Annotated in this window: 48 protein-coding genes and 5 rRNA genes (2 of these 53 cut by a window edge); 42 read left to right on the top strand and 11 right to left on the bottom strand. The window is 56.0% G+C overall.

All coding sequences use genetic code 11. From position 1 onward, the window contains the following. The 12 genes from JYE50_RS11495 to JYE50_RS11450 form a co-directional block, all read left to right on the top strand. Window positions 1–348 carry the 3' end of a homoserine dehydrogenase gene (locus JYE50_RS11495; protein WP_084097353.1) on the top strand. The gene continues 915 nt to the left of window position 1, outside the view, so only the last 348 of its 1263 coding nucleotides appear in the window; its start codon lies off the left edge, out of view; it ends in the stop codon at window positions 346–348. A gap of 44 nt (window positions 349–392) precedes the next feature. After that, complete coding sequence (tmk, locus tag JYE50_RS11490) at window positions 393–1685, top strand: dTMP kinase (RefSeq protein ID WP_304588084.1); 1293 nt, start codon at window positions 393–395, stop codon at window positions 1683–1685. Continuing rightward, window positions 1682–2788, top strand: coding sequence for a tRNA 2-thiouridine(34) synthase MnmA (gene mnmA / locus JYE50_RS11485; RefSeq protein ID WP_084097351.1), 1107 nt, complete (start codon window positions 1682–1684; stop codon window positions 2786–2788). Before tmk ends, mnmA begins: the two co-directional genes overlap by 4 nt. An 18-nt stretch (window positions 2789–2806) precedes the next feature. Then, complete coding sequence (locus tag JYE50_RS11480; RefSeq protein WP_084097349.1) at window positions 2807–4036, top strand: dicarboxylate/amino acid:cation symporter; 1230 nt, start codon at window positions 2807–2809, stop codon at window positions 4034–4036. A 143-nt stretch (window positions 4037–4179) separates the two neighbouring features. Continuing rightward, entirely contained in the window at window positions 4180–4773 is a 594-nt protein-coding gene (locus tag JYE50_RS11475; protein WP_084097347.1) for a cyclase family protein, read from the top strand. 323 nt (window positions 4774–5096) lie between these two features. Next, window positions 5097–6642: ribosomal RNA gene (locus JYE50_RS11470) — 16S ribosomal RNA — on the top strand. 297 nt (window positions 6643–6939) lie between these two features. Next, window positions 6940–9828, top strand: a 23S ribosomal RNA gene (locus JYE50_RS11465). A gap of 195 nt (window positions 9829–10023) precedes the next feature. Then, window positions 10024–10140: ribosomal RNA gene (gene rrf / locus JYE50_RS11460) — 5S ribosomal RNA — on the top strand. 371 nt (window positions 10141–10511) lie between these two features. Further along, window positions 10512–10617 (top strand): 5S ribosomal RNA (rrf, locus tag JYE50_RS15575). Window positions 10618–10794: 177 nt separating this feature from the next. Further along, window positions 10795–10897 (top strand): 5S ribosomal RNA (gene rrf, locus JYE50_RS15570). The 16S, 23S and 5S rRNA genes sit together here, the layout of an rRNA operon. 609 nt (window positions 10898–11506) lie before the next feature. Next, entirely contained in the window at window positions 11507–12004 is a 498-nt protein-coding gene (locus JYE50_RS11455) for an RNA polymerase sigma factor (protein WP_179138452.1), read from the top strand. Next, window positions 11997–13043, top strand: coding sequence for a zf-HC2 domain-containing protein (locus JYE50_RS11450; RefSeq protein WP_084097335.1), 1047 nt, complete (start codon window positions 11997–11999; stop codon window positions 13041–13043). The genes JYE50_RS11455 and JYE50_RS11450 overlap by 8 nt, the downstream gene beginning before the upstream one ends. Before the next feature lie 60 nt (window positions 13044–13103). Here the strand turns inward: JYE50_RS11450 and JYE50_RS11445 are convergent, their stop codons facing one another. After that, window positions 13104–14795, bottom strand: coding sequence for a CotH kinase family protein (locus JYE50_RS11445; protein ID WP_084097333.1), 1692 nt, complete (start codon window positions 14793–14795; stop codon window positions 13104–13106). Then, window positions 14788–15309, bottom strand: coding sequence for an RNA polymerase sigma factor (locus tag JYE50_RS11440; RefSeq protein WP_179138451.1), 522 nt, complete (start codon window positions 15307–15309; stop codon window positions 14788–14790). The genes JYE50_RS11445 and JYE50_RS11440 overlap by 8 nt, the downstream gene beginning before the upstream one ends. Window positions 15310–15468: 159 nt before the next feature. Between JYE50_RS11440 and JYE50_RS11435 the strand changes: the two genes are divergently transcribed. Continuing rightward, on the top strand, window positions 15469–15975 hold the full coding sequence (locus JYE50_RS11435; protein ID WP_084097329.1) for a GNAT family N-acetyltransferase: 507 nt from the start codon (window positions 15469–15471) through the stop codon (window positions 15973–15975). 54 nt (window positions 15976–16029) lie between these two features. On the opposite strand, the gene JYE50_RS11430 is transcribed toward JYE50_RS11435, so the two are convergent. Then, entirely contained in the window at window positions 16030–16680 is a 651-nt protein-coding gene (locus JYE50_RS11430) for a vWA domain-containing protein (protein WP_084097327.1), read from the bottom strand. A gap of 100 nt (window positions 16681–16780) precedes the next feature. Beyond that, window positions 16781–17857 carry an O-acetyl-ADP-ribose deacetylase gene (locus JYE50_RS11425; protein WP_084097325.1) on the bottom strand — a complete coding sequence of 359 codons (1077 nt, stop codon included), beginning with the start codon at window positions 17855–17857 and terminating at the stop codon, window positions 16781–16783. Between the two features lie 140 nt (window positions 17858–17997). Here JYE50_RS11425 and JYE50_RS11420 point away from each other — a divergent pair, with 140 nt between their 5' ends. The 9 genes from JYE50_RS11420 (at window position 17998) to recA (ending at window position 28591) form a co-directional block, all read left to right on the top strand. After that, window positions 17998–18690 (top strand): histidine phosphatase family protein, encoded by a 693-nt coding sequence (locus tag JYE50_RS11420; protein WP_084097324.1) that lies wholly within the window; start codon window positions 17998–18000, stop codon window positions 18688–18690. Between the two features lie 20 nt (window positions 18691–18710). Beyond that, complete coding sequence (locus JYE50_RS11415; protein WP_084097323.1) at window positions 18711–19817, top strand: CapA family protein; 1107 nt, start codon at window positions 18711–18713, stop codon at window positions 19815–19817. A 145-nt stretch (window positions 19818–19962) separates the two neighbouring features. After that, window positions 19963–22569 carry a type I pullulanase gene (pulA, locus tag JYE50_RS11410; RefSeq protein ID WP_179138450.1) on the top strand — a complete coding sequence of 869 codons (2607 nt, stop codon included), beginning with the start codon at window positions 19963–19965 and terminating at the stop codon, window positions 22567–22569. A 17-nt stretch (window positions 22570–22586) separates the two neighbouring features. After that, window positions 22587–22817 (top strand): purine biosynthesis protein PurH, encoded by a 231-nt coding sequence (locus tag JYE50_RS11405; protein ID WP_084097321.1) that lies wholly within the window; start codon window positions 22587–22589, stop codon window positions 22815–22817. Between the two features lie 102 nt (window positions 22818–22919). Then, complete coding sequence (locus JYE50_RS11400) at window positions 22920–23999, top strand: metallophosphoesterase (RefSeq protein WP_084097320.1); 1080 nt, start codon at window positions 22920–22922, stop codon at window positions 23997–23999. Window positions 24000–24022: 23 nt separating this feature from the next. After that, the gene (locus JYE50_RS11395) at window positions 24023–25411 is read left to right on the top strand and encodes an MATE family efflux transporter (protein ID WP_283399258.1); all 1389 of its coding nucleotides are present in this window, start codon (window positions 24023–24025) and stop codon (window positions 25409–25411) included. 26 nt (window positions 25412–25437) lie between these two features. Further along, on the top strand, window positions 25438–25938 hold the full coding sequence (locus JYE50_RS11390; RefSeq protein ID WP_084097319.1) for a hypothetical protein: 501 nt from the start codon (window positions 25438–25440) through the stop codon (window positions 25936–25938). A 90-nt stretch (window positions 25939–26028) separates the two neighbouring features. Further along, window positions 26029–27234, top strand: coding sequence for a DNA-methyltransferase (locus JYE50_RS11385; RefSeq protein WP_084097318.1), 1206 nt, complete (start codon window positions 26029–26031; stop codon window positions 27232–27234). A gap of 220 nt (window positions 27235–27454) precedes the next feature. Continuing rightward, window positions 27455–28591 carry a recombinase RecA gene (gene recA / locus JYE50_RS11380; RefSeq protein ID WP_084097317.1) on the top strand — a complete coding sequence of 379 codons (1137 nt, stop codon included), beginning with the start codon at window positions 27455–27457 and terminating at the stop codon, window positions 28589–28591. A gap of 71 nt (window positions 28592–28662) precedes the next feature. Here recA and JYE50_RS11375 read toward each other — a convergent pair whose 3' ends face one another. Then, window positions 28663–29964: a hypothetical protein gene (locus tag JYE50_RS11375; protein WP_084097316.1), complete on the bottom strand. Its 1302-nt coding sequence runs from the start codon at window positions 29962–29964 to the stop codon at window positions 28663–28665. A 234-nt stretch (window positions 29965–30198) separates the two neighbouring features. Between JYE50_RS11375 and htpG the strand changes: the two genes are divergently transcribed. The 4 genes from htpG to JYE50_RS11355 all read left to right on the top strand — a co-directional run bounded on the left by htpG (window position 30199) and on the right by JYE50_RS11355 (window position 37392). Continuing rightward, a complete protein-coding gene (htpG, locus tag JYE50_RS11370; RefSeq protein WP_436197992.1) occupies window positions 30199–32103 on the top strand; it encodes a molecular chaperone HtpG in 1905 nt (634 codons plus the stop codon). 156 nt (window positions 32104–32259) lie between these two features. Then, window positions 32260–33576 carry an MFS transporter gene (locus tag JYE50_RS11365; RefSeq protein ID WP_084097315.1) on the top strand — a complete coding sequence of 439 codons (1317 nt, stop codon included), beginning with the start codon at window positions 32260–32262 and terminating at the stop codon, window positions 33574–33576. 140 nt (window positions 33577–33716) lie between these two features. After that, window positions 33717–36362 carry an ABC transporter ATP-binding protein/permease gene (locus tag JYE50_RS11360; RefSeq protein ID WP_084097314.1) on the top strand — a complete coding sequence of 882 codons (2646 nt, stop codon included), beginning with the start codon at window positions 33717–33719 and terminating at the stop codon, window positions 36360–36362. 139 nt (window positions 36363–36501) lie between these two features. Further along, window positions 36502–37392 (top strand): alpha-hydroxy acid oxidase, encoded by an 891-nt coding sequence (locus JYE50_RS11355; RefSeq protein WP_084097313.1) that lies wholly within the window; start codon window positions 36502–36504, stop codon window positions 37390–37392. 49 nt (window positions 37393–37441) lie between these two features. On the opposite strand, the gene recO is transcribed toward JYE50_RS11355, so the two are convergent. Next, window positions 37442–38173: a DNA repair protein RecO gene (recO, locus tag JYE50_RS11350; protein WP_084097312.1), complete on the bottom strand. Its 732-nt coding sequence runs from the start codon at window positions 38171–38173 to the stop codon at window positions 37442–37444. Window positions 38174–38391: 218 nt separating this feature from the next. On the opposite strand from recO, the gene JYE50_RS11345 reads away from it, so the two are divergent. From JYE50_RS11345 to JYE50_RS11295, 11 genes are all read left to right on the top strand, one after another. After that, window positions 38392–38988: an RNA polymerase sigma factor gene (locus JYE50_RS11345; protein WP_084097310.1), complete on the top strand. Its 597-nt coding sequence runs from the start codon at window positions 38392–38394 to the stop codon at window positions 38986–38988. After that, window positions 38985–39794: a hypothetical protein gene (locus tag JYE50_RS11340; protein ID WP_084097308.1), complete on the top strand. Its 810-nt coding sequence runs from the start codon at window positions 38985–38987 to the stop codon at window positions 39792–39794. Before JYE50_RS11345 ends, JYE50_RS11340 begins: the two co-directional genes overlap by 4 nt. A 19-nt stretch (window positions 39795–39813) precedes the next feature. Beyond that, window positions 39814–40422, top strand: coding sequence for a DUF2441 domain-containing protein (locus tag JYE50_RS11335; RefSeq protein WP_084097306.1), 609 nt, complete (start codon window positions 39814–39816; stop codon window positions 40420–40422). Window positions 40423–40453: 31 nt separating this feature from the next. After that, a complete protein-coding gene (locus JYE50_RS11330; protein ID WP_084097304.1) occupies window positions 40454–40990 on the top strand; it encodes an NUDIX hydrolase in 537 nt (178 codons plus the stop codon). A 38-nt stretch (window positions 40991–41028) separates the two neighbouring features. Beyond that, the gene (locus JYE50_RS11325; RefSeq protein WP_084097302.1) at window positions 41029–41868 is read left to right on the top strand and encodes an HAD family hydrolase; all 840 of its coding nucleotides are present in this window, start codon (window positions 41029–41031) and stop codon (window positions 41866–41868) included. A gap of 140 nt (window positions 41869–42008) precedes the next feature. Continuing rightward, window positions 42009–42338: a hypothetical protein gene (locus JYE50_RS11320; RefSeq protein ID WP_084097300.1), complete on the top strand. Its 330-nt coding sequence runs from the start codon at window positions 42009–42011 to the stop codon at window positions 42336–42338. 10 nt (window positions 42339–42348) lie between these two features. After that, entirely contained in the window at window positions 42349–42666 is a 318-nt protein-coding gene (locus JYE50_RS11315) for a hypothetical protein (protein WP_084097298.1), read from the top strand. Between the two features lie 105 nt (window positions 42667–42771). Continuing rightward, window positions 42772–45807: a beta-galactosidase, LacZ type gene (gene lacZ, locus JYE50_RS11310; protein WP_084097296.1), complete on the top strand. Its 3036-nt coding sequence runs from the start codon at window positions 42772–42774 to the stop codon at window positions 45805–45807. A 76-nt stretch (window positions 45808–45883) separates the two neighbouring features. Then, window positions 45884–46039 (top strand): six-cysteine ranthipeptide SCIFF, encoded by a 156-nt coding sequence (gene scfA / locus JYE50_RS11305; RefSeq protein WP_084097294.1) that lies wholly within the window; start codon window positions 45884–45886, stop codon window positions 46037–46039. A 56-nt stretch (window positions 46040–46095) separates the two neighbouring features. After that, window positions 46096–47490, top strand: coding sequence for a thioether cross-link-forming SCIFF peptide maturase (gene scfB / locus JYE50_RS11300; protein ID WP_084097293.1), 1395 nt, complete (start codon window positions 46096–46098; stop codon window positions 47488–47490). Beyond that, on the top strand, window positions 47471–48805 hold the full coding sequence (locus JYE50_RS11295; RefSeq protein WP_084097291.1) for an Orn/Lys/Arg family decarboxylase: 1335 nt from the start codon (window positions 47471–47473) through the stop codon (window positions 48803–48805). The genes scfB and JYE50_RS11295 overlap by 20 nt, the downstream gene beginning before the upstream one ends. Window positions 48806–48940: 135 nt before the next feature. Here JYE50_RS11295 and JYE50_RS11290 read toward each other — a convergent pair whose 3' ends face one another. Next, window positions 48941–49699 carry a TraX family protein gene (locus tag JYE50_RS11290; RefSeq protein ID WP_084097289.1) on the bottom strand — a complete coding sequence of 253 codons (759 nt, stop codon included), beginning with the start codon at window positions 49697–49699 and terminating at the stop codon, window positions 48941–48943. Between the two features lie 208 nt (window positions 49700–49907). Between JYE50_RS11290 and rpsF the strand changes: the two genes are divergently transcribed. The 4 genes from rpsF to JYE50_RS11270 all read left to right on the top strand — a co-directional run bounded on the left by rpsF (window position 49908) and on the right by JYE50_RS11270 (window position 52814). Continuing rightward, the gene (rpsF, locus tag JYE50_RS11285; RefSeq protein WP_283399257.1) at window positions 49908–50333 is read left to right on the top strand and encodes a 30S ribosomal protein S6; all 426 of its coding nucleotides are present in this window, start codon (window positions 49908–49910) and stop codon (window positions 50331–50333) included. A 21-nt stretch (window positions 50334–50354) separates the two neighbouring features. After that, window positions 50355–50789 (top strand): single-stranded DNA-binding protein, encoded by a 435-nt coding sequence (locus JYE50_RS11280; protein WP_084097287.1) that lies wholly within the window; start codon window positions 50355–50357, stop codon window positions 50787–50789. A gap of 25 nt (window positions 50790–50814) precedes the next feature. Continuing rightward, on the top strand, window positions 50815–51072 hold the full coding sequence (gene rpsR, locus JYE50_RS11275) for a 30S ribosomal protein S18 (protein ID WP_084097285.1): 258 nt from the start codon (window positions 50815–50817) through the stop codon (window positions 51070–51072). A gap of 119 nt (window positions 51073–51191) precedes the next feature. After that, on the top strand, window positions 51192–52814 hold the full coding sequence (locus tag JYE50_RS11270) for a PP2C family protein-serine/threonine phosphatase (RefSeq protein ID WP_084097283.1): 1623 nt from the start codon (window positions 51192–51194) through the stop codon (window positions 52812–52814). Window positions 52815–52982: 168 nt separating this feature from the next. On the opposite strand, the gene JYE50_RS11265 is transcribed toward JYE50_RS11270, so the two are convergent. The 4 genes from JYE50_RS11265 to JYE50_RS11250 form a co-directional block, all read right to left on the bottom strand. Continuing rightward, window positions 52983–53279 carry a Dabb family protein gene (locus JYE50_RS11265; protein WP_084097281.1) on the bottom strand — a complete coding sequence of 99 codons (297 nt, stop codon included), beginning with the start codon at window positions 53277–53279 and terminating at the stop codon, window positions 52983–52985. Beyond that, window positions 53276–53884: a hypothetical protein gene (locus JYE50_RS11260; RefSeq protein WP_084097279.1), complete on the bottom strand. Its 609-nt coding sequence runs from the start codon at window positions 53882–53884 to the stop codon at window positions 53276–53278. Before JYE50_RS11260 ends, JYE50_RS11265 begins: the two co-directional genes overlap by 4 nt. A 72-nt stretch (window positions 53885–53956) precedes the next feature. Next, on the bottom strand, window positions 53957–55357 hold the full coding sequence (locus tag JYE50_RS11255) for a 2-hydroxycarboxylate transporter family protein (protein WP_283399256.1): 1401 nt from the start codon (window positions 55355–55357) through the stop codon (window positions 53957–53959). Between the two features lie 41 nt (window positions 55358–55398). Continuing rightward, entirely contained in the window at window positions 55399–56568 is a 1170-nt protein-coding gene (locus JYE50_RS11250) for an NAD(P)-dependent malic enzyme (protein WP_084097275.1), read from the bottom strand. A gap of 159 nt (window positions 56569–56727) precedes the next feature. Between JYE50_RS11250 and JYE50_RS11245 the strand changes: the two genes are divergently transcribed. Next, a protein-coding gene (locus tag JYE50_RS11245; protein WP_084097273.1) for an AEC family transporter crosses the window boundary here: on the top strand, window positions 56728–57671 show its 5' portion. The gene runs 4 nt beyond the window's last position; the window shows 944 of its 948 coding nt (coding positions 1–944); it begins with the start codon at window positions 56728–56730; its stop codon lies beyond the right edge, outside the window.

The raw sequence follows: 57671 nt of genomic DNA, 5'->3' as shown, positions 1-57671 counted from the left end.
ACCGCCAGCGCGATTGTCGGCGACATTGTCCAGGCGGCACAGAACGCGGTGCATCCCATGCCCGTGATGCGGAAGGATCCGCTGCCTGTGGCGGATGACTGGTACAGCAAGTACTTTATCCGCATGAAGGCCAAGGATGCCCCCGGCGTGCTGGCGGAAGTGGCGGGTCTGCTGGCCAAGGAAGAGATTTCCGTTTCCGCCATGACGCAGAAGGACGCCGGTCCGGACGGAAAAGCGACCCTGATCATCATCACGCACATGGCGCCTGAAAAGGCTGTGCAGCGCGTGGTGAAGGCGCTGAATCCCGAAATCTGCAAAGTGGAGAATGTTATCCGGGTAGAAGGATAATTGATTCATTGTAATCTGCAGACCTACAGAATGATAAATTGTGAATGATGAATTGTGAATTGAAAGACACCTGGATCCTGTTCGATCTGGACGGAACGCTGACCCGGTCCGAAGAAGGCATCTGGAATTGCGCGAAACACGCGGTGAAGGAGATGGGCCTTCCGGAACCGGACGCCGCGACCCTGCGCAAGTTTATCGGGCCGCCGCTTCTGTATTCCTTCCAGACCTTCCTGGGTATGACCCGGGAACAGGCGGAGGAGGCGCAGCGGATCTACCGGGAACGCTATACCACCGTCGGAATGTACGAGAACCGGGTGTATCCGGGTGTCCGCACCATGCTCCGGACCCTCTGGAAGCAGGGGGCAAAGCTGGGTGTGGTGACCGGCAAACCTGCCTATCCCACCGGGAAGATCCTGGAACATTTCGGCTTTGACCGTTTCCTTTCGACCGTGGTCTGTGCCACGGATGCCCGGGCGGAAAAGGTGCACCTGATCCGGGACGCCCTGCCGGAAAACTGCGGCGAGGCCTGGATGGTCGGCGACCGCTGCTTTGATATGGAAGGCGGCAAAGCTGCCGGGATCCATACACTGGGCGTGACCTACGGCTATGGCAGTGAACAGGAACTGCTGGATACGGGCGCGGAAAAGATTGCCCATACGCCGGTGGAGATCCTGGATATCCTCTGTCCGGACGCTGAACGGGGACGCGGAGCCTTCCTGTCTGTGGAAGGGCTGGATGGCAGCGGCAAGGGAACCCAGATTGAACGGCTTTCCGATGCCCTGGACCGCTGGGGCTTTGAAGTGGTGCATACCCGGGAACCCGGAGGCACGCCCATCGGGGAAAAGATCCGGGAGATCCTGCTGGACCGGGAGAATACCGGCATGACCGATGTGACGGAGGCGCTCCTGTACGCGGCGTCCCGGGCACAGCATGTGCGGGAGAAGATCCTTCCGGCTGTGAAGGAAGGCAAGGTTGTCCTTTGCGACCGGTTCCTGGATTCCTCTGTGGCCTACCAGGGCGGCGGACGGAATCTGGGAATCGATAAGGTACTGGAGATTAACGCGCCGGCGGTGGACGGCACCCTGCCGGACCTGACGGTTTATCTGGATATAGACCACCGTGAATCGCTGCGGCGCCGCTGCGCGGCAAGCGAACCGGATCGCTTGGAGATGGAGGCGGAAAGCTTCCATGCCCGGGTGGAAAACGGCTATCATGAGCTGATCGCCCGGAATCCGGAACGTTTTGTGGTGGTGGACGCGGCGAAGACCCGTGAGGAGATTGCCGCGGAGATACAGGAAAAAGTGCTGGCCCGTCTGATGGAATCGGAGGACAAATGAGCGAGCGTATTGTGGTTGGTATGAGCGGAGGCGTGGATTCCTCCGTTGCGGCCCTGCTTCTGAAGGAGCAGGGCTATGATGTCGTGGGCGTCTTTATGAAAAACTGGGAGGAAGAGGACGAAAACGGCACCTGCACCGCGGAGGAAGACTGGCGGGACGTTCGGGATGTGTGCGACCTGATCGGTATTCCGTACTACAGCGTGAACTTTGCCAAAGAGTACTGGGACCGGGTCTTTTCCTATTTCCTGAAAGAATACCGCGCCGGACGGACTCCGAATCCGGACGTCCTGTGCAACCGGGAGATCAAGTTCCGGGCGTTCCTGGATTTTGCCATGACGCTGGGAGCGACCCGCATGGCGACCGGACACTTTGTCCGCACGAATGATGCGGGACAGCTGCTGAAGGGAACGGACCCGAACAAGGACCAGAGCTATTTCCTGTATATGGTGCACGCGGAACAGCTGAAGAAGGCTGTCTTTCCCGTGGGCGGCATGACCAAGGAACAGGTGCGGAAGATCGCGGAGGAACGGGGCCTGCCGGTCAGCAAAAAGAAGGATTCCACCGGTGTGTGCTTTATCGGTGAACGCAATTTCAAGAAGTTCCTTTCGGAATACCTGCCTGCCCAGCCGGGCGATATGGTTTCGCCGGAGGGCGAGGTGGTGGGCAGGCATGACGGGCTGATGTACTACACCCTCGGCCAGCGCAGAGGCCTGGGCATCGGCGGCCGGGGAGACGGCCGCAGCTGGTTTGTCATCGGCAAGGACCTGGAAAAGAACCGTCTGCTGGTGGCTCAGGGGGAGGATCATCCCATGCTCTACAGCACCCGCAGCATTGCGGAAGACGTGACCTGGGTTGGGGAAGCCCCCGTGAAGGAAGGCGAAACCATGACCTGCACCGCCCGCTACCGCTACCGCCAGCCGGACCAGCCGGTGGAGGCGACCCTGAAGGGCGGAAAGCTGCTGCTGCATTCCCTCACGCCGCAGCGGGCGGTGACGCCCGGCCAGAGCGCCGTACTGTATAAAGATGATGTATGCCTGGGAGGGGGAATCGTAACCGAGGTTGTTGATCCGGGCTGTGTTGACCCGGATAAGCAGATAAACTAATACTTTGGAGGGACAACCATGGAAAAACGGAAGAAACTGGCTCTATCCACGCAGATCTTTATCGCCCTGGTACTGGCGATAGGCGCAGGTATCGCGCTGACGGGAAACCCTGATTTCGCTAAAAGCTATATTAAACCCTTCGGTACGATATTCCTGAACCTGATCAAATGGATCGTATGTCCGCTGGTTTTCTTCTCGATCATGGCGGGTGTGGTGTCCATGCGGGACATCAAAAAGGTCGGCGTCATCGGCGGCCGGACCATTCTCTACTATATGTGCACCACCGCTTTCGCGGTAGCGATCGGCCTGCTGTTTGCCAATCTGCTCAAAGGCATTTTCCCGGTTCTGTCCACAGCGGAGCTGTCCTATGAACCGGCCGCGACTTCTGTCAACTTTATGGATACCCTGGTGGGCATCTTCCCGTCCAACTTCATCAAGCCCTTTGTGGACGCGAATATGCTGCAGATTATCGTATCTTCCCTGTTCATCGGTTTTGCCCTGATCCTGATCGGCCACCGGTTCGATATGGAGTTCAAGGCGGTGGATGTCTGCAACGATGTTTGCATGAAGGCCATGGAAATGATCCTGAAGCTTTCCCCCATCGGTGTCTTCTGCCTGCTCTGCCCGGTGGTGGCTGAGAACGGACCGGCCGTGCTGGGATCTCTGGCCAAGGTGCTGCTGGTGGCTTATATGTGCTATATCGTGCACGCGGTTGTGGTGTATTCCATTTCCGTGAAGACCATGGGCGGCGTCAGCCCTCTGAAGTTCTTCAAGGGCATGCTGCCGGCGATCATGATGGCATTCTCTTCCGCCTCTTCTGTGGGAACGCTTCCCCTGAATATGGAGTGCAGTGAGAAGCTGGGCGCGGATAAGGAAGTCAGCTCCTTCGTGCTGCCGCTGGGCGCCACCATCAACATGGACGGCACTGCCATTTATCAGGGTGTGTGCGCCGTATTCATTGCTTCCTGCTTTGGTATCAGCCTGACCTTCTCCCAGATGCTGACCATCGTGCTGACGGCTACGCTGGCTTCCATCGGTACGGCGGGTGTTCCCGGCGCCGGAATGGTCATGCTTGCCATGGTGCTTCAGTCCGTTGGCCTGCCGGTGGAAGGCATTGCGCTGGTGGCGGGTGTGGACCGGATCTTTGACATGGGACGTACTGTGGTGAACATCACCGGCGACGCCTCCTGCGCGCTTGTTGTTTCCAACCTCCAGCGTAAAAAAGCGGCGAAGAAAGCTGCTGCCTGATAAAAAACAAACAGATGCCCGCGGGAAGCTGAATGGCTCCCGCGGGCATTTTCCATTGCAAAAGGAAAAGACGCGGCCGGCGGAGAAATCATGAGAGACAGGACTGTGCTGCATCACATATATTAAGAAAGAAGAGAAAACGGATGAAGATCTATGATATCTCCCAGGAAGTGTTTACCTGCTGTGTGTATCCCGGTGATCCCTCGCCGGAGCGGCAGGTTATGATGCGAATCCCGGAAGGCGCTGTCTGCAACCTGACAGCGTTCCGTATGTGTGCCCACAACGGAACGCATGTGGACGCGCCTTTTCATTTTATCAATGAAGGACGAACGATTGATGCCGTTTCCCTGGAACGGTTCATCGGATCCGCGTATGTGGCGGAGCATTCCGGGGAATTTTCTGCGGCGGACGCTGAAGCCATCCTGGAGAAGGCACGAGCAATCGATCCGGAGGCGGCAAAGCGGATCCTGGTGAAGGGCCCGGCGGTGGTAACGGAAGAGGCTGCCGCGGTTTTCGCGAAAGCGGGGATCCTGCTCTTTGGCAATGAATCCCAGACCGTGGGGCCGGAGGACGCTCCCATGCGGGTGCATCTGATCATGCTGGGAGCGGAGATCGTGCTGCTGGAGGGCATCCGGCTGGGAGAAGTTAAGGAAGGAATCTACCTGCTGAACGCTGCTCCGCTGAACCTGGGAGGAGCGGATGGGGCTCCCTGCCGGGCAGTGCTGATGAAGCTGTAAAGCAGCCGGGAATGTATCCGAACATATTGGTGTATATATATAGAAGAAACCCCAATACGTTGGCCAAAACACGAACATTCGTTCAGGTAAATGACGCATCGTACGGAAGCGTTGATTTACCTGAATTTTTTTGAAAAAAAGCGCCAAAAAGTGCTTGACAAAGGCCTTGCCGTTTGATATTCTATCCAAGCTCGCTTGCGAGAGATCGTAAGAAATAGAGCAGAGCGAACCTTGAAAACGATACAGAGAAGAAACGCGCAAACATTAAGGAAAGACTAGCGAAGATTCCAAAGAGTGAAACATCGAAAGATGTTAACAGGATTAAACGGAAGAGTTTGATCCTGGCTCAGGACGAACGCTGGCGGCGTGCCTAACACATGCAAGTCGAGCGGGGACATTGCGACAGATATGAAGTTTTCGGATGGATTTGAAGATGTAATGTTCTAGCGGCGGACGGGTGAGTAACGCGTGAGCAACCTGTCCCTTACAGGGGGATAACACAGCGAAAGTTGTACTAATACCGCATAAGACCACAAAGCGACATCGCTTAGGGGTCAAAGGAGTAATCCGGTAAGGGGTGGGCTCGCGTCCGATTAGATAGTTGGTGAGGTAACGGCCCACCAAGTCGACGATCGGTAGCCGACCTGAGAGGGTGATCGGCCACATTGGGACTGAGACACGGCCCAAACTCCTACGGGAGGCAGCAGTGGGGAATATTGGGCAATGGGGGAAACCCTGACCCAGCAACGCCGCGTGAGGGAAGAAGGTTTTCGGATCGTAAACCTCTGTCCTTGGTGAAGAGAAAGAGACGGTAGCCAAGGAGGAAGCCCCGGCTAACTACGTGCCAGCAGCCGCGGTAATACGTAGGGGGCGAGCGTTGTCCGGAATGATTGGGCGTAAAGGGCGCGTAGGCGGCCCGGTAAGTCTGAAGTGAAAGTCCTGCTTTTAAGGTGGGAATTGCTTTGGATACTGTCGGGCTTGAGTGCAGGAGAGGTAAGTGGAATTCCCAGTGTAGCGGTGAAATGCGTAGAGATTGGGAGGAACACCAGTGGCGAAGGCGACTTACTGGACTGTAACTGACGCTGAGGCGCGAAAGTGTGGGGAGCAAACAGGATTAGATACCCTGGTAGTCCACACTGTAAACGATGAATGCTAGGTGTAGGGGGTATCGACCCCTTCTGTGCCGCAGTTAACACAATAAGCATTCCGCCTGGGGAGTACGGCCGCAAGGTTGAAACTCAAAGGAATTGTGGGGGCCCGCACAAGCAGCGGAGCATGTGGTTTAATTCGACGCAACGCGAAGAACCTTACCAGGTCTTGACATCCAGTAAAACTTGTAGAGATACATCGTGTCTTCGGACATACTGAGACAGGTGGTGCATGGTTGTCGTCAGCTCGTGTCGTGAGATGTTGGGTTAAGTCCCGCAACGAGCGCAACCCTTATTTTCAGTTACTAACAGGTAAAGCTGAGGACTCTGAAGAGACTGCCGGGGACAACTCGGAGGAAGGTGGGGACGACGTCAAATCATCATGCCCCTTATGACCTGGGCTACACACGTGCTACAATGGCCACCACAGAGAGGAGCGAACCCGTAAGGGAGAGCGGATCTCAAAAAAGTGGTCCCAGTTCGGATTGTGGGCTGCAACCCGCCCACATGAAGTCGGAGTTGCTAGTAATCGCGGATCAGCATGCCGCGGTGAATACGTTCCCGGGCCTTGTACACACCGCCCGTCACACCATGGGAGTTGGGAGTGCCCAAAGTCGGTGAGGTAACCGCAAGGAGCCAGCCGCCTAAGGCAAGACCAATGACTGGGGTGAAGTCGTAACAAGGTAGCCGTATCGGAAGGTGCGGCTGGATCACCTCCTTTCTAGGGAGAAAGCAGAAGCCGAAAGGTGGACGCCGAAACCGAGGTCGATTGCGGACGAAAGTCCGTATCATTAAAAAGCTTCAAAGAAGCAAAACGGAACGTCAACGAACGTTCGAAAAGAATAGTCGCTAATCCTTAACAGCGCGCGAAACTCTGTATCGTCTTCAAGGCTCGATCTGCTGACGAGCAGCGCACCTTGACAACTGCACAGCAAAGAAAAAGATTCAGGAAAGACCAGTTTGAGGGTAAAATGAAGATTTTACCAAACCGATTGGTCTCAGGATCAGAACGACGAGAAATCAAGCTACAAAGAGCACAGGGTGGATGCCCTGGCACCATACGCCGAAGAAGGACGTGGCAAGCTGCGAAAAGCTACGGGGAGCCGCAAGCAGGCACCGATCCGTAGACATCCGAATGGGGAAACCCGGCAGTCGAAGAGGCTGTCACCGTAAGATGAATCCATAGTCTTACAGGAGGGCACGCGGGGAACTGAAACATCTAAGTACCCGCAGGAAGAGAAAATAAATAATGATTTCCTAAGTAGCGGCGAGCGAAGGGGAAAGAGGCCAAACCGGGGGCATGCTCCCGGGGTTGTGGGTCAGTAACGTGTATGGAAGACTTTAGCCGAAGAGAGATGGAAAGCTCAGCCAGAGAGGGTAACAGCCCCGTAAGCGAAAGAGTCAACCAGCTAACTGATACCAGAGTACCGCAGGGCACGTGAAACCCGGCGGGAAGCAGGAGGACCACCTTCCAAGCCTAAATACGATATGGTGACCGATAGCGCATAGTACCGTGAGGGAAAGGTGAAAAGAACCCCGGGAGGGGAGTGAAAGAGAACCTGAAACCCTGTGTTTACAAGCAGAGAAAGTACATGTTATGTACGATCTCGTACTTTTTGTAGAACGGACCGGCGAGTTACGTTATGCAGCGAGGTTAAGGACTGAAGGTCCGGAGCCGAAGCGAAAGCGAGTTTGAATAGGGCGATAGTTGCATGACGTAGACCCGAAACCGGGTGACCTATCCATGGCCAGGTTGAAGTGGGAGTAAAATCCCATGGAGGACCGAACCAGACGTCTGTTGAAAAAGGCGGGGATGAGCTGTGGATAGGGGAGAAATTCCAATCGAACCCGGAGATAGCTGGTTCTCCTCGAAATAGCTTTAGGGCTAGCCTCATGGATAATTGATGGGGGTAGAGCACTGAATGGGCGCGGGGGACTCAAATCCTACCAAACTCTATCAAACTGCGAATACCATACAATGCAAACCATGGGAGTCAGTCCGCGAGAGATAAGTTCCGCGGGCAAAAGGGGAACACCCCAGATCAACCGCTAAGGTCCCAAAGTACACGTTAAGTGGAGAAGGATGTGGAATTGCACAGACAACCAGGATGTTGGCTCAGAAGCAGCCACACATTTAAAGAGTGCGTAATAGCTCACTGGTCGAGTGGTTGTGCGCCGAAAATGTCCGGGGCTAAAACGTGACACCGAAGCGATGGATGCGCGAATGCGCGTGGTAGAGGAGCGTTCTGTACGGGCTGAAGCTGTATTGTGAAGCACAGTGGACTGTACAGAAGAGAGAATGCCGGTATGAGTAGCGAGAGCGAAGCGAGAAACTTCGCCGTCGAAAGCCCAAGGTTTCCTGGGAAGGTTCATCCACCCAGGGTAAGTCGGGGCCTAAGCCGAGGACGGAAGTCGTAGGCGATGGACAGCAGGTGTATATTCCTGCACTACCGAAGAATGAAGCAGTGACACAGAAGGATAGTCTGAGCGGGGTGATGGTCAACTCCGTACAAGCACTGAGGTTGGGATGTAGTGAAGTACGCATCCCTCTAAGCTAAGGTGTGATGTGGACCGAAATAAAGTAGGGAAGCAGATGAGTTCACGCTGGCGAGAAAAGCTGCTAGTATATCTGAAGGTACCCGTACCGGAAACCGACGCAGGTGGGCGAGGAGAGAATCCTGAGACGAACGGGAGAACCCTTGTTAAGGAACTCGGCAAAATGACCCCGTAACTTCGGGATAAGGGGTGCCTCGAGAGAGGCCGCAGAGAATAGGCTCAAGCGACTGTTTAGCAAAAACACAGGTATCTGCGAAAGCGAGAGCTGACGTATAGGTGCTGACACCTGCCCGGTGCTGGAAGGTTAAGGGAACATGTTAGAGCAATCGAAGCATCGAACCGAAGCCCCAGTAAACGGCGGCCGTAACTATAACGGTCCTAAGGTAGCGAAATTCCTTGTCGGGTAAGTTCCGACCCGCACGAATGGTGTAACGATTTGAGCGCTGTCTCAACAGGGGCCCGGTGAAATTGAAGTATGGGTGAAGATGCCCATTACCCGCGACTGGACGGAAAGACCCGTAGAGCTTTACTGTAGCCTGATATTGGATTTCGGTAACGGATGCACAGGATAGGTGGGAGGCTTGGAGACTAGGACCTCGGTCTTAGTGGAGCCGCTGTTGGGATACCACTCTTCTGTTACTGGAATTCTAACATGGACCCGTGAACCGGGTAATGGACAGTGTCAGGTGGACAGTTTGACTGGGGCGGTCGCCTCCGAAAGAGTAACGGAGGCGCCCAAAGGTACCCTCAGAATGGATGGAAATCATTCGAAGAGTGCAAAGGCAGAAGGGTGCCTGACTGCGAGAGTGACAATTCGAGCAGAGACGAAAGTCGGGCTTAGTGATCCGGCGGTATTGAGTGGAAAAGCCGTCGCTTAACGGATAAAAGCTACCTCGGGGATAACAGGCTGATCTCCCCCAAGAGTCCACATCGACGGGGAGGTTTGGCACCTCGATGTCGGCTCGTCGCATCCTGGGGCTGAAGCAGGTCCCAAGGGTTTGGCTGTTCGCCAATTAAAGCGGCACGCGAGCTGGGTTCAGAACGTCGTGAGACAGTTCGGTCCCTATCCATCGTGGGCGTAGGAGTCATGAGAGGAGCTGTTCCTAGTACGAGAGGACCGGAATGGACGCATCACTGGTGCAACTGTTGTCGTGCCAACGGCACAGCAGGGAAGCGAAATGCGGACGGGATAAACGCTGAAGGCATCTAAGCGTGAAGCCCACCTCAAGAATAAGACTCCCATTGCGCAAGCAAGTAAGACCCCCGGAAGACTACCGGGTAGATAGGTCATCGGTGGAAGTACGGTAACGTATGGAGCTTGATGATACTAATAGGTCGAGGGCTTGATTTCAGAAAGATCTTGAGATCAATTAGAACAGAAAAACAGGTCACCAATTCCTGAATCTTATGGCTGTGCAGTTGTCAGGGTTGCGTAAGGCAATCCGATGGGCCCTGGAAGAGGAAGAAAAGAACGACGGAAAGGGCCAATCGTTCCGCTAAAGGGACGAAGAAATCACGAAAGTGATTTCCTAAATAGCTCACAATTTCCGGTGGCTATGACGAAGAGGTTCCACCTGTTCCCATACCGAACACAGAAGTTAAGCTCTTCAGTGCCGATGGTACTTGACTGGCAACGGTCCGGGAGAGTAGGTCGCCGCCGGATTCCAATAAACTCTGTAGTGAAAACTACAGAGTTTTTTTCATGGAATCCGGCGGTATTTGAAGATATAGAGTATTGGTATAAAAGATAAGACGCTCGCCTTATTCAATCTGGGTGATCGCTTCTATCCTTGCATTATATGCAAAAGAAGCGATCACCCAGATTGTTTCGTTCGCCTTTATAAGGCTCACTCACGGATTCCATAAATGGAATCCAGGCGAGCAGTGTAGGAAGCTTCGGGAACAGGTGGGAGGGGGAGAGACGAAGAGGTTCCTCCGCAACCTCAATGGTCGCTCTAAGCCCTTGGAGCGGGCTTAGCTCTCCCTTTCGGTTGACTCGTTCGCCTCATTTCGGCTTCGCCGACAGCCCACTGGGCTGACATTCGGCTCGCTCCCCTGTTCCATACCGAACACAGAAGTTAAGCTCTTCAGTGCCGATGGTACTTGACTGGCAACGGTCCGGGAGAGTAGGTCGTTTGCCGCAATCTCAGTCGGCGCAGCGGTTATCGCTGACGCTTCAACCCGCTGCTTGCTTCGATTGACTCGCTCACCTCGTTTCCATCTTCGATGGACAGCCCACTGGGCTGCCACTCGGATCGCTCCCCAGATTCCAATAGGCAGTTGCTTTCGCAACTGCTGAATTACTTTATTCGCTTTTGTAAAAACATATGGGTATCTGTTCAATACCGAACACAGAAGTTAAGCTCTTCAGTGCCGATGGTACTTGACTGGCAACGGTCCGGGAGAGTAGGTCGTTTGCCGCAATCTCAGTCGGCGCAGCGGGTATCGCTGACGCTTCAACCCGCTGCTTGCTTCGATTGACTCGCTCAGGGCGCTTCCTGCTTCGCAGGATAGCCCACTGGGCTACCGCTTCCTTCGCTCCCCGGATTCCAATAGGCAGTTGCTAACGCAACTGCTGAATTACTTTGTACAATTGTATGAGTATCTGTTCCATGTTGAACACAGAAGTTAAGCTATGAGATGTCGGTGGTATTTGATTGGTATTGGTCCGGGAGGGCAGATTGATCTGACCCTCCTTGACTGCCTTTCAGCACACTGATGGCAGCTGGTCAAGGGTGGCCGCAGGCCACTTGTGAAACCCTTGACCGGATGACAGAAGTGTGCTTTCTGGCGTGCTTTTATAAATCAGTAAGGATATCTGTTCCATACCGAACACTGGTGGGCTGCGAAGTTGAATAGTTGATGGTTTAAGTATATATAATTCTGAATTCTGAATTCTTAATTCTGAATTATCTCTATGGTCATCTGTGGTTGTTTTCTGTACAATAAAAAAGATTTTATATTTTACTGTTACGTTTCTCCTTTTTTTGTTACTAACCTTATGAATACGGGAGAAAGGAGTGGAAGGATTGCCTGAGGCTGAAGTGATCTATGATCAGTATAAGGACCTGGTGTTCGGATATCTGATCCGCCTGTGCAGGAACCGGGACCTGGCGGAAGACCTGACACAGGAGACCTTTTATGCCGCGATCAGGCAGTGGGATACGTTCCGGAAGGACAGTGACACGGGAACGTGGCTCTGTTCCATCGCCCGGAATCAGTATTACCTGCTGCTGCGAAAAGCCGACAAGCAGCGGAAGCTGCTGGAAAAGCAGCAGGCGGAAGCGGCTGAGGATGATTTTACCGAAAAGCTGATGGACCGGATCACGGCGTTCGATGCCTATAAGATCCTTCACCGGCTGAAGGAACCTTACCGGGAGATCCTGACCATGCGCCTGTTCAGCGAACTGGGATACCGGGAAATCGGGGAACTGTTCGAAAGATCAGAGGACTGGGCGCGGGTCATGTGCTTCAGGGCGAAGCGCATGATCGTTGAGCAAATGAAGGAGGAAACGAAGAATGAATAAAGACTGTGAGATCATCCAGGATCTGATGCCGCTGGTGATCGACGGCGTTTGCAGTGACAAGAGCCGGGAAGCGGTGGAAGCCCATGTGAAGGAGTGCGCGGAGTGCGCGGCGGTTTACGAAGACCTGAAAAAGGATCTTTTTCATCAGAAATCTCCCGAAAAGCAGGAGAAAAAGGATGTGGAACGCTCCCTGAAGACGGTGCTGAAGAAAAAGAAGGTAAGCCGTTTCCTGAAGCCGTTCCTGCTGGGCATGCTGATCGTGGCGCTGGCTGTCGGCGGCATCTTCGGATATCAGTATCTGTCGGACCTTCAGGTGCCGCTGGATCCGGATCAGTATGATATTCGCCTGTTCCGGATGGAGAACGGGGATGTGGCTGTGATCGCGGATTATAAGGAACTGAACGGCAGCGACCAGTGGATCAATATGTGGATTGAAGGAGATTTAGAAGATCCCCTGCCGGAAGATTGTGATCCTTCGGATCCTGAACAGATGGAGAAACTGATAGAAGCGGGACGCGCCGTGCGCCATGATGATACTGTTTTCTTCCGGTATACCCAGCGGGAGAAGTATACGGCGAAGAAATTCTTCCTGGGCCGTAAAAGGCAGGAAGTGCTCCATAAAGGACAGAAACTGGTTCATAATGAAATCCTGAAGTTTATACGTGCCGGGGAATTTTCGGAAAATACCTGCCTTGGATATCATGTCATGAAAGGCAATGACCGGCTTGTCTGGTCCTTGGGGGACGACCTGCCGGCGGCATCAGAGGAACTGGAGACATATTACCGGTATCTGAGGGAGTACAGGCGTATCCATGACGAGATCTTTGAATACAGCGCAGAGGCAAGGGGCTATGTGGCTGTTGCTCCGGATGCTGAACGCCGCAGTGAATTGATGCAGCAGCACCTGTATGCCCTGGAAGCTAATCTTCCGGAACTGCAGCCCTGGATCGGGGAAAAGCCGGAACCGCTGGATGAGGAAACAGTCAAATGGGCATTCAGTTACAGCACATGGGAGGATTGGGGAGCGGAAAGTGAATAACTCTCGTAAAACAAAGAAAACCGCCTGATTTTCATCAGGCGGTTTTTCTGCGAAAGGCCGTTAAGTGGCAGAGTCCGGTAATTCCTTTGGGATGTCTGTCGGGAAGTATACAGCCATTTCTGTATCGCTCATTCCGAAAAATTCCTGGATGTAGCCGTACAGCAGGATCGGACGCTTCAGCATGGTCTTCCGCAGCCGCTTGATCCGCTGCTGCCAGTACTGCCATGCGCCTTCGGATGTGGTCGGGAGTTCAGAAATGATAGCTTTGTCATTCAACGGACCCCAGCGGTCAAAATGGGCCTGCATACTTGGCTCGATCCATTCGACACATTCGTCCAGTTCGGCCAGCATCACTTCGGTGGTCAGGGAATGGAACAGGCTGCCCAGCTTGGTGAAGAAAAGCTCCCGGTATTTGTCCACCTCCAGGATCTTCAGGAAGATACTGTTGTCGATCGCTACCTCACCCATTCCCTTTTCTTTCAGGTAGCTTTCGACTGAGTTAAAACCGGAACTAAACAGTCCGTAATCCAGGTCCTGGATCAGGCATTTCCACTTGCCGCCGGGCACCCGGTAAACCATTCCGTTCCCGATGTCGCTGTTTCCGAAATACATTTCCACGGTGAGCCAGTCCAGGAAACTGTCAATATCGATTTCCTGCTCCAGGTATGCCAGATCTTCCGGATTATGGGCCGGATCGCTGTTTTTGATCTGTTCGCGCATGCTGACAAAGTTTTTTTTCTGGCCCTGTAATGGTGTGCCGTTGATATACAGAATGGTGATGTCATCCGCCAGATCATCCGGAATCTGTTCATAGCGGCAGACGGTGTAGGCATCCACGTTTTCCCGCATATTGTAGATGCCCCAGTATTCCCCGTTCAGGTAGACGTTTACCGGTCTCCAGGCCTGGGTCAGCAGGCGGGCGTCCGTATGTCTTTCAATCAGCCGGTGCTGTACTTCGTCCATCACGCGGGTCCACATGCTGTCATTCCCGCCATTCCGGAGCAGGATGGTGGGATAGGCATCGGCGGTTCGGTCATCAAAGAGCGGATAATCAAAGGATCCGTCCGATGCTTTGAGGAGAAAGCTTTTCTGGGGCATGTCCATGGAAAACGTGTCTTCGGGATCAAGCTGCAGGCTGATGTCATCCGTGAACAGGAGTGATCCCTGTCCGTTCCGGTATTCCAGTTTTCCTTCAGCGCTGCCGCCGGCCCTGGCGACCTGGCGGTATACCGTGTTTTGAAAGGGAATGCCTTTGGATTTATCCACATTGTCTCCCTCAGCCAGGATACCGGTTTCCTTGTTCCACAGCAGGTCTTCCTCCACATACAGGTCAATCCGATCCAGGGACGGAGACTGGTTTTCATCCTGCAGGCTGACTGCCGCGGGAAATTTGGGGGAATCCTGCCCCGGCGTGCCGGGGGCGGCCTCGGTGCCGATGGGCTGTGTTACGGTATCCAGCGGCAGGCTATCACTCCGGTTCAGCCGGATGGTCCACAGTCCGGTGAGAAGGACCAGGACAGCGGCTATCGCTGCCAGGGACCTGAAGCGGACTGACGGGTTTCTGTTTACTGCCGGCGTGTATGCCGGTTCAATTCTTGTTTCACAGGTGCCGTTATATATTGTGATCAAAGGTTCGGCCTCCTTCTTCGTTTGTTCCAGGATTTCTGTTTCCCGGGAAGGAAGCTCATCCAGCCAGGAGAGGCTGTCACGGACAGCTTCATGAATGCGTTCCTGTGCTTTGCTTTCATGCATTGTCTTTATCGCTCCCTTCCAGTTCGTTTTTCAGTATGACGCAGGCGCGGCTGCACCGCCTTGATACGGCAGAAGGTGTAATTCCCAGAATCTCGGAGGTTTCCTGCAGGTCATATCCCTGGACATACCGGAGCATAATGGCTTCCATGTACTTCCGTGGAAGGTTCATTACAGCCGCTGTCAGGGCGGCGTGGGTTTCATCCGGCTGTTCCGCGGCGATGGGCAGGTCTTCCGGCTGAACAAACCGGTTGAGACGGGTGACCCACGGGCTTCGCAGATGATCCCGGCAGAGATTGACCGCGATCCGGAGCAGCCAGCTTTTTTCCTTCTTTTCGTCACGCAGGCTGTCCAGGTGCGTATAAGCTTTCAGGAAGGTTTCCTGTACAGTATCCCGGGCCTGTTCCGTGTCATGAAGATACAGGTAGCAGATTCTCAGGATGTCTTTTTCGTATCGGCGGATCAGGACAGTAAGTCTTTCCTGTTTTACAGAATCCGGGCCCTGGATTCCAGTCACAGACTTCACCTCCTGACAATATAGACGGAATGGAGCGCCCGGATTTGACTTTTGGAGAAACTTTTTTTCGTCCGGGCACACAGGCAGCATCATATACTATTCATATCAACGGATCAATGGTATAATGCGTTCCAATAAAACGCGGATGGAGAAACAAAGATGGAAAGTGCCAGACTGCTGATCAGGCCCATGGAAGACGGGGATGAATCCGCCTTTGTCAGGGGCATAGCCGACCGGGACCTGCGGGCTGCTTATGGCTTTCCGGTCGATATGGAGGAGGACGTTTCTGTTCAGATCTTCCGGCACTTTCTTGGACTGAACCGGGCGCTGTCGCTGGTGGGGAAGGAATCGGGAGAAATGATCGGATTCTTGCTGGATCTTGCCCCGGAACTGCCGGAGGAAACAGCTTCCAGCCTGCCGGAAAAGGGCCGGACGCTGGCCTATGCCGTGTTTCCGCCGTACCAGCGGAAAGGATACATGCAGGAGGCGCTGGAAACCCTGGTTCCGGAGTTGTTCCAGGCGGTGGAATATATCCATTGCGGCCATTTTGAGGAAAACGAACCCAGCCGGAACCTGCTCCGGAAGCTGGGCTTCCGGGAATGTGCCGGGCATACGGCCGGGAAGAAGCTGATTGTTGATGAGATCCTGTTTCCCGGACAAGGGTAAATGAAAAGAAACGGCATGACCGAATGCATCGGCCATGCCGTTTTTATATGGAGATCAGTCGTTTTTCCGTGCTTCAAAGTCTTCTTCAATCTTCTGCTTCCACCGGCGGTCCAGCTTTTCGGAACGGCGCACGGTCCTGACGGCTTTGCTTATTTCCTCATAGTTCAGGGACTGGCCAATGGGATCGCAATGGTAGGTCACGGCCCGGTCTTCATTGATTCCGAAGCGGGCAGCGGTTTCCACCGCGTCGATGTTTGCCCCGAGGAACAGGAACTCCCAGCCGTATTTTTCCTTCTGCCGCTGCACCATGGCCTTGACCCGGTCGCTGGAATAATGGCGGCTGGCGTTTTCCATGCCGTCTGTGGTGATGATGAAGATGGTGTGTTCCGGCCGGTCTTCCTCCCGGGCATATTTGTGGACGTTGCCGATGTGGTGAATGGCTCCGCCGATGGCGTCGATCAGGGCGGTGCACCCGCCGACATAATACTGCCTGTCCGTCATTGGTTCGATCTTCGCCAGGTCCACCCGGTCATGAAGCACCACGCTTTCATCGGAAAACAGCACGGTGGAGACCAGCGCTTCGCCTTCCTCCTTTTTCTGCTTTTCGATCATGCCGTTGAAGCCGCCGATCGTATCCGCCTCCAGGCCGGACATGGAGCCGCTCTTGTCAAGGATGAAGACCATTTCTGTCAGGTTCTTTTTCATCAAAAATCCCTCCCGTTCGTATCATGGCGGGGTTTCTCAACCCTGCATACAGAGGATACGGGAAACGGGAGGGAAAACGGTCGCCCCGCAGGCGACAAATTCAGCCCATGCCGGAGCCCAGGAGGGGCTGATCCTGATCAAACAGAACTTCGTTGATCTCGAAGATGTTGTAGTTCCTGTGGGTGATAAAGTATTCCAGGATAATATCGGTTTTGCTGGTGTGGGTCAGGGAAAAACCGGCTTTGTTCAGAAGCTTTTTTGTTTCCGGAAGGGAAAGCTCCAGTGCGACAGCGAAGGCGAACACGGTGGTTTTGCTGGGCCTGTATTCCGTATTGGTGCGGATCTTGCTGAACAGCTTCCGGTCGATGTTGGCTTTTTTGTAGCACTGGGCATCCGTCATTCCCCGTTCATCGATCAGATCCAGCAGGGTTTCGGAAAAGCCCTTGTCCGTCTGCTTCAGGATGCGCTCCCAGTCCGGCGCGGACTGCGGAGCAGGCATTGCTTCACAGGCCGAACCGGCTTCCATCGGCGCGACGCAGATGGAATCATGATAAACCGGCGCGGCGGACTGAAGGTCCGGCTCCGGCATGTTTATTTCTTCTTCCCGCCGGCGTTCCCGGATCCTGTTCCGCCTGTCCCGCAGCCGCTGTTCCGCGTAAACGTCGTCAATATATTCCTGCACGTCGCTGAACAGTTTTTTGCCGGTCATCAGGGAATCATGCCCGAAAACCACGAGATAGACCATCAGGTCATGATCCATCAGAAAACCGGTGATCGTTTCCACGGCCACAGCCATGGCTTTGTCCGACGGATAGCCGTAGGCGCCGGCGGAGATCATGGGGAAGGCGATGCTTTCACAGCCGTTTTGGACTGCCAGCTCCATGGAATTCCGATAGCAGGCGGAGAGCAGTTCCCTTTCGCCCTCCTGTCCCCCGTGCCAGATGGGACCGACGGTATGGATCACATACCGGGCAGGAAGCCGGTAGCCTTTGGTGATCTTTGCCTCCCCGGTCTCACAGCCGCCCAGGGTGCGGCATTCTTCCAGCAGTTCCGGGCCGGCGGCACGGTGAATGGCGCCGTCAACTCCTCCGCCGCCCAGCAGGGAGCGGTTGGCCGCGTTCACGATGGCGTCCGTATTCATTTTGGTGATGTCATTCCGGATCAGTTTAAAAGGCATGAGACTTCACGCTCCTTTTCCTGATTTTATCAGAGCGGAAGGGACCCGCGCAAGCCCCGGGCAGATACCGCTCGACAAGCTTCGCTTTTCATTGTATTGTATGAGCAGGAAAGATGTATGCCGAAGGAGCATAAGGACACATGAGAATTGTTTTTGTTCGTCACGGGGAACCGGATTACACGCATGACTGCCTGACGGAGCAGGGAAAGCTGCAGGCGCTGGCGGCGGCTGAACGCCTGCGGGAGGAAGGAATAGAGGAGATCTTTTCATCGCCCCTGGGCCGGGCGGCTGAAACAGCGGCAGCGACAGCTGAGCTGCTGAAGCTTCCTGTGAAAACGCTGGATTATATGCGGGAACTGCATTGGGGAAGCACCGACGGCACACCGCTTCCGTCAGACGGCCATCCCTGGGACCTGGCGGACCTGCTGGCGGGGGATGGCTGGGACCTGACCAATCCGGGCTGGCGGGAGCATCCGTATTTCAGGAACAACCGGGTTACGGAAAACGTGGATATGGTAGCTCAAAGGACGGATGAATGGCTGCTTTCCCTCGGCTATGAGCGCAATGGCGCTTTTTACCGGTGTGTCCGGCCGGATGACCGGCAGAAAACGGTGGCGCTGTTCAGCCACGGCGGATCTTCCGCGGCAGCGATGGGGCATATCCTGAACCTGCCGTTCCCCTACGCCTGCGGGCTGTTCCATCTGGAGTTCACGGGGATCACCATTATCCGGCTGGACCGGAATCCGGGGCAGCAGCGCCTGCCCTGCCTGGAGCTGGCCAATGACGGCCGCCATATCAACGGTACCCGTTATCACCGGCTGGCTGACATGTAAGCGACCCGGAGGGATCGGAAATGAGTACAGGAAAGATACGGCGAGGGATGGCCATACTGGCTGCCGCGCTGATGCTCGGTACGGCGTCAGCTTCCGCGTCCGGGGAGTGGCTGACTGTTTCCGGCGGGGACGCGCCGGAGGAATACGGCTTCCTGGTCCAGGAATATACCGGAACAGTCCGGATGACCTTCCTGGGAGACTGTACCCTCGGCGGAGAGGAAAAGACCCGGAACGCGGCCAGGGGATTCATCCGGACCATTGAGCAGAACGGTTTTGAATACCCTTTCCGGAACCTGTCTGTGCTGACAGCCGCGGATGACCTGACCGTGGCAAACCTGGAGGGTGTGCTCTCAGACCGGAACCTGTCCAAAGTGAAGAAAACCTATAATTTCATCGGCTCCACGGCCTATACAGGGATCCTGAAGGCGGGTTCCGTGGAATGCGTGACCCTGGCAAACAACCATTCTCATGATTATGACACGGCCGGTTATCAGGATACGAAGGCGGCGCTGGAAGCGGAAGGCGTGGCGTATTTCGGGACGGACGTTCCGGCTGTCTGGCGGAATGAAGACGGGCTGATGATCGGATTCCTGGGCGTATCCGGTTCAGTATCGGGCAACCGGGGGAAAGAATACCGGAAACAGGCGGAATACCTGCGTTCCATCGGCTGTGCCGCGGTTATCACGGTCATGCATGCCGGTACGGAATATGCTTCCGAACCGGACGGCTACCAGAACCAGATCGTGAACCTGGCGCTGGAATGCGGAACGGACCTGGTGATCGGTCATCATCCCCATGTGGTGCAGGGCTATGAGATCCGGGACGGGATACCGGTTGTCTACAGCCTGGGCAACTGTGTGTTCGGAGGCAATACTAACCCGCGGGATCATGACGCGCTGGCTGTTGTCACGGAGCTGTCCTTCCGGGAGGGCGTCCTGGAGGGGATTACGCTGCGTTTTTATCCGCTTTCCGTTTCCGGGGAGGCCGGGAGGAATGACTATTCCCCGGTGTTCCTGGACGGCGCGGACGCGGAGCGGGTGCTGAAAAAGATGGAGGAATCCACCGGGGTTTCTCCCGGCGCCTTTGATGCTTCCGAAGGGGCGGTTGTGACCGTTCCTGTACAGTAAAATGGTGATTTTGCCTGCCGGGATACCGGCAGGTTTTTTGTCCGGCTTCCGGCGGCCGGCATTGAAGCGGCCCGGGAAGAATGATATAATCCGGGTACAGAGAAAATGTGATCAGTGACAGTGATATATGGCAGGAGGAATGAAGATGAAGAGATTCGGATGTATATTGATGGCTTTGCTGATGACCCTGGCGTTCCTGTGCGGGCCGGCAGCGCCTTTGGCCCGCGCGGAGGAGGAATACACCCTGCCCCGGGAGGAGGGAACCCGCCAGGTGACCTTCTACTGGTACGGGGATGATAATGAGGATTACGACACCTGCGACATGTGGATCTGGTTCCCGGACGCGGACGGTCACGGCTATCTTTTCCATCCCTGTGAGTACGGGGTCAAGGTGGTCCTGAATGTTCCGGAAAACGTCAGCAAGGTGGGATTCATTGTCCGGAGAAACTGTTCTGATCCGGGCGGAGCAAGCTGGGGAAACGCCAGCAAGGATTATGACGGAGACCGCTATGCCGAGCTTACCGGGGACACCACGGAAGTCTACCTGAAGCCCGGCGATCCGGATCAGTACAAGAGCAGTGACGGCGGCAAAACGCTGTACCAGGAGAGGATTATGACACTGGCAGGCATCACGGACCTGGATAAGATCCAGTATTACCTGAATCCGGCTGTGCGGATCGAGTCCCTGGACCAGGTAAAGGTTACCGACCAGGAAACCGGAAAAGCGCTGGAGGTGACAGCCCTGTCCAGCCTGAACAACGAAGTGGTGACCGGTACCATTACCGTCGGGGAGGAACTGGACCTGACAAAACTGTATACCGTGGAAGTGGAAGGCTACGGCGCCCTGACCGCGGTACCCACAAAGGTGTTTGACACGGAAGCTTTCGCGGAACGGTATCTTTATGACGGGGATGACCTCGGCGCTGTGACCGGTGAAAACGGAACCACCTTCAAGGTGTGGGCTCCGACTGCCGGACGGGTGGTGCTGAACCTGTTTGAGGCCGGTGACGGCTGCGACGCTTATGAGACCCTGGACATGGTCCGGGGAGAGAAGGGCGTATGGAGCGCGGAAGCGCCCTGCGGCGCCGGAACCTATTACACCTACACGGTTACCACTGCTGCCGGTGAGCAGGAAGCGGTGGATCCCTATGCCCGCGCGGTCGGCGTGAACGGCGACAGGGGCATGGTCATTGACCTGGCGTCTACGGATCCGGAGGGCTTCGCGGCAGATACGTTTGTTGACAGCATCAGCGCCTATAACGAGGCGGTGATCTGGGAAGTGCATGTACGCGACTTCTCCAACAAGCTGGCTTCCTCCGCATATCCGGGCAAGTACCTGGCCTTTACCGAGCACGGCCTGACCAATGCCGCGGGAGAACCGGCGGGAATTGATTACCTGACGGACCTGGGAATCACCCATGTGCACCTGCAGCCGGTATATGACTATGCCACCGTGAATGAAGCGTCCGAAGAACCGCAGTTCAACTGGGGCTATGACCCGAAGAACTACAACGCGCCGGAAGGCAGTTATTCCACGGATCCGTATCACGGAGAAGTCCGTGTGAAGGAATTCAAGCAGATGGTGCAGGCGCTGCACGAAAGCGGGCTGGGCGTTGTGATGGATGTGGTATACAACCACACCTATGACGGCAATTCCTGCCTCAACCGGATCGTGCCGTACTATTACTACCGCTTTGATTATATGGGAGACTGGTCCAACGGTTCCGGCTGCGGAAACGAGACCGCTTCCGACAGGGCCATGTTCCGGAAGTACATGGTGGATTCCGTTTCCTACTGGGCGAAGGAATACCATGTGGACGGCTTCCGGTTTGACCTGATGGCGCTTCATGATGTCCAGACCATGCAGGAGATCGAGCAGGCGGTTCATGCCATCAATCCGAAGGCGCTGCTTTACGGCGAGGGCTGGACCGGCGGAACCACAACGCTGATGGAAGGCAAGCGGGCCAGCCAGGCGAACATTAAGAAGGTCCAGGCGTCCGAAGGGGCAGCCGGCGGTGTCGCCGTGTTCAACGACAGCATCCGGGACGGCCTGAAGGGCAGCGTTTTCAACGCGTCCGAAAAGGGCTACATCAGCGGAAACGTCAGCAGGGAAAGGGCTTACCAGGTGGTCTTCGGCCTGACCGGCGGCGTAAAGAACCCGATGGTTTCCTGGTCCGTGCCCAATGACGGCGTAATCAACTATATGGCCTGTCATGACAACCATACGCTGTTTGACCGGCTGCTGGCTTCCAATGGCGAGTATTCCCTGGATGACCGCCTGAAGATGAACCGGTTCGGCATCTCCATTGTGATGATCGGCAGGGGAACCCCCTTCTTCCTGGCCGGCGAGGAAATCCTGCGCACCAAGGGCGGGGATTCCAACAGCTATAAATCTTCGGATGAGGTCAACAACATTCGCTGGGATGACCTGGCACCCGGCAGCGACGCCATGGCTATGCGGGATTTCTACCGTTCCCTGATCGCAATGAGGAAGGCAAATCCGTTCCTGACAAAGGGTGAGATTGCCTGCGAGGTGCTGAAGGATAATGCCATTGAGGCCACCTGGACAGAGGATGGAAAGGTGACCGCATATGCGGTCATCAATCCCGGCATGGACAGGGAAGTGGCTTTGCCGGAGGGTGAATGGCAGGTGCTGATCCTGAACGAAAAGATTGATCCGGACGGAACAGAGACCATCAGCGGTACGGTGACCGCGGGCGGACGTACGGTGCTGCTGGTCCGGGCAAAGTAAAGAATACGGGAGACGGTATGAAAAGCATTCTGATCAGGGACACCACCCGGGAGGAACGGGCGGCCATCGTGGCGGAAGCTGTGGGCAGCCTGGAGGGCGCCTGTGACGGCTGCGCTCCCGGGATCATCCGGATGTATGATGAATACATCGAAGGACGGATGGAACTTCGGGAAGTTAACGCGGCTTTCCGAACCGGCTATGTTTCGGGAAAAGAAGGCCCGGAAAAGGCCGGATGCGATATGCTGTAAGGGAAAAACTGCCGGGAGACCGGCAGTTTTTTCATGCTGCCTCCGGCTTGCTTATTCCACGGCAACCCCCTATAATGGGTTCATGAAAGAGGGGTGTGAACTTTGCGGCGGGAGAAGAACCAGTATATTTTTGCTTCGGAACTGACAAAAAGGAACCGGAGCCATCATTTCCGTGTCGCGTTCCTGGTTTTCCTGCCCCTCCTGATTCTGATTCTCTGTGTGATGAGCATTGCCATTTCCAGGCAGGTCATTGTCCGGGATCTGAAACTGACCATACTGAACCTGCCGGCAGATCTGGAAAACTACTCCATTCTTCATATCAGTGACCTTCATGGAGCCCGGTTCGGAAAGGAACAGAAGGCGATTGCCACGGCGCTGGGTGATACGCGGTATTCCTGCGTAGTGATGACCGGTGATATGCTGGGGGAAGACCGGGATGTGGAACCGCTGCTGGAGCTGATCGCCCTCATGCCGCGTGATGTGCCGAAGTTCCTGATCGCCGGGGATATGGACGGGGATATTGTTGAAACCACCGCCCACAGCAGCCTTTCCGTCTATGCTCAGTGGGTGGAGGAAGTACAGGCGCAGGGAGTGAAGGTTCTGGACCGCCCGGCGCTGATCACCCGGGAAAAAGGACGGATCTGGTTTGTGCCGGAAGAACTGTACGCGCTGAACCTGGACGGAATGCTGAATACTTACCGGGATCAGTGGACTAACCTGAACAACCGGGCAGCCTCCCTGACGGCGAATGACGCGGCCCGGCTTCGTTACCTGGAATATGAGCTCCAGAGGCTGGAAGACCTGAAAGAAATCAAAAAACAGATCAAACCTGAAGATATACAGGTGGTCCTGACCCACACGCCGCTCAGCAGCGATTATATGGCGGACCTTGTTTCCTGGGGAAACAAGGAAGAAGCGTTTTCCATGCGTTACGCGTCGCTGATCCTGGCTGGGCATTACAACGGCGGACAGTGGCGTATTCCCTTTGCCGGTGCTCTTTATGTCCCGGAACTGGGATGGTTCCCGGAGGATGAACTGGTGGAAGGCCTCAGCTATATCGAGGGAATCCCGCAGTATATCAGCCCGGGCATGGGGTCTGATCCCCACTATGAACATCAGCCCGGCAGGATCTTCAACAGTCCGGTGATCACCAGGATCCTGCTGACAAGAAAAGTGAACTGACGATATTCTGGAGTTAACTGATCATGTTTCGAAAAAAACGGGAGGCACGCGGACGCATTGAAGTCAACATGACGGAAGGCCCGCTGCTTCCACGGATCCTTGCTTTTTCAGTACCGCTGATCCTTACGGGAATTCTTCAGCTTCTGTACAACGCGGCGGACGTGATCGTGGTGGGCAATTATGCCGGCCATGAGGCGCTGGCGGCTGTTTCCTCCACCGGCTCCCTGATTAACCTGCTGGTGAATGTGTTCATGGGCCTGGGTGTCGGGGCGAGCGTGGCGGTTGCCCGGAATTACGGTGCCCGGGACGTGCGGGCGATGCGCAAAGCGGAGCATACGGCCATGACACTGGCGCTGTTCATGGGCGTCGGCGTGGGAGCCTTCGGTTTCATAACGGCCCGGCCGCTTCTGCAGCTGATGGATTCCCCGCCGGACGTGATCGACGGGGCAGCGCTCTATGTGCGGATCTACTTTCTGGGCATGCCCGCCAACATGCTGTACAACTTCGGCGCGGCAATCATGCGTGCCGTCGGGGATACAAAGCGGCCTATGATCTACCTGATGATCTCCGGCCTGGTCAATGTGCTGCTGAACCTGCTGCTGGTGATTGTGTTCCATATGGATGTGGCCGGCGTAGCGATTGCGACTGTAGCCAGCCAGGTGGTCAGCATGGTGCTGGTGCTGCTGTGCCTTCTCCGTACCCGCGGCGAGATCCAGCTGAATATTGGAGAATGCCGGATCGACGGAAAAAGCCTGCGGGAGATCCTGCGTATCGGCCTTCCCGCCGGCCTGCAGGGAAGCCTTTTCTCTGTTTCCAACGTGCTGATCCAGTCCTCGGTCAATTCCTTCGGTTCCCTGGTGGTGGCCGGAAACGGTGTGGCGAGCAATATAGAGGGTTTTGTCTATACCGCCATGAATGCCCAGCACCAGGCGGATATGACTTTTGCCAGCCAGAACTACGGCGCCGGCAAGGCGGACCGGGTCCGGAAGACAATGTGGTGCTGCCTGGGGATCGTTACGGTGATCGGTCTGTCCATGGGCCTGCTGATCCTGCTGTTCGGCGCGCCGCTGATGAGCCTGTATAATTCTGAGGAACAGGTAATCTCCTACGGAATGGTTCGCATGGGGGTCATTATGCCCACCTATTTCCTCTGCGGCCTGATGGATGTTATGGTCGGCCAGCTGCGGGGCATCGGTTATTCCATCATGCCGATGATCGTTTCCCTGACCGGGGCCTGCCTCCTGCGGATCGTCTGGATCCTGACGGTTTTCGCCGGAAATCATACCCTGACCGTGCTTTACCTGTCCTATCCGGTATCATGGTTTGTAACCTTCGGGATTCATTTCCTTTGCTATATGTTTGTTGCCCGGAAACGCCTTGATCAGCTGAAGCCTGTTCCGTCCGCTGACTGACCTGCCTGAGACAGGAGGGAAAAAGAATGGATGCCGCGGTGGATGCCGCCCGGGAAAAACTGAAAAATGTTACCCCGCTGAAGCGGGACTGCGGCCGTGTCTGCGGCGCCGCCTGCTGCCGTCCCCTGGAAGGGGAGGAAACAGGCATGCTGCTCTTTCCCGGCGAGACGGAAGCCTACGCGGGCCGGGAAGACTGGAAGATCCGGCGTACGGCGCGGGGGGATATGGTGGTCTGCCCCGGAAGGTGCGACCGGGAGGAACGGCCGCTTTCCTGCAGGCTTTTTCCGCTGCTGCCGCTGATCGGGGAGGATGGAAAGATCCGGGTGGTGACCGATCTGCGCGCGCGGGCGGTGTGCCCGCTGGCCCGCCAGGGGAAAAGCGCCCTGGATCCGGCTTTTACTGACGCGGTCCGGGAAGCGGGAGAACTGCTGGCACAAAGCGAGGAACAGGCGTTGTTCCTGGATGTGCTGAAACAGGAGCAGGCGGAAATAGCGGAATTGTTGAAACAATTCCGAATTCAGAATTAAGAATTCAGAATTCAGAATGATATATGGTTTACTAATCAATTTGTTGAGGTGAATGGTTCAGGGTTAAGACAGGACTGGAGGTGCGGGGACGTGTTTGAACAGGTAAAAGCGGAACGGGAAGTCTTCGGAAACGGCGGGAACCTGCTGGTCTGCGGCAGTGTGATGAAACTGCCGGACGAGATACGCGCGCTTGCTGGAAAGGCACAGTGCGTATATGTGGATCCGCCCTTCATGACCGGCGAGAAGTTTATGCGCCGCCGGCCTTACGGGGAGAAAGGCTGGAAAACCGGCACGCCGGCACCCCGCTATCCGGCCTATGATGACCTGTATACCAGCGAAAAGCAGTACCTGCGCCTGCTGCGCCGGGTCGTTTCCGTCGCGAAGCTGCTCCTGAACGAGACAGGGGTGTTCTATCTTCACCTGGACTGGCGCATGGCAGCTCCCGCGCGCCTGATGTGCGACCGGGAGTTCGGCAAGACCCGTTTCCTCAACGAGATCATTTGGGCTTATGAAAGCGGCGGCCGGGCGAAAAAGTATTTTTCCCGCAAGCACGATGTGATCCTGCTCTATGCCAAATCAAAAGACTACTTCTTTGACCTGACCCGGGTGCCGCTTCCCCGCGGGGACGGAAGGCGGAACCATATGGCCCGCGGCCGGGACGAGCAGGGAAGGCTTTTCTCCTATATCACCTCCAACGGCAAGGAATACCGGTATTATGATGATGAACCGGTCTATCCGGGAGACGTCTGGAACGATATCAGCCACCTGCAGCAGCGGGATCCGGAGCGTACCGGCTACGCGACCCAGAAACCGCTGAAGCTGCTGGAACGGCTGCTGCTGCCGGTCACTAATCCCGGGGATCTGGTGGTGGACCTGTGCTGCGGCAGCGGTACGGCACTGGAGGCAGCACAGAAACTGGACTGCCGGTTCGCAGGCCTGGACCTGAATCCGGAAGCGGTGGCGGTGGCGCTGAACCGGCTGAAGCCGGAGGATCTGACGGTGATCTGTCCCTGCGGCGGAAAGGCGGAGCTGCTGGCGGAGAATGAAGGAAACCGCTTCCGGATGAACGGACTGGAAGTATCCCATCCGGAATTCCCGGTCCGGACAACGCCCCTGGACAACCTGGAAAGCTGGGAAACCGGTGTGATCGAAGACGGGATCTTTGTGGCGGATCAGTGCTTCCGGCGCAGCTTCCGCTATCCGGAACTGCAGCAGGACCTGAAGACGGAAAAACCGGTATCCGCGGTCATGACCACAGACGCGGCGGGAATCCGCCGGGCTTATGAAATAAAATAACAGTGATCATCGTTTCCGCTCTTTTATCGCCTGACGGCTCAACAATCGCGGACTCCTGCGGCTAAGGATTTGTTACTCAGATTGAAATTTGGACAAATCCGTTTGTTCCCCTTGTCTTTTAATCAGCCCGGTGATACGATTGATCTGCAGACAAAGCAGAGAGTATTAATTCTGAATTCTGAATTCTTAATTCTGAATTGATTATGAGAGGATGAAGATCATGGCACCGAAGAAGACCGCTAAACCCGAAAAGGCTCCCGCCGCTGCCGGCAACAGCATTCAGGAAGAGAAGCTCAAAGCGCTGGAACATGCGCTGGCTGATCTGGATAAGCAGTTCGGCAAGGGCGCCGTGATGAAGATGGGTTCCGATGCCGTGAACCGCGACATTCCCGTTATTCCCACCGGCTGCCTGACGCTGGACTACGCCCTGGGCGTCGGCGGTATTCCCCGCGGCCGTATTGTTGAGATCTACGGTCCGGAATCTTCCGGTAAAACCACCGTTGCCCTGCACGTGGTGGCGGAGGCGCAGAAGGCCGGCGGCATTGCCGCGTTTGTGGATGCGGAGCATGCCCTGGATCCGCTGTACGCGAAGAAGCTGGGCGTCAATATTGATGAGCTCTACGTTTCCCAGCCGGATACCGGTGAGCAGGCCCTGGAGATCACTGAGGCGCTTGTGCGCAGCGGCGCGCTGGACGTGGTCGTGATCGACTCCGTGGCCGCGCTGGTGCCGAAGGCTGAGATCGACGGCGAAATGGGAGACTCCTTTGTGGGCCTGCAGGCCCGGCTGATGAGCCAGGCTCTCCGTAAGCTGACCGGCGTGATCAACAAGACCGGCTGCGTGGCGGTGTTCATCAACCAGCTGCGTGAAAAAGTTGGTGTTATGTACGGCAACCCGGAAACAACCCCCGGCGGCCGTGCGCTGAAGTTCTATTCCTCTGTCCGCCTGGATGTGCGTAAGGGAGAAGCCCTGAAGAACGGATCCGAGATCATCGGTAACCACACCAAGGTCAAGGTGGTCAAGAATAAAGTGGCTCCGCCCTTCCGCGTGGCCGAGTTCGATATCATCTACGGCGAAGGCATCAGCAAGGAAGGAACCCTGCTGGATATGGCTGTGGAATACGGCATCATCACCAAGAGCGGCGCCTTCTTCTCCTACGGGGATCAGCGCCTGGCCCAGGGCCGGGACAACGCCCGTATTTACCTGCGGGAGCATCCTGAACTGACCGCTGAGATCGATCAGAAGGTCCGCGCGATCCTCTTCGCGCCGAAGGACATCACGCCCGACGAGGCAAAGGCTGTCGAGGCCCAGAAGCAGGAGGAAGAAGACGATCTCGCCCTGCTGGAAGAAGATATCTGATTACAGAGAAAAAACAATAAACAATAAAAACGGCAGGAACCCGTTTCGGGTTCCTGCCGTTCCTGTTTCTGTCAGATCTCACCCAGTCCTGCCGTCAGCACGTTTCCGTCTTCATCCAGGATGGCATATGCCGCTATGGAACTCCAGTCCTGTTGTTTTTCATCATATTCATGGAACCATACCCACCATACGGGTTTTCCGTATTTTTCCCCTTCCCGGTCCGGCCTCCTGGAATCGCTGTACAGTGTGGAGGAGGCTTTCAGCCGGTCTTCCCGGTCTTTTATCGTTTTCGTATCAGCCAGGCTGAGTACGGCGCGGAGCGCGGCTGCCTCAATCTCTTTCTGGGGTATTTTCTCCGGATCCGGGAAGAGCAGGTAATCCGGATCGGGAATATCCGGTATTCTTTCGGAATTAACGAACAGGGAATAGAATGCCTGATATTCCTGGGGCCAGAAGTCGATTATTCCGAAGGCCCTGTCCCATTCTTCCGCCAGTTTGTTGCTGTCATCCGGGTCGATCCTGTTGGCGGTCATGAATGCTTCCGCTTGTTCCCAGATATCTCGCGGAACATAATCCATTCCCCAGAACCATGGTTTTCCGTCAGGCTGCGGCGTCGGTGACGGTGCGGCCCCCGAAAACTTTCTTTCGAACTCATACCGGGTTTCCGGCATGGAATACATAGCGTATACGGGTGTTTCGTCCACATAATACTCTTCCGTGAAGACGGTTTCGCCGGTTTCAGCGTCAATACCGATCAGAAGGTCACAGGTGATCAGAAGCCGCATGATCCATACCGGATGGGGACTGGCATCCACCAGTACGCAGGTGTTCACCTCGGTTTCCGGTTTTCCGGTCGCTTTGACTGCCAGTTGCTGTGCTTCCTCATGCCCGATCTTCACTGAAGTTTCTTCCGGGAAATGGGTTGCCTGCAGCACTTTTCCGTCGATGGTACCGGCTTCCAGACCTTCCTTATCCCGGTCCAGCTGCACCCAGAGATCCTGGCTCCAGTACCCGAAAAAACCATGGATCTTCCAGTACCGGTCGAACAGGTTATCACAGCTGGGACCTTCCAAATCCACGTTCATCTTCAGGACCTTGCCGTCCGTGGATACATCGACGGAGATGCCTCCGTGCTGTATGGATTTTGTGGTGAACTCAATGGATCGGTCTGAAAGACCTGCGATGTCAAACAGGCAGTATTCTGTCTCATCCATCGGATCGATTCCGGGATACTGTTCCCGTACAACGTCTACGGCAATCTGCAGATAATCGGGCTCTTCCGGCGTGTCGCTTTCCGCGGCCCCGCAGGCAGACACGGCGCATAAAGCCAGGAGGATTAATATGATCAGTTCGGCATACAGTTTCCTTTTCACGTTCGTTTCTCCTTTATGATTACCCGGAAATGGGCTCTGAATATAGAACGAAATCCTGACAGAAAATCCTTCCGAGGAATAAAAATTCACCGGATTAGCACTCTCGATGCGAGAGTGCTAATTTTTTCTTGCAATTCATATACCGGGGTGCTACAATACTTGTGTCAAAAGGATTTGAAGCCCGGCAAGGACTGCCGGGCAGCATTTATCTCTACTATGAGGAGGCTGGTTACAATGGCAATGAAAAAAGAAAAAGGTTCCGTATCCATTGATGCGCAGAACATAATGCCGGTCATCAAGCGCTGGCTGTATTCAGATAAGGATATTTTCCTGCGGGAAGCGGTTTCCAACGCCTGCGACGCTATCACAAAGTTCCGGATGCTTCATCCGGACAGTGAGGAGGCCATGAGCGTTACCGTTACCGTGGACAAGGAAAAGAAGCAGATCACCATCTCCGATACCGGTATCGGCATGACCGCGGATGAGGTACGCAAGTACATCAACCAGGTGGCTTTCTCCGGCGCCGCGGAATTCATGAAGCAGTTTGAAAATGAAAAACCGGAGGAGAAAGGCGATATCATCGGCCACTTCGGCCTGGGCTTCTATTCCGTCTTCATGGTCAGCGACAAGGTGGAGATCCAGACTCTCAGCAGCGAGGGAGAGGCGGATCCGGTCCACTGGGTGTCTGAAGACGGTATGAGCTTCGAGCTCTCCGGAGGCAAGCGCAAAGCACACGGTACGGATATCATCCTGCATATTACGGAAGAGGAAAAGGAATTCCTGGACGTGTGGAAAGTGCGGGAAGTCCTGAACCGCTACTGCGGCTATATGACTTATCCGGTAATGCTGGAGGACGCCAACGCGAAGCCCGTGGAAAAGGACGTGCCTGTCGGGGATGAAAAGAATGAGGACGGTACGCAGAAAACCGAAAAGGTGCTTGAAGTTCCGAAGCCCCAGCAGATCAACGATACCGCGCCCCTGTGGCTGAAGAAGCCCTCGGAGTGCAAGGATGAGGAATATAAGGAATTCTATCACAAGGTCTTCATGGACTTTGACGATCCCCTGTTCTGGATCCACCTGAATGTGGACTATCCCTTCAACCTCAAGGGCATCCTGTATTTCCCGAAACTTAAGAATGACTTCGGTACCCACGAAGGCCAGATCAAGCTGTTCGCCGGCCAGGTGTTTGTAGCGGACAACATCAAGGAGGTCATTCCGGAATTCCTGATGCTGCTCAAGGGCGTCATTGACTGTCCCGACCTGCCCCTGAATGTCAGCCGTTCCTTCCTGCAGAATGACGGCTACGTGAAGAAGATCAGCACCCACATCACCAAGAAGGTGGCGGACAAGCTGAACAGCCTTATGAATACGGAACGGGAAACCTACGAAGGCTACTGGGATGACATCGCTCCTTTCGTCAAGTACGGCTGCATCAAGGACAGCAAGTTCTTTGACATGGTGAAGGATTCCGTGTTGCTGAAGAAGACCGACGGCAAATACAGCACCATCGCGGAATACAAGGCCGCCAACTTCGACAAAACCGATAAGAAGGTCTATTACACCAACGATGAAAAGCGCCAGGCGGCCTCTGTAAAGCTGTACACGGACCGTGGCATTGAAGTCGCGGTGATGAACACCATCATCGACGGCAATTTCATGTCCTTCATGGAATACCAGGGCAAGGAGGAGGACCGGGTGACCTTCGCCCGGGTGGACGCGGATATCGACGGCCTGAAGGAAGAATCCGAAGAAGGCAAGGATCTGGACGCCGGGAAACTGCAGACCCTCTTCCGGGGCGCCCTGGGCAAGGAAAACCTGGAAGTGAAGCTGGAATCCCTGGGCGACGCGGACATGACCGCTATGGTTACCGAGGATGAACAGATGCGCCGCTATAAGGAAATGAGCCGTCTCTACGGCCAGAATTTCCCGATCCCGGACAGCTTCACCCTTGTGCTGAACCGCCGCAACACCACTGTCCAGGCGCTGGCACAGCGGGATCCGGAGGATGAGACCACAAAGATGCTCTGCTGCCAGGTGTATGACCTGGCCCGTATGGCGGCCCAGCCGCTGGAAGCGGAGGAAATCACCGCATTCCTGGACCGGAGCCGGAAGCTGCTGGCAATGATGGTGAATAAATGATAATATGATATAAAATTCAGTTCAGAAGGGGAGGAACACGATGGTTCTCAGCATTGTCTCCGCTCCATGCAGAGTCTGAGGAGCTGTATGGAGTAAACATCATTTCCTCAGGCTTTGCTCTTTCATAATCAAAAATATGAAACGGAGCAAAGACAAATGGAAAAAACCAAGAGCTTAAAACAATTCTATATTCTCTGGAGCACCCAGAGTCTGTCCCATCTGGGCAGCGCGATGACAAGCTTCGCGCTGACGCTGTGGCTGTATGACAAGACGGGTTCAGCCCTGAGTACGGCTGCCCTGAGGATCTGTACCTACGCGCCCTATGTGGTCATGAGCATCTTCGCCGGGGCCCTGTCAGACAAATACGACAAGAAAAAGACGATGCTGGTGTGCGACGTGCTGGCGGCGCTGACCACGGTGCTGGTGTTTGTGCTGTATAAAACAGACGCACTGTCCATGTGGCACCTGTATGCCGTCAACGCGGTTTCGGGACTGATGAACACGGTGCAGCAGCCCGCTTCGGAAGTTGCCAACACGCTGGTGGTGCCCAAAGAGCATTATCAGAAAACCAGCGCTTTGCAGTCGCTGTCCGGATCACTGGTTGCCATCGGCAGCCCGCTGCTTGCCGCGGCCATGTATGGCCTGGCAGGGCTGGATGCGGTGATCGCTGTTGATCTGGCAACCTTTGCCGCGGCATTCCTGGCGCTGCTGCTGTTTATCCGGCTGCCTGCGGTCGGCAGGAAAACCGGAAAGGAAGAAAAGGTACTGAAACTGGCCCGGGAAGGCCTGCGCTTTCTGAAGGAACACCGGCTGGTGCTGGATGTGATCCTGTTTATGTCCGGAGTGAACCTGGTCGCCTCGGCTTTTGATGCGGTGCTTCCGGCACTGGTCATTCCCCGATACGGCGACAGTGTCCTGGGAATCGTGACCTCATGCTCCGGTATTGCCATGGTGCTGGGCAGTCTGCTGGCGACAGTGATGCCAAAGCCCCGGAACCGGGTACGGGTAATCTATCTGACCATGCTCTTTTCCCTGGGAACAGAAAACTTCCTGCTGGCGTTCTCGCGCAGTCCCGTTCTGTGGTGTGCAGGCCAGATCATCGGGTGGATCCTGGTTCCGGTCATGAGCGCCAACCAGAATGTGATCATGCGCAGCAGCATTCCTGTTGAACTGCAGGGCAGGGTTTATGCATGCAGGAATACGATGCAGTTTTTCACAATCCCCATCGGCCTGGCCCTGGGCGGGTTCATGGTGGATAACGTGTGTGAGCCGTTTATGAGCGTGAACAGCTCCAACAGCTTCCTGGCCATGCTGTTCGGAAGCGGAAAAGGTTCCGGCGCGGCACTGATGATGTTTGTGCTGGGCGTGGCCGGAACGGTCCTGTGCCTCGGTATGGGCAGAAGGCTGAAAAGATACCGGTATACGGATGACATGCTTCCGGAAGGGCAGCAGGGTGAATCTGCCTGCCGGTAACGTTATAACCGGGCGGTATATGCCTGTTTCAGGCATATACCGCTTTTTGAGTTGAACAGACCGGGCGGGGATGATATCATGGCAATACGGTGGCTTTGCACTGTGAAATGAAAAGATGAATTCTGATCAGGGGGACCTGCATGCTTGTTTTAAAGAATATCGTGAAGGATTATTCGGCGGGAGACGCCAGGGTGGAGGCGCTCCGGGGTGTGGACCTGGAGTTCGGTGACAGTGAGTTTGCCGCAATCCTGGGGCCGTCCGGCTGCGGAAAGACCACGCTGCTGAACATTATAGGCGGCCTGGACCGGTATACCTCCGGCGACCTGGTGATCCGTGGAAAATCCACAAAACAGTTTACGGAAAGGGACTGGGATACCTACAGGAATCATTCTGTGGGCTTTGTGTTCCAGAGTTATAACCTGATTCCGCACCAGACGGTGCTTTCCAATGTGGAACTGGCCCTGACCCTTTCCGGCGTCAGCCGGGAGGAGCGCCGCCGCAGGGCGGCGGAAGCGCTGGAGAAAGTCGGCCTGGGGAATCAGATGAAGAAAAAGCCGAACCAGCTCAGCGGCGGCCAGATGCAGCGCGTTGCGATTGCCCGTGCCCTGGTCAATGATCCGGAGGTGCTGCTGGCAGATGAACCCACCGGCGCGCTGGACAGTGAAACCAGCATCCAGGTGATGGAGATCCTGCGCCAGGTGGCAAAGGACCGGCTGGTGATTATGGTTACCCACAATCCGGAACTTGCAGATCAGTATGCTACCCGGATTATCCGCCTGCTGGACGGAAAAGTTGTCAGTGACAATGCCGCCGGAACGGAGGGGACCGGAGCGGAGGAGACTGCTGCGGAAAACGAAGCGGGACGGAAAACATCCATGGGGTTCCTTACCGCGCTGAACCTGAGCCTGAACAACCTGATGACCAAGAAAGGCAGGACCATCCTGACAGCCTTTGCCGGATCCATCGGCATCATCGGTATTGCGTTGATCCTGAGCCTGTCCAACGGTGTGAACCGGTATATCGAACGGGTACAGCGGGACACCCTGTCCTCTTATCCGCTGCAGATTGACGAGCGCACCGTGGACATGACGGAAACCATGGCCGGGCTGATGGATATCGACCTGGAGGGAAAAGAACGGGCGGACGGCAAGGTGTATTCCGGCGGCCGCGTGACCCAGCTGATGAGTTCCTGGATGAGCGGTGTGACGGAAAACGACCTGACCGCTTTCAAAGCCTGGGTGGAGGATCCTGCCAACGATATTGACCGGTATGTTTCCGCCGTCCGCTATGAATACAATACACCGCTGCTGCTCTACCGCACGGATCTGGACAAGCCCCTGCAGGTCAACCCGTCTACGGTGATGGAATCCTCCGGTATGGCGGACATGATGAGCATGATGGGATCGGGAACCGGTATCCAGGAAACGATGATGAATACGACAGCCCGCCGGATGAATGTGTTCGTGCCGCTGCTGGACAATGATGAGCTGCTGAAGTCCCAGTATGCCGTGCTGGCCGGCCGGCTGCCGGAGGCTATGGACGAGGTCGTCATCATGCTGAACAGCCGGAATGAACTGAGCGATTACACCCTGTATTCCATCGGCCTTCGGGACCAGGGTGAACTGAAGAACCAGTTTGAACAGCTGATGCGCGGCGTACCGATTGAAACGGAAGAACTGGAGTTTACCTATGACGAGCTTCTGGATATGCGTTTCCGGATGCTTGTGAACACAGATGTCTTTACAAAAACAGGAGCGCTCTGGACGGATAACTCCGGAGACGCGGATTATATAGCCCGTAAGCTGGAAGACGGCATGGAACTGAAAATCGTCGGTGTTGTGAAGCCGGCGAAGAGCGGACTGTTCTCCGAATCCGGCGGGATCGGCTACCGGACGGAACTGATGGACTATCTGCTGACTAAAGTGCGGGAAAGCGAAATCGCCCAGGAACAGCTGGCGAACCCGGAAACGGATGTTTTTACCGGACAGCCCTTCTCCGCGGTGGCACAGGATGCCCTTACCCTGCTGGACACCATGGAAGTGGAAGACTTTATGGAAATGCTGGAAAGCAAGGGCCTGATTCCGGCGGGTATGATTCCGAAGGAATACCGGATGTTCCTGACAAAGGACCTGCTCAGGCAGTTTGTCGGCCAGGGCGTCATGATGATCAGCGGCAACACGCTGGAAGCCAATCTGGAGAAGATGGGCATCAGCGATCCGGATAAGCCGGCTTCCGTCTATATTTATCCGAAGGATTTTGAGTCCAAGAACCGGATCGCCGAAAAGATTGAAGGGTATAACGCGCAGGCGGGCGAGGAACATGCTGTGCGCTATACGGATTATGTAGGCCTGATGATGGATTCTGTCACGACCATTGTCAATGCGATCTCCTACGTACTGGTGGCGTTTGTGGCAATATCGCTGGTGGTTTCCTCCATCATGATCGGAATTATCACTTATATCAGCGTGCTGGAGAGGACCAAGGAGATCGGTATTCTGCGGGCAATCGGCGCGAGCCGCCGGGACGTATCCCGTGTCTTTAACGCGGAGACGCTGATAGTGGGCTTTGCGGCGGGCGTGATCGGTATCCTGGTCACGCTGGGCCTGACGGTGATAGCTAATATTATCCTCAGCAATCTGACCGGTATTCCGGATATTGCCGCGCTGCCGCCGGTGGCAGGCGTGATCCTGGTGGGCATTTCCATGCTGCTGACGCTGATTGCGGGCATCATTCCCTCCCGGATAGCCAGCCGGAAGGACCCGGTAGTTGCGCTTCGTACCGAGTAACATTCTAATTCAGAATTAAGAATTCAGAATTCAGAATTATATATGAAATGACTACGATCAGGTATTGTCCGGACCGGAAGAATAAAGACTCTGATCATATGAATTGTGAATTATGAATGAATGACAAGGGGGATGGGTTATGTTCAGTGAAGCTAAGGGCGATTCTGTACAGATTGCGAGGGAATACATGGATTCCCTGCTGGTGGAAACCCGGGTGGTCGGCGCGGAGCGTCCGGACACTACTTTCCGTTTCCTCGGGGAAACCTTTTCCACACCTGTCATGACCGCGGCGCTCAGCCACCTGGACCTGGTGTCCATGGCGGCAGGCGCGAAGCAGGCAGGCGCCTGCGTCAGCATCGGTATGGGCGGCAACGGGGAAATGGGAGAGATCCTGGCTACCGGCGCAAAGGTGATGAAGATCATCAAACCCTATGCGGACGAAAAGGAGATCCTGAGCCGGCTGGAGTACGCGGAAGAAAACGGCGCCCTGGCGGTCGGTATGGATGTGGAGCACGCTGTCAATACAGATGACGCGGAGGATTCCGTGGTCATGGGCCTGCAGATGAAGCAGCCGACCCTGGCGGAGCTGGAGAAATATATCCGGCATACGAAGCTGCCCTTCTTTATCAAAGGCGCGCTGAGCGTGCAGGACGCGCTCCGCTGCAGGGATCTGGGCGCTGCCGGGCTTGTTCTCAGCCATCATAATGGGCTGACCAGGTTTGCCGTGCCGCCGGTGATGGTGCTTCCGGAGATTCGTAAGGCCATCGGAAAGGACCTGCTCCTGATCGCGGACGGCGGCATTGAGTCCGGCGTGGACGCCTTCAAGGCACTGGCCCGCGGCGCGGACGCCGTAACCATGGGCAAAGCCCTCATGGGACCGCTGAAGGAAAATGGAGCGGACGGCGTGGCAGAAACCCTGCGAAAGGCTACGGCACAGCTCCAGGCTATGATGATCCGCACCGGAACAAAGAACCTGAAGCATATGGATCCGTCCGTGATCTGGGAACCAATCGGATACCGGCACGGATAAAAAACGGCATAACAAAACACATCTCCGCCCTGACGGACGGAGATGATTTTTATTTTTCAGGCAGCATGGTAGCGCTTTTGATACGCCGTCCCAGGCGGCGTTCTGTATAATCCCGAAGCAGGCTGAAGGGGGCTGTTTCCTCCGGTGTGTTTACCCAGCCGGCGGAGCCGGTTGTCAGGGCATTCCGCATCCACCGGATCTGTCCCGGTGCCAACGGCGCCTGGTCCCGGCGGCTCCGGCATTCGCTGCAGCAGATACCGCCCTCCTCAGCGTCGAAGAAGAGCGGCGCGTTGTCTTCCGGCTTTTTTCCGCAGAACACACAGTGGTTCAGCCGGGGCTTGAAGCCCTGGCAGGCGGCAAAGTGCAGCAGGAATCCGGCCAGCAGCGGTTTCCATTCCTGGTCGGAGAAGGTGAGCCGGGAAAGAGTATGGAGCAGCAGCATAAACAACTCCTGCTGTTCCTGTTCCGGCTCGGCGGCGGCTTCAGCCAGGTTCAGCAGGTATATTCCGCAGGTTAGCCGGTCATAATCATTCCGGAGGGGATAAAAGGTTTCGATCAGCTTGACGGAGGTTACGGTAATGTGTCCCCCGTTTTCGTGCAGCATATAATCCCCCAGCGCGAACAGCTCGCCGGAGTTCAGGTTGTGGGATTTGGGCTTCCGGCAGTTCCGGATGATGGCGTCGATCCGCCCCCGGGAAGGGGAAAGGAGGGTAACCATCCGGTCATTATCCCGGTAGTTTACATGCCGGAGCACAATGGCGGTGTTTTCTGTCTGGACCATATCATCCTCAGCATTCGGGCCCGTTTTGCAGGTTGGCGTATTCTTAAAGCTATGCTATCATATGGAACAGTTGAATGCAAGATGACGGCCTCGCAGGATGAGGAAGGTAAAGTGAAGAGTTTAGAGTTTAGAGTGAAGAGTTGCTGAACGAAAAAGTTTTCGTTCAGCAGTGAAGGGTTTCTTTCCTGAAAGAAAAGAAGAAAGGAGACAGGGAAAGGATGGACGAGCTGCTGCTTCACCGGGCACAGCACGGTGATCCGGACGCGTTCGAACAGCTGATCGGTCCGCTGGAACAGCTGATCTGGCGGATCTGCTGGCACTATACGGGGAACCGGGAGAACGCGGAGGACTGCGGCCAGGAAACCATGGTCCGGATCTGGCGGAGCCTGGAGAACTACCGGGGAGAATGTGCCCTGGAAAGCTGGGTATACCGGATCGCGGCAAACTGCTGCATGGACTTCCTGCGAAAAAAGAAGCGGGACCAGAGCGTATCCATGGAACCCCTGAAGGAACAGGGCTTTGATCCGGCGGATCCATCCCCGGGAACGGAGGAACAGGTGGTCGCCGCGGAGGAAAAGAAGCGCCTGCGGGAAGCGATCACACTCCTGCCGGAGGATCAGCGGGAGGCGCTGATCATGACCCAGCTGGAAAAGGTTCCCTATGAGGAAGCGGCGAAGCTTCTCGGCGTTTCGGAAGGAACCGTCAAAAGCCGGGTGAACCGGGCCAAGGCCCGGCTCAAAGAAATCCTGTCGGAGGCAAGGGAACTTTCTCCGCCGGGAAACGTCCAAAGAGATGAAAGGAGGTTGCGGTCATGAAACAGACAGAAACGGAAAAGACGCTGCAGGCGGATCCGGAACTGGATGCTGTGCTGGAGCAGATGGCTGATGAAGTTCCGCCCATGCCCGCGGACTTCCATGACAAATGGATGAGTGCCATCCGGGCGGAGGCAAAACAGCAAACTGCCGCCGCGGAAGACCGGAAAGAAAAAAAGATTGTTTCCATTAATCGGTGGACCCGGATCCTCAGTGTTGCCGCGGCGTTTGTGTTCCTGATCGGCGGAACGGTCCTGTACCGACGGTCGAAGTATTACGACGCGTTTGAAGAAGAAATGGATTTTGACATGACGCCGGCTGTGATGACAGAGGCTCCGGAAACCGCGTCTGAGGAAGCGGTGTATGCTGAAACGGCGGCCGGGGCTGTGAAAACCGAAGGCGCTGTGAATGCCGCGTCTGCCGCGAGGGAAACATCAACGGCGGCTAAATCCGCTTCAAACGCGGAGGAGCCTGTGACATATGACATGGAGCCGATGACGGCGATGGACGCTGTCATGGAGGACGCGGCGGAAGAGGCCGCTGTCGAATATGAAACAGCGGCGGAATATGAAGCTGCTGAAATGCCGGCTGCTGAACCGGCTGCAACGGCTTCTCCCACGGCTGCCGTGACACCGGAAGCAACGGCGGAACCGGAAGAAGAGGCGGATGACCGCCTGGCCGGGGTCAAGGGATTCCTGGCGGATATGGGCGAGTTCCTGCTTGCCGCGCTGCCGTACCTGCTGGTACTGGCGGTTCCTGCCGCTGCGGCCCTGGTGATCCGGAGCCGGAAAAAAGGGAAAAAAGAATAACCAGACCGGAGAAAACAAAATGATTCTGTATCACATGAGCGATACCCTGGCGGAAGGAAAGGAACTGACGCCGGATTATAAGGAAAACAGATCCCTGGTTGAGCCTTTTGTGAAAGCGCTGGATATCAGCGTTGAGATGTTCCAGACCCTGATGCTGAACGCGGGTTATTTCGGAAGTGTCCTGGAAAAGTATCATTTGTCCGGCATGCCGACCCATGAGATCAAATGGGGAACGGAGGGCATTTTCGAGTATATCCGCAGGAAGGAGTTCCCGGATCAGATCGGCAGGATCAAATGCAATTATTTCTATCCGGACCTGAAACTGTGCGGCGAACTGTATTATGAAGACTGGGGACAGGCTTCCGAAGAGGAACGCGCGAAGATCAGGCTCTATGAAGCGGAAGTAGAAGGAAGAACGGCCGCCTATGATATGAGGCTGTTTGATGAAGCCTTTGATATCATGTGTGAAGGTACGACCGCCGCGGATATTGAACGCTGTATGGAGCTGGCAAGGAAGTATTTCCGCGGCGAAAAAGGGGAATCCCCTGTCATGGAGATCCTGGGGGACGGCCCCGCTGTTGCAAAACGAGAACTGGATAAAGGGATCCTGGTGAAACAGCCGGATTGACAAGTCTCAGTAAAAAGGAGAAAAAAGACCCATGGAACTTTTTGACCTGTATACCGCCGACCGGGTAAAACTGGACCGGACCATGGTGCGCGGGGACGCGGTGCCGGACGGCTGCTACCGGATCGTGGTTCACGTCTGCATTTTTGACCCGGAAGGCCGGATGCTGATCCAGCAGCGCCAGCCCTTCAAGGAAGGCTGGTCCAACATGTGGGATATCACTGTTGGCGGAAGCGCCGTTGCGGGGGATACCAGCCGGACGGCAGCGGAACGGGAAACCCGGGAAGAGATCGGCCTGGACATTGACCTGACGGATGTACGCCCGTCCCTGACCCTCTACTGGGAGCACGGATTTGATGACTATTACCTGCTGACCCGGGAGCTGGATCCCGCCTCCCTGCACCTGCAGTATGAGGAGGTGCAGACGGTACGCTGGGCAACCCGGGAGGAAATCCATCGGATGATCGATGACGGGGAGTTCATTCCGTATGAAAAGGGCCTGATCGACCTGCTCTTTTTCCAGCGGAACCATCGCGGCGCGCATACCCGGCGCGACACAACCCGGGCCTGAAACCGGATTCTTATAAAACAGAATATACAGGAGAGAACATGGATAAAAGCACACTGTATGTGACCGACCTGGACGGAACCCTGCTGCGGGGTGACGCGACCCTTTCTCCTTACACGATTGCTGCCATCAACCGGCTGACAGCGCGGGGCCTGGCCTTTACCTACGCCACGGCCCGGTCCGTGGAAAGCGCCCGGCCTATCACGGAAGGCCTGCACCTGCCGCTTCCCGTGATCACGCGGAACGGCGCGGTACTGGCGGACAATGCCACGGGAAAACACCTGGAAAAGGCGCTCTTTACGGAAGAGGAAGTGGCGCTCCTGAAGAAGATGCTTCCGGAACTGCCCCGGTGCGGGTTCGTTTCCTGCTTTGTCGGGGAGAATATGTACAAGGCCTATGTTCCCGGGGATCTTGTGGACGGTATGGTGAAGTACGCGGACTTCTACCGGAATGATCCCAAGATGAAACCGGTGGATACGCTGGAGGATATGTTTTTCGGCCAGCCCGGATACGTCACGCTGATCGATGAGAAGGAAAAAGCGGCGCTGATCTATGAAAAGGCCAGGCAGTATCCCGGCTGGGAATGCAATTTCCAGAAGGATACCTACTGGGAGGAATACTGGGTGGAGATCTGCCCCCGGAACTGCACCAAGGCGAAAGCCGTGCTGAAGATGAAGGAACAATACGGGTTCGGGAAAGTGGTCGTTTTCGGGGATTCCGTCAATGACATGCCCATGTTCCGGGTCGCGGATGAGGCTTATGCCGTGGGAAACGCCCTGGAGGAGCTGAAGAATATAGCCACCGGGGTGATCGGCCGCAATGAGGACGACGCCGTAGCCCGTTTCCTGGAGACCCGGCCCCTGCCGGCGGCGGAAGCCTGATCCGGGGGTAACCGGGCAAAATACGGTTTTCTATTTTGCGGGATTTGCCCTGTATTTCAGGCGGTTTCCGGTATATGATCAGAACTGTAAAGAGAAAAGTACTGTCCGGAGATACAGACCGAACAGAGGGAGGAAGAGAAATGTACTGCGAAAAATGCAAGCGTATTGTTGAAACCAACATTTGCCCTGCCTGCGGCAGCAAAAAGATCCGGGAGCCCGAAACCGGAGATCTCTGCTTCCTGACGGAACAGGATTATGTATCCTCCGGCATTCTGGAAGATATCCTGAAGCAGGAGGGCGTCCCTTTCCTGAAAAAAGAGGTTCTGGGCGCGGGTCTGTCCTTCCGGGTCGGCCCTATGCTGGACCGGAGCCGGTTCTATGTGCCCTTTGAGCATATGCAGAAAGCCCTGCCCCTGCTGGAGGACCTGTTCGCAGTCCCGGCGGAAGAGGCGGAACAGCTGACGGAGTGAAGGTGATCCCGTGACCGGCGGCTTTATCATCTGGACCATTGTGAGCCTCGTCCTGGCGGGGATCGGTGTCTGGGCTCTGAGATCAGAGAAGGCGGTGGGCTTTTTTGCCGGCGTGAATCCGCCGGAAGTCAGTGACGTCCGCCGGTATAACCGCGCAGTGGCCAAACTGTGGTTTGTATACGCGGCCCTGTTTGAACTGCTTGGCCTTCCTTTCCTTTTGGCAAGGCATCATTCCGCGGCTTTCCTGTGCTGCTTCGGCGCGGTTCCGCTTTCGCTTGGACTCATGCTGGCCTATCACTGCATCCTGGAGAAATACAGGAAGAAATGAATACATGCCCCCGGAAGGCGAAACCTTCCGGGGACTTTCCGTTGTTGGAAAAAGCCGGATCCTGTGGTATATTGTGTTCATCAGAAACAACGAGGTGTGTTGTATATGTTTTTTGATGAAAGCAGACTGAAGGATCCGGGTTTTTTTCGTGAGAACAGACTGGACGCGCATTCCGACCATGCGGTCGAGCCCGCGTACCGGCTGCCCCTGAACGGCCTGTGGAAGTTTGCCCATGCTGTCAATCCCGCGCAGGTTATTCCCGGTTTTGAACAGCCTGATTTTGACTGCCGCGGCTGGAACGATATCCATGTGCCTGCCCATATCCAGCTGGAAGGCTGGGGCAGGCCCCAGTACTGCAATACGGAGTATCCCTGGGACGGGCTGGCGGATATCAGGCCCGGTGAACTGCCGGAGAACTACAATCCCGTTGCCTGCTACGTGAAGTATTTCCGGCTGCCGGAGGACATGCGGGGCAAGCGGGTGTTTATCTCCTTCCAGGGCGTGGAGAGCTGTGTGGCCCTGTGGCTGAACGGGACCTATATCGGTTTCTCCTCGGACAGCTTTACGCCCCATGAGTTTGAACTGACAGAAGCTCTGCGGGAGGGGGAAAACAAGCTGGCCTGCCGGGTGTACCGCTGGTGTGCCGGCAGCTGGCTGGAGGACCAGGACTTCCTGCGCTTTTCCGGGATCTTCCGGGACGTTTACATCTACGCGGTTTCCCCGGTCCATGTCTGGGACATGAAGATCGTCGCGGAACCGGATGAAGCTTTTACCGGCGGAAGCCTGCGGTGGCAGGTGAAAACTGAAACGCCGGCAGGGACAAAGCTGGCAGTCTGCCTCAGGGACGGGGAACAGGTGATCGCGAAGGCGGAAGGTACTGTCTCCGGTCAGGCGGATACATCCGGCACCCTCCAGGTGGAAAGGATCCGCCTCTGGTCCGCGGAGGATCCGTATCTGTATGAGCTGCGGGTCAGGCTGTCGGCACCGGACGGAACAGAGGAGACGGCTGTCCAGAAGATCGGCTTCCGGAAGATTGAGATCAAAAACAGCGTGATCCTGGTGAACGGCGTCCGGGTGGTTTTCAAGGGGGTCAACCGTCATGACTTCTGCGGGGAGACCGGCCGCGCCGTGACGGAAGAGAAGATCCGCCGGGACCTGCTGACCATGAAGCGGAACAACATCAACGCGATTCGCACCAGCCATTATCCGAATTCCAGTGCCCTCTACCGCCTGTGCGATGAACTGGGCTTTTACGTGATCGACGAGAACAATATGGAAAGCCACGGCATGTGGGACATGCTCTGGCAGGGCTATATTGAAAAGGACCAGATGTTCCCCGGCGCGCAGAAGGCCTGGGAGCCGCTGCTGCTGGACCGGGTCCGCTCGGTCACGGAAAGGGACCGGAACCATCCCAGCGTCATCATCTGGTCCTGCGGTAACGAAAGCCTGACCGGACCGGTGATCCTGGCCATGAGCCGGGAGTTTAAGCGGCTGGATCCCACCCGCCCTGTGCATTATGAGGGAGACCACCAGGTGGATTACTACGATCCGTCTCTGCGCCTGCGGGAGATCACCGATATCGAGACGGAAATGTATACTCCTGCGGACAGGATCCGCGCCTATCTGAAGGAGCACCGGGAAAAGCCCTTTATCCTCTGCGAGTATACCCATTCCATGGGCAACTCCAACGGGGCTATGCACAAGTATACGGAGCTGGCTTATGAGGAGGAACTGTATCAGGGCGGATTCATCTGGGACTTTATTGACCAGGCCCTGGTGATGCGGGACCGCTTCGGAAAGGAAACCCTCACCTACGGCGGTGACTGGGATGACCGGCCTACGGACGGCATCTTCTGCGGCAACGGTATTGTTTTTGCGGATGGAAAGGAAACCCCGAAACTGCAGGAAGTGAAGTACAACTACCAGAATATCGTGGTCCGTCCGGACGCGGAGAAGATGGAAGTCATCAACCGTCACATGTTCACCTCCACCGCGGCCTTCCGCTGCGTGGCGGTGCTGGCAAAGGACGGAAAAGAGATCGCCCGGCGGGAGATCGAAACCGATGTGGCGCCGCTTTCTTCCGCCGTCTATCCGCTTCCGTTCGGGAAACAGAAGGAGCCGGGTGAATACGCGGTAACGGTTTCCTTCCTCCTGCGGAAGGATGAGCCATGGGCGTCCGCGGGATTTGAAACCGCCTTCGGACAGGGCGTCTGGACCGTGAAGGAAAAGGAACATACCTGCCGGCGGCAGGCCGGGGAACTGTTCTGCATGAGCAGTCCCTGGAACATCTCTGTCCGCGGGGACAGCTTCAGTGTTCAGTTCTCCAGGCTTTCCGGAGCCCTGACCTCCTATCGCTGCGGCGAAACCGAATATCTGAAGGCGCCGCTGATGCCGAACTTCTGGCGCGCGCCTACCAACAATGATATGGGGAACCGTATGCCCCAGCGCTACGCGCAGTGGAAAATCGCGTCCCAGTACGGCATGGCCGGCTTCAATCCGGAGACAGGGAAAAGGAACGCCGCGGTCCGGCCGGAAAAACAGGCGGACGGCAGTGTGACCTTCACCATGACCTACGACCTGCCCACCACGCCCGCAGCTTCCTGCGCGGTATCCTACCGGATCCGTCCCTGCGGCCGGGTGGATGTCCGCATGGACTATGATCCCGTGAAGGAACTGGGGGATATGCCGGAATTCGGCATGATCACAAAACTCAGCGCGGACCTGGACCGGGTGCGTTTCTACGGCCTTGGGCCGCTGGAAAACTATACGGACCGGCGGGAAGGCGCCCGCCTGGGCATCTGGGACTACCGTGCCGGGGAGAACCTGACGCCTTATCTGATGCCCCAGGAGTGCGGCAACCGGACCGGGATTCGCTGGGCGGAGATCACGAATGCCTGGGGACAGGGACTGAAGCTGTGGCTGAACGGCGGGGAGTTTTCCGCCCTGCCCTGGACACCCCATGAGATCGAAAACGCTGCTCACGGCTGCGAGCTTCCGCCGGTAAACTACACCGTGCTGAAGATGAGCGCACAGCAGATGGGTATTGCCGGAGATGACAGCTGGGGTGCCCGCACCCATCCGGAATACCTGCTGGATGTGACAAAGCCTCTTTGCTTTGAGTTCTCATTTAAGGGCATATAAAGCCTGTGTCGCTTGACGCACAACGGATGCTTATGGTAATATAATCTGTAAATTTACCTGGATGGAGGAATCAATCATGAAACATATTAAGACTCTGAATACCCGTAATCTCTGTGAAAGCGCCAAGAAGGGCGGCTGCGGCGAATGCCAGACGTCCTGCCAGTCCGCCTGCAAGACCAGCTGCGGTATCGCCAATCAGCAGTGCGAAAACAAAAAGGAAAGCGCGAAGTAATTCCCGGGTGATCACTTATGCCGCCGCTTGGCGGCATTTATTTTTCGAGGTAAAACATGATTCATCGTTATCATCTGGACGACTGGTATATCGTCATTGACACCTGTTCCGGCTCTGTGCACGTGGTGGACGAGATCGCCTATGAGATCATCGGCTGCTATGAACAGAAATCCCGTGAGGAGATCGTCGCGGAAATGGCTGCCCGCTTCGGGGAGGATCCCGCGGAGATCGGGGAATGCTGGGAACAGGTCACGGCCCTGAAGGAGCAGGGAACCCTGTTCTCTCCGGACGTGTTTGAGCCTATGGCCGGGGAGCTGAAGCAGAAGACCGCCGGCGTGGTGAAGGCCCTGTGCCTCCACGTTGCCCATACCTGCAACCTGAACTGCGCCTACTGCTTTGCCAGCCAGGGCAAGTATCACGGGGACCGGGCTGTCATGTCCTATGAGGTGGGCAAGCAGGCACTGGATTTCCTGGTGGCCCATTCCGGAACCCGGCGCAACCTGGAAGTGGACTTCTTCGGCGGTGAACCGCTGATGAACTTTGACGTGGTGAAGCAGCTGGTGGCCTATGCCCGCGGCATCGAAAAGGAAAAGAACAAGAATTTCCGTTTCACCCTGACCACCAACGGTATGCTGATCGATGATGATGTGATCGACTTTGCCAACCGGGAGATGAGCAATGTGGTGCTCAGCCTGGACGGCCGGAAGGAGATCCATGACCGCTGCCGGGTGGACTATGCCGGCAACGGCAGCTGGGAACGGATTGTACCGAAGTTCCAAAAGCTGGTCAAAGCCCGGGAGGGAAAGAACTACTATATGCGGGGTACCTTTACCCACGCGAACCCGGACTTCCTGGAAGATATCAAAACCATGCTGGACCTGGGCTTTACGGAACTGAGCATGGAACCTGTGGTCTGCGCGGAGAACGATCCGGCGGCCCTGACGCAGGAAGACCTGCCCGTCGTCCTGAAGCAGTATGAAGACCTTGCCCGCCTGATGCTGCAGCGGAAGCGGGAAGGACGGCCCTTTACCTTCTATCACTACATGCTGGACCTTTCCGGCGGCCCGTGTATTTACAAGCGGATCTCCGGCTGCGGTTCCGGTACGGAATATATGGCGGTTACCCCCTGGGGCGACCTGTATCCCTGCCATCAGTTCGTGGGCGAGGAAGCCTTCCGCCTGGGCGATGTCTGGCAGGGCGTAACCAATACCGCCGTGCAGCAGGAATTTGCTTCCTGCAACGTTTATGCCCGGGAAGAATGCCGGGACTGCTGGGCAAAACTGTACTGCTCCGGCGGCTGCGCGGCGAACGCCTACCATGCCACCGGCTCTGTCCGGGGTGTGTATAAGTACGGCTGTGAACTGTTCCGCAAACGGATGGAGTGCGCGATCATGCTGCAGGCCGCCATGCAGGCGGATGAGGAAGAACAGGATGGAAACGCCGATCTGTGATTTTGTCCGGGCTTACGCGGAATCCCGCCCTGTGCGCATGCATATGCCGGGACATAAGGGAAGCCCGCAGGTGGGGCCGGAGGCGCTGGACCTGACGGAGATCGAGGGGGCGGACGTGCTGTACCGCTCCGAAGGGATTATCCGCCGGAGTGAGGAAAACGCCGCGGCCCTTTTTGGCGCTGCCCGTACGGTTTATTCCGCGGAGGGTTCCTCCCTGTGTATTCGGGCCATGCTTTATCTGGCGATGCTGACCGCGAAGGAGAAAGGGGTTCCGCCGCGGCTGCTGGCCGGCCGGAATGCCCACCGCACCCTGATGACTGCCGCGGCGCTGCTGGATCTGGAGGTGGACTGGCTCCTGCCCGGACCGGGGGAGGATCTGCTCTCCTGCGCGGTGACAGCGGACATACTGGAAAAAGAACTGGATAAAGGACCGTATATGGCGGTCTACCTGACCTCTCCGGACTACCTGGGAAGACGTGCTGACCTGCGGGTCGCGGCAGAGGTGTGCCACCGCCGCGGCGTACCGCTGCTGGTGGACAATGCCCACGGGGCTTATCTGAAGTTCCTGCCTGAGGATGAACATCCCATCACCCTCGGGGCGGATGCCTGCTGCGATTCAGCCCATAAGACCCTGCCCTGCCTGACCGGCGCGGCTTATCTGCATTTATCCGCGCATGCTCCTGCCGGCTGGGCGGAACGGGCGGAACAGGCCATGTCCCTGTTTGCCTCCACCAGCCCCTCCTATCTGATCCTGCAGTCGCTGGACCGGATGAACGGGGAGCTGGCCGGGGAATATCCCGCCCGCCTGCGCGGGGCTGCGGAAAAACTGGCCGAAATAAAAAAGTCCCTCCTTTCGGAAGGCTGGATGACCGTCGGAGATGAACCGATGAAGCTGACGCTCCGGGCTGCTGCCCGGGGATATACCGGTGCGGAACTGCACGGGATTCTGCGGGCAAAAGGGATCGAGTGCGAGTTTGCGGACCGGGAATACCTGGTGATGATGCCTTCTCCGGAGACTACTGACGAAGATTTTTCCCGCCTGCTTTCCGCCCTGCGGGAGATTCCGCGGCGGGAACCGCTGGCGGATGAGCCGCCGGCGCTGCCTGCGCCGGAGAAAGCCTGTTCCATCCGGGAAGCCATGTTTTCCCCACGGAAAACTGTACCGGCGGATCAGGCCGTTGGCAGGATCCTGGCGGATGCCTGTGTCAGCTGTCCGCCCGCTGTTCCTGTGATTATTGCGGGAGAACGGATTACGCCGCAGGCCGCGGAATGCATGAAATACTACGGCATCACAGAATGCGAATGCGTTTTGTAATTCACAATTCAGAATTCATAATGATAAAAACTTTACGGCAGTGCTGACATCCATCGCACTGCCGTTATTCTGTCTGCACAGGAAAGGCGGAAACCATAATATCATTCTGCATTATGCATTGAGCGCTGGAGCGGATCACTTTATGATCTGCTCCAGCGCATACAGCACCGCCAGGTGTGCGGGATACAGCGCGTATCCCACCCAGCGGGGCAGTTTCAGGTCTTTTTTGAAGGGGATCAGGATCAGCGGCAGGGCCAGCAGGATATAGCCCTGCATCCGCATCAGCGATGACAGCGGCTGGGACAGGAAGCCCGGCAGTGTGCCCAGGTCAACAGTCAGACCGAAAAGGCTTTTGGTGACGCCGTAGAAGGAAGCCCAGAACAGGGCATAGGCAGTCATTACCGCGGCGATCCCGGGACGGCTGTCCTGTACTGCGTACAGCATTATAAACAGCAGTACGCCTCTCCAGCCGTAATCCGCTCTAAGGATTGAAGCAAGGGCCAGTGCGGCTGCCGGCGCCCAGAGATGACTCAGATATTTCTTTTCCCGGATTCCCCACAAGGCGCAAAGGCCCAGGAAAAGGGTCAGGAAGATATTGGGCTGGCTCCAGGTGTGGCTCAGGGCGAGCATATACAGCGGCTGGGAGACCAGGCCGGTCACCAGGATCCTCAGCAGGTATTTCGGTACGCTGCGGGTATAGTGAAAGCCGACGATCATGCACCAGGCGTAGAGCGGGAAAGCAATACGGCCAAGGATCCGCATCTCCTCGTACTGGGGAAAGATCATTTTGCCCGCGTGGTCAATGAACATGAACACCAGCGCGATGACCTTCAGCCAGGTGGTGGCGGTGTTGCCTGCTGGTTTGCGGTCCCGGGGCAGAACAGATGCTTCCATGGGTCGGTTCCTCCTGTGCAGATCTTTGGTTCAGCCACAATATGTGGGATCGATCAGGCTCATTATATCATAGTTTTGTGGTCCGGAAACAGGCCGGAAATATTTGACCAAATCGCTTGCAAACGGTTGATTTATTTGGTATAATCCTTAATCGGCACATCCTTGCGCTGCAGAAAGCAGCGCCAAAAGTCCGTGAGGAGGTGAAAGAATGATGAACAGGTATGAAATGATCTACATCATCGACGCCGATCTGGAGGAAGCTGCTCGCAAAGAGCTGATCGAAAAGGTTTCCGCGCTGATCACAAACAACGGTGGTGAGATCGAGAAAGTCGACGAAACATGGGGCAAGCGCCGCCTGGCCTATGCGATCGACTACAAGACCGAAGGCTGGTACGTCCTGGTGAACTTCACTGCACCGGTCGAACTGCCCCGCGAGCTCGAGCGTAACCTGCAGATCAACGAGAACGTTCTCCGTTATCTCGTGATCAAGCTGGTCGAGAAGCGTTCTTCGGTGAAGCCCCGCGCTGAAAAGCCGGCTCCCGTTGCCGCTCCCGTGGAAGAAGCTCCCGTTGCTGAGGAAGCCGCTCCTGTTGCTGAAGCTGCAGAAGAAGCTCCCGCTGCTGACGCAGAGTAAGATCTGAGAGGAGAGGGAAACATGAATAAGCTGACAATCATCGGAAATCTGACCCGTGATCCTGAGCTCCGTACCACCACAAGCGGTGTGAACGTCTGCTCCTTCACGGTTGCCGTTAACCGCCGGAACCGCAGGGATGACCAGAACGGCCAGCCCGAAGCGGATTTCTTCCGTGTCACTGCCTGGCGTCAGCTGGCTGACATCTGTTCGAAGTATCTGGCAAAAGGCCGTAAGGTTTGCGTTGTCGGTGCCGTCAGCGTGCACACTTACACCGGGAACGACGGGACAACCCGCGCGAGCCTGGAAGTGACCGCCGATGATGTGGAATTCCTTTCTGCCCGGAATGAAAACGAAGCCGCAGGCGGCTACAGTGCCCCTGCCGCTCCGGAAGCACACTCTGCTGATTCCCAGGCAGCCGGTTTCACCGCTGTTGAAACCGATGAACTGCCGTTCTAACGCTCGAAAAGGAGGTTAAAAGCCAATGTCTGAAGATCGTGGCGAAAGAAGGCCGCGCCCCCGCGGAGGACGTCGTCCCCGCCGGAAGGTTTGCAGCTTCTGCGTTGACAAGATTGAATACATCGATTACAAGGATATCAACCGTCTGCGCCGTTTCACCAACGAGCGCGGCAAGATCCTGCCCCGCCGGATGAGCGGCAACTGCGCCAAGCATCAGCGTCAGCTGGGCGAGGCCATCAAGCGCGCACGTGCCATCGCCTTGATGCCCTACACGGTGGAATAAGATCCAGAAATGAACTGCTCCGTTCCGGAGCAGTTTTTTCTTTGGAAAAAAACGGATAAATCATATATAATAGAATAATAAAGGCTGATGCAAAAACGGAATAGGGTGAGGGGATTGGAATGAAGGACAGGAAACCGGGTTCCAGCATGGCGTTCCGGCTGATCGGATCGATCGTGCTTCTGCTTGCGGTGTTCGGTATAGTTGTCAGCTCGCTTGGTTTCCTGATCTTTACCAATTCGATCGTGGAGGAGTATACCGGTTCCACCTACCGTATGGCGGATACCGCTACGGCGCTGGTTAACGGGAATCACCTGGATGCCTACCTGGCCGGAGAGGAAACCGCAGAATATGAGCAGACCCGGGGATGGCTGGATTCCTACTGCCGGTCCATGGGCGTTTCGCTGATCTATGTGATCCGGGTGGACAGGAATGATTACGGCAGTTTTGTATCGGTTTTCAACGCTGTGAACAACAGCGTGGATAATACAGCCTATACGGAATGGGAATGCGGTTACCGGCGGAATGCCACCAACAAGGAGTACAGCGCGAAATATCGGGCGTTGTATGAAAAGGAATCCGTGCATGAAACGATTTTCCGCCGCAGCACAACGGGCGCCATTCACCCGCATATCACTTCCATGGTGCCGGTCCGGAACGATGCCGGTGAAGTGGAGGCTATCCTCTGTATACAGCGGCCGATCCGGGAGATCGATGATGCGCGGCGGCCTTACCTGATTACTGTCGGGATCATTACCGTGCTGATGGCTGCGGCCGCGGCGCTGCTTGCTGCCCTGTACCTCAGGAAGCAGTTCGTCCGGCCGATCCGGAGGATCTCCGATGAAGCCACCCGTTTTGCCAGGGAAAACACCCTGGCGGAACCGCTGGGACAGATCAGCAGGTATTCCGAGATATCCAGCCTCGCGGGTTCCATTGATACCATGGAAAAAGACATGGTGAAGTATATAGATAACCTGACGACCATTACGGCGGATAAGGAAAGGATCGTTACGGAGCTGAACCTGGCCCGGACGATCCAGGCCAATTCCATTCCGAATGTGTTCCCGGCATTTCCGGACCGGAAAGACCTGGATATTTTCGCCTCTATGACCCCTGCCCGGCAGGTCGGCGGTGACTTCTACAACTTTTTCTTTGTCGACAGCGATCACCTGGCCATGGTCATCGGAGATGTGTCAGGAAAAGGGATTCCCGCGGCCCTGTTTATGATGGTCACCAATATCCTCATCAGTGACCGGACGATGATGGGCGGCACCCCGGGGGAGATCCTGACTTTTGTCAATCAAAGCATCTGTGAGCATAACAAGGCGGAGATGTTTGTGACTGTCTGGCTGGGGATCCTGGAGGTGTCCACGGGAAAGCTTACCGCGTCAAACGCCGGCCATGAATACCCGGTGCTGCTGCGGGCAGGCGGCTGTTTTGAACTGCTGAAGGACAAACACGGATTTGTTGTCGGCGGCATGGACGGCATAGTATATAAGGACTATGAACTGAGGCTGCAGCCCGGGGACAAGCTGTTTGTATATACAGACGGGGTTCCGGAGGCTTCGGACGCGGATCACCGGCTGTTCGGGACGGAACGGATGATCAGTGCCCTGAATACGGATCCGGCCGCTTCGCCGGAACAGATCCTGGGTAACGTCCGGGCTGCGGTGGACCACTTTGTCAAAGACGCGGAACAATTTGACGACCTGACGATGCTGTGCGTGGAACTGAAAGAGAATTAAGAATTAAGAATTCAGAATTCAGAATTAATCAAGTGCGGTACAGGCTTTATCGATAGCTTTTTGGTCAGTGAAGCAACAGAAAAGCGGCGGGATAATAATCCGCCGCTTATTTTGCAGAGTAAACAATTGTTCATTGTTCATTGTTAATTGTTCATTGATCCTGGAGCCTTAAGGCTCCAGGATCTCATAGTCGCAGGCAACGGAAGCGCTGCGCACCTCATGCATGCGTTTTTTCACCGGCATGTGTACCGGGTGGGTCTGGTAGGCGTTGAAAGCTTCCCGGGTTTTGAACTCAGTGATCAGGGCCAGGTCATAGGAACGTTCGCTGTGCAGGAAGTCCGCGCCGGCTTCCAGGCTGACCATTCCCTCAATTTTTCCCTTCATGCCGTAAAAGTTCTTTACCAGCTGGGGGATCTCATCCTTGAATTCATCCTTGATCTTGAACATAACGATATGACGGATCATTGGTTTTCTCCTTTTTCTGTAGTTTCCGGATGAAGGCGTTTCCATGCTTCCACCGCGATTTCCGGCAGCAGATGATACAGGATCATCAGGTCGCCGTTTTTCCGGGCACGGGTCTTTTCATCGATAGGGATATACGACAGGTCGTTCTCGTTTTCCTTCTTCGGGGCTTCGCAAAGAAACACATCCCAGGCGGCTTCCTGCAGCGCTTCCGCTTCCGGCATGGACCGGAGGGACGCGTTTTTGTCCTTTGCCTTTTTCAGGGCATCATATATGCCGAGCGCACCGCAGATCAGGGCGGCAATGCCCAGCAGGAGGAAGACCTGCCGGTTATCCTTCAGGAAAAGAAAAGTAACCGCTTCAATCAGCAGCCCCGCGGCGAATACAGCACCGAAGCCGATCAGCTGCGGTTTCGCGGCGCGAACCGGATCCAGGCACAGGTTCAGCTGCTCCCTCGCGCAATGGTCACAGACGCCGCTGTGCTTTTCATCCCCCAGTGCCTGTACCTTTCGTTCGCCGCCCAGTCCCCGTACGGGAAGCGTGCGGACCTCCAGTGCCCGAATGGGATAGGAAGCGGGACTGCTGCAGCGGATACACTTCTCTTCCATGGTTATATTCCTTTCCTGTAAAGTAAGGCGGGGACAGTTTCTCTGTCCCCGCCGTTAAGGACGGATTTCATTTTATACCACAATGAACTGGGACAGGACGGACAGCATCAGGCTGGCCAGCAGCAGGATGATCGCGCCGCCCAGGCGGGAGGAGATCTGCGCGAAGGGCATCAGTTCCATCCGGTTTGCGGCGGACAGCACAGCCACGTCGCCGGTACCGCCCATGTTGGACATGCACAGGCCGGCGGTGACGCCGGATTCGAAGGGATAGAAGCCCACCAGCTTACCGATCAGCGCCGCGCCGACGAAGGCACCGATACAGGTGGCCGCGCACAGGACCAGGTAGGTGACGCTGAAGGAAGAGATCACTGTGGAGATCTCCAGGTAGCAGATACCGATACCGACCAGCAGCATGTTTGTCAGGTTCTTCATGATGAACTGGAACCACTGGTAGCAGGCGATCTCGATCCGCTCGGGGATGATGTTGGTGATCTTGCAGATCGCGACCGTGATGATCATCCAGGCGTAGGCATGAATGGTGATGCCGGTGCCGAGGGCCTTCCAGGCGCCTGCCAGGATGAAGCCCCAGGCGAAGAACGCACCGGAAACCAGCAGGCCGATACCCATATTGGGAAGACTCAGCGCGTTGCGCTTGGCCTGCATTTCAGGACTGATCTCCAGTTCCTTCGGATCGATGGAGCCGGCCTGCATCAGGGCACCGTTGCCGTTCATCTTGCCCTTGATGACTTTGACCAGGATACCGGCCAGCACGATGGAGACCGCGTTGCCGATGGCAACGGCCGGAGTCATGACGGACAGAGCCTGTTCAGCGCTCATGGCGCTGCTGGATTCAAAGATCTTGGAAAGCGGGGTCGCGCCGGCACCCATGCCGCCGCCCATGATCGGCAGGGCGATCAGCAGCAGGGCGTTCATGACCGGATAGCCCATGATTGCGGCGATGCCGCAGCACAGGCCGAAGGCCAGGATCAGGCCGCCGAAGATGGCGGGGAAGTACCGGGCAGCGGCTTTCATCAGCAGCTTCCGGTTCATGCCCAGGATGGAACCGGTGATCAGGGCGGCGATGTACCAGTCCAGGAACGCGCCGTCACCCTTAAAGAACTTGGTGATTCCGCCGACAAGATCCAGCTTGCCGAAGGGGAGGGTCATGTTGTAGACCGTTGCTCCGTCCACGGTTTTGGCAGCCGGGAGAATTCCGAAATAGACCAGCAGCGCGGAACCGAAAATACAGACGATAGCACCGCCGCCGAGGAAGTCCTTGATGATCGGGGTATGGTCGCCGATCCAGCCAAGGATCGTTCCCAGTACGATCATAAACAGGAAGCAGCCGGTCATGCCTACGGGCAGCACTCCCAGGTATGTGGCTGCGATTGTGACCGCGGTGATGATCAGGAAGATCGGCAGGGGAAGGTTAAACAGCTGGAACGGTTTTTTCTCCTTGGGTACGGTAGTCACAGACATTCCTCCTTAAATCGTATTGGGAAACCGAAACAGGGTCAGATCCTGGCAACTCCGCTCTCGCGGGCTGCCTTCGCAACCGCCGCTGCCACGGCGGGTCCGATACGTTTGTCAAAGGCCAGGGGGAGAATATAGTCGGATTTCAGTTCTTCATCGGAGACCAGACCGGCCAGGGCCAGGGAGGCCGCCATCTTCATTTCCTCGTTGATGTCTGTGGCACGGACGTCCAGCGCGCCGCGGAACAGGCCGGGGAAGCACATTACGTTGTTGATCTGGTTGGGATGATCGCTCCGTCCGGTACCGACCACAGCGGCTCCGGCAGCCAGCGCTTCATCGGGCTCAATTTCCGGGGTGGGGTTGGCCATCGGGAAGATGATCGGGCCTTCCGCCATGGAGCGAACCATATCCTGGCTGACAATGTGCGGCGCGCTGACGCCGATGAATACATCCGCGCCCTTCATCGCGTCCGCCAGTTTTCCGGAGAATTTTTCCGGGTTGGTGATCTTCGCCATGGCTTCCTGGGCGGGGTTCATCTGTTCGCCTTCGCACAGGATGCCGAAACGGTCCACCATCTTCATATGCTTCACGCCCAGGTTCAGCAGGTGTTTGCCGATGGCAATGCCCGCGCTGCCGGCGCCGTTGATGACCACTTTCGCTTCGCCGATGTCTTTTTTGACTACTTTCAGAGCGTTGATCAGCGCGGCGCCCACAACCACGGCGGTACCGTGCTGGTCATCGTGGAATACGGGGATGTCGCAGAGCTCCTTCAGCCGGCGTTCGATCTCGAAGCAGCGGGGAGCGGCGATGTCTTCCAGGTTGATACCGCCGAAGCTTCCGGAGATCAGGTAGATGGTGCGTACGATCTCATCCACATCCTTGCTGCGGATACAGATCGGGAAGGCGTCCACATCGCCGAAGGCCTTGAACAGGGCGCATTTGCCTTCCATAACGGGCATACCGGCTTCCGGACCGATGTCACCCAGGCCGAGGACCGCGGTACCGTCCGTAACGACGGCAACCAGGTTATGCCTGCGGGTCAGCGTGAAGGATTTGTTGTAATCCTTCTGGATCTCCAGGCAGGGCTGGGCAACGCCGGGGGTGTAGGCAAGGGAAAGGTCGTCTTTTGTTTTAACGGGAACACGGGAAACCACTTCAATTTTACCCTGCCATTCGCCATGCAGGCGCAGGGACTCCTCAGCGTAATTCAAAGGGATGCCCTCCTTATAGAAAATGTTTTTTGGATGTATTCATTATAATGGAGGAATCGGAAAATAACAAGACCAAATATGGCAAACTTTGGTTGTTCTTGAACGAAAAAAAGGCCTGGAGTATAATGAAAACAGCAAAAGGAGAAAGGATGGGAGCGGATGCTGGAAAGCTTTATGGTCGCTTTCAACGCGGTGGCGCCGTTTCTGATCCTGCTGGGGATCGGGTTCGGTGCGGTCCGGCTGAAACTGGCGGACCGGGCGTTCATGGACCGGCTGAACGCGCTGAATTACCGGCTCTTTTTTCCTTTCCTGATGTTCAATAACGTCTACAGCGCGAAACCGGAGAATATGCCTTCTGTAAAGCTCATGCTTACAGGCGCGCTGTCGGTGATCCTCCTGGTGATCCTGCTGGTCATCATCGTTCCGAAGTTTGTGAAGGAGAATCCCCGCCGGGGCGTGGTGATCCAGGGGATCTTCCGCAGCAATTTCATTATCTACGGTATTCCGCTGACAACCTATGTCTTCGGAACGGAAAAATCTTCTGTCTGCGGCATGATGATCATGATCATGGTTTCCATCTTCAACATTGCCGCGGTGATCGTGCTGGAACTGTTCCGGGAAGGCGGGAAGATCCGTCCCGGCATGCTCCTGCTCGGCATCGTAAAGAACCCGCTGCTGCAGGGCTGCGTTGTCGGTCTTCTTTTCTACCTGCTGCAGATCAGGCTTCCCTCTTTCATTGCTGCACCGGTATCCTCGCTGGCGGGGGCGGCTACTACTGTGGCCCTGGTGGTGCTTGGAGCAAACCTGAAGTTTGATGAACTGAAAAAGAACCGCCGGACGATCAGCGCTGTCCTGGTGATCCGCCTCATTCTCCTGCCGGTGGTCATGGTCACCTTCGCGTACCTGATCGGCCTGCGGGGTGTGGAATTGTTCCTGATGCTGATGATCTTCGGAACTCCTGTTGCCACTTCCTCCTATCCCATGGCCCAGAATATGGGAGGGGACGGACAGCTTGCCGGCCAGCTGGTCTTCGTCAGTACGGTGGCTTCCCTTGCGACCATCTTTGTGTTTATCTTTACACTGTCCCGGCTGGGTCTCCTGGC

The organism is Aristaeella lactis, assembly GCF_018118585.1.
Lineage (GTDB): Bacteria > Bacillota > Clostridia > Christensenellales > Aristaeellaceae > Aristaeella > Aristaeella lactis.
The sequence above is the reverse complement of the archived record's forward strand: the minus strand, read 5'-3'. Positions and strand labels throughout refer to the sequence as shown.

Coding starts and splice junctions, on each gene's coding strand:
- JYE50_RS11445 (WP_084097333.1), bottom strand. CDS start 14,795: ATGCATGAAAGCAAAGCACAGGAACGCATTCATGAAGCTGTCCGTGAC.
- JYE50_RS11435 (WP_084097329.1), top strand. CDS start 15,469: ATGGAAAGTGCCAGACTGCTGATCAGGCCCATGGAAGACGGGGATGAA.
- JYE50_RS11390 (WP_084097319.1), top strand. CDS start 25,438: ATGGATGCCGCGGTGGATGCCGCCCGGGAAAAACTGAAAAATGTTACC.
- JYE50_RS11320 (WP_084097300.1), top strand. CDS start 42,009: ATGTACTGCGAAAAATGCAAGCGTATTGTTGAAACCAACATTTGCCCT.
- JYE50_RS11355 (WP_084097313.1), top strand. CDS start 36,502: ATGTTCAGTGAAGCTAAGGGCGATTCTGTACAGATTGCGAGGGAATAC.
- recO (WP_084097312.1), bottom strand. CDS start 38,173: ATGGTCCAGACAGAAAACACCGCCATTGTGCTCCGGCATGTAAACTAC.
- pulA (WP_179138450.1), top strand. CDS start 19,963: ATGAAGAGATTCGGATGTATATTGATGGCTTTGCTGATGACCCTGGCG.
- JYE50_RS11280 (WP_084097287.1), top strand. CDS start 50,355: ATGAATAAGCTGACAATCATCGGAAATCTGACCCGTGATCCTGAGCTC.
- JYE50_RS11425 (WP_084097325.1), bottom strand. CDS start 17,857: ATGCCTTTTAAACTGATCCGGAATGACATCACCAAAATGAATACGGAC.
- mnmA (WP_084097351.1), top strand. CDS start 1,682: ATGAGCGAGCGTATTGTGGTTGGTATGAGCGGAGGCGTGGATTCCTCC.
- scfA (WP_084097294.1), top strand. CDS start 45,884: ATGAAACATATTAAGACTCTGAATACCCGTAATCTCTGTGAAAGCGCC.
- JYE50_RS11295 (WP_084097291.1), top strand. CDS start 47,471: ATGGAAACGCCGATCTGTGATTTTGTCCGGGCTTACGCGGAATCCCGC.
- JYE50_RS11395 (WP_283399258.1), top strand. CDS start 24,023: ATGTTTCGAAAAAAACGGGAGGCACGCGGACGCATTGAAGTCAACATG.
- JYE50_RS11340 (WP_084097308.1), top strand. CDS start 38,985: ATGAAACAGACAGAAACGGAAAAGACGCTGCAGGCGGATCCGGAACTG.
- JYE50_RS11290 (WP_084097289.1), bottom strand. CDS start 49,699: ATGGAAGCATCTGTTCTGCCCCGGGACCGCAAACCAGCAGGCAACACC.
- JYE50_RS11405 (WP_084097321.1), top strand. CDS start 22,587: ATGAAAAGCATTCTGATCAGGGACACCACCCGGGAGGAACGGGCGGCC.
- JYE50_RS11475 (WP_084097347.1), top strand. CDS start 4,180: ATGAAGATCTATGATATCTCCCAGGAAGTGTTTACCTGCTGTGTGTAT.
- rpsF (WP_283399257.1), top strand. CDS start 49,908: ATGATGAACAGGTATGAAATGATCTACATCATCGACGCCGATCTGGAG.
- rpsR (WP_084097285.1), top strand. CDS start 50,815: ATGTCTGAAGATCGTGGCGAAAGAAGGCCGCGCCCCCGCGGAGGACGT.
- JYE50_RS11365 (WP_084097315.1), top strand. CDS start 32,260: ATGGAAAAAACCAAGAGCTTAAAACAATTCTATATTCTCTGGAGCACC.
- JYE50_RS11415 (WP_084097323.1), top strand. CDS start 18,711: ATGAGTACAGGAAAGATACGGCGAGGGATGGCCATACTGGCTGCCGCG.
- JYE50_RS11325 (WP_084097302.1), top strand. CDS start 41,029: ATGGATAAAAGCACACTGTATGTGACCGACCTGGACGGAACCCTGCTG.
- tmk (WP_304588084.1), top strand. CDS start 393: ATGATGAATTGTGAATTGAAAGACACCTGGATCCTGTTCGATCTGGAC.
- JYE50_RS11270 (WP_084097283.1), top strand. CDS start 51,192: ATGAAGGACAGGAAACCGGGTTCCAGCATGGCGTTCCGGCTGATCGGA.
- recA (WP_084097317.1), top strand. CDS start 27,455: ATGGCACCGAAGAAGACCGCTAAACCCGAAAAGGCTCCCGCCGCTGCC.
- JYE50_RS11345 (WP_084097310.1), top strand. CDS start 38,392: ATGGACGAGCTGCTGCTTCACCGGGCACAGCACGGTGATCCGGACGCG.
- JYE50_RS11450 (WP_084097335.1), top strand. CDS start 11,997: ATGAATAAAGACTGTGAGATCATCCAGGATCTGATGCCGCTGGTGATC.
- JYE50_RS11430 (WP_084097327.1), bottom strand. CDS start 16,680: ATGAAAAAGAACCTGACAGAAATGGTCTTCATCCTTGACAAGAGCGGC.
- JYE50_RS11420 (WP_084097324.1), top strand. CDS start 17,998: ATGAGAATTGTTTTTGTTCGTCACGGGGAACCGGATTACACGCATGAC.
- lacZ (WP_084097296.1), top strand. CDS start 42,772: ATGTTTTTTGATGAAAGCAGACTGAAGGATCCGGGTTTTTTTCGTGAG.
- JYE50_RS11260 (WP_084097279.1), bottom strand. CDS start 53,884: ATGGAAGAGAAGTGTATCCGCTGCAGCAGTCCCGCTTCCTATCCCATT.
- scfB (WP_084097293.1), top strand. CDS start 46,096: ATGATTCATCGTTATCATCTGGACGACTGGTATATCGTCATTGACACC.
- JYE50_RS11335 (WP_084097306.1), top strand. CDS start 39,814: ATGATTCTGTATCACATGAGCGATACCCTGGCGGAAGGAAAGGAACTG.
- JYE50_RS11330 (WP_084097304.1), top strand. CDS start 40,454: ATGGAACTTTTTGACCTGTATACCGCCGACCGGGTAAAACTGGACCGG.
- JYE50_RS11265 (WP_084097281.1), bottom strand. CDS start 53,279: ATGATCCGTCATATCGTTATGTTCAAGATCAAGGATGAATTCAAGGAT.
- htpG (WP_436197992.1), top strand. CDS start 30,199: ATGGCAATGAAAAAAGAAAAAGGTTCCGTATCCATTGATGCGCAGAAC.
- JYE50_RS11360 (WP_084097314.1), top strand. CDS start 33,717: ATGCTTGTTTTAAAGAATATCGTGAAGGATTATTCGGCGGGAGACGCC.
- JYE50_RS11480 (WP_084097349.1), top strand. CDS start 2,807: ATGGAAAAACGGAAGAAACTGGCTCTATCCACGCAGATCTTTATCGCC.